General features: G+C 66.3%; 43 protein-coding genes (1 of these 43 running past the window's edge). 9 read left to right on the forward strand and 34 right to left on the reverse strand.

Going from position 1 to position 57,671, the window contains the following annotated elements:
• Nucleotides 1–253 precede the first annotated feature (253 nt).
• The 17 genes from C4B30_RS19055 to tssJ form a co-directional block, all read right to left on the reverse strand.
• Nucleotides 254–4,933 (reverse strand): RHS repeat-associated core domain-containing protein, encoded by a 4,680-nt coding sequence (locus tag C4B30_RS19055; RefSeq protein ID WP_230469033.1) that lies wholly within the window; start codon nt 4,931–4,933, stop codon nt 254–256.
• Nucleotides 4,934–4,954: 21 nt separating this feature from the next.
• Entirely contained in the window at nt 4,955–6,220 is a 1,266-nt protein-coding gene (locus C4B30_RS19060) for a hypothetical protein (protein ID WP_027780693.1), read from the reverse strand.
• Nucleotides 6,221–6,235: 15 nt separating this feature from the next.
• Nucleotides 6,236–8,440: a type VI secretion system Vgr family protein gene (tssI, locus tag C4B30_RS19065; RefSeq protein WP_027780692.1), complete on the reverse strand. Its 2,205-nt coding sequence runs from the start codon at nt 8,438–8,440 to the stop codon at nt 6,236–6,238.
• The gene (tssH, locus tag C4B30_RS19070) at nt 8,437–11,103 is read right to left on the reverse strand and encodes a type VI secretion system ATPase TssH (protein WP_027780691.1); all 2,667 of its coding nucleotides are present in this window, start codon (nt 11,101–11,103) and stop codon (nt 8,437–8,439) included. The genes tssI and tssH overlap by 4 nt, the downstream gene beginning before the upstream one ends.
• Nucleotides 11,104–11,115: 12 nt before the next feature.
• A complete protein-coding gene (tssG, locus tag C4B30_RS19075) occupies nt 11,116–12,222 on the reverse strand; it encodes a type VI secretion system baseplate subunit TssG (protein ID WP_034185380.1) in 1,107 nt (368 codons plus the stop codon).
• Entirely contained in the window at nt 12,219–14,090 is a 1,872-nt protein-coding gene (gene tssF, locus C4B30_RS19080; protein WP_027783060.1) for a type VI secretion system baseplate subunit TssF, read from the reverse strand. Before tssF ends, tssG begins: the two co-directional genes overlap by 4 nt.
• A 4-nt stretch (nt 14,091–14,094) precedes the next feature.
• On the reverse strand, nt 14,095–14,643 hold the full coding sequence (tssE, locus tag C4B30_RS19085) for a type VI secretion system baseplate subunit TssE (protein WP_034185290.1): 549 nt from the start codon (nt 14,641–14,643) through the stop codon (nt 14,095–14,097).
• A 16-nt stretch (nt 14,644–14,659) separates the two neighbouring features.
• A complete protein-coding gene (locus tag C4B30_RS19090) occupies nt 14,660–15,151 on the reverse strand; it encodes an Hcp family type VI secretion system effector (RefSeq protein WP_027783058.1) in 492 nt (163 codons plus the stop codon).
• Nucleotides 15,152–15,198: 47 nt separating this feature from the next.
• Nucleotides 15,199–16,707: a type VI secretion system contractile sheath large subunit gene (gene tssC / locus C4B30_RS19095; RefSeq protein ID WP_027783057.1), complete on the reverse strand. Its 1,509-nt coding sequence runs from the start codon at nt 16,705–16,707 to the stop codon at nt 15,199–15,201.
• Nucleotides 16,700–17,254, reverse strand: coding sequence for a type VI secretion system contractile sheath small subunit (tssB, locus tag C4B30_RS19100; RefSeq protein WP_034185379.1), 555 nt, complete (start codon nt 17,252–17,254; stop codon nt 16,700–16,702). Before tssB ends, tssC begins: the two co-directional genes overlap by 8 nt.
• A gap of 82 nt (nt 17,255–17,336) precedes the next feature.
• Complete coding sequence (gene tssA, locus C4B30_RS19105) at nt 17,337–18,467, reverse strand: type VI secretion system protein TssA (protein WP_080681258.1); 1,131 nt, start codon at nt 18,465–18,467, stop codon at nt 17,337–17,339.
• Nucleotides 18,454–20,505, reverse strand: a complete 2,052-nt coding sequence (locus C4B30_RS19110) for a serine/threonine protein kinase (protein ID WP_027783055.1) — start codon at nt 20,503–20,505, stop codon at nt 18,454–18,456. The genes tssA and C4B30_RS19110 overlap by 14 nt, the downstream gene beginning before the upstream one ends.
• A 60-nt stretch (nt 20,506–20,565) precedes the next feature.
• A complete protein-coding gene (tagF, locus tag C4B30_RS19115) occupies nt 20,566–21,261 on the reverse strand; it encodes a type VI secretion system-associated protein TagF (protein ID WP_051421349.1) in 696 nt (231 codons plus the stop codon).
• Nucleotides 21,243–24,869 carry a type VI secretion system membrane subunit TssM gene (gene tssM / locus C4B30_RS19120; protein ID WP_027783053.1) on the reverse strand — a complete coding sequence of 1,209 codons (3,627 nt, stop codon included), beginning with the start codon at nt 24,867–24,869 and terminating at the stop codon, nt 21,243–21,245. Before tssM ends, tagF begins: the two co-directional genes overlap by 19 nt.
• A 1-nt stretch (nt 24,870) precedes the next feature.
• Nucleotides 24,871–26,196 (reverse strand): DotU family type VI secretion system protein, encoded by a 1,326-nt coding sequence (locus C4B30_RS19125; RefSeq protein ID WP_027783052.1) that lies wholly within the window; start codon nt 26,194–26,196, stop codon nt 24,871–24,873.
• 14 nt (nt 26,197–26,210) lie between these two features.
• On the reverse strand, nt 26,211–27,623 hold the full coding sequence (gene tssK / locus C4B30_RS19130; protein WP_027783051.1) for a type VI secretion system baseplate subunit TssK: 1,413 nt from the start codon (nt 27,621–27,623) through the stop codon (nt 26,211–26,213).
• Nucleotides 27,620–28,135 carry a type VI secretion system lipoprotein TssJ gene (gene tssJ, locus C4B30_RS19135; protein WP_027783050.1) on the reverse strand — a complete coding sequence of 172 codons (516 nt, stop codon included), beginning with the start codon at nt 28,133–28,135 and terminating at the stop codon, nt 27,620–27,622. The genes tssK and tssJ overlap by 4 nt, the downstream gene beginning before the upstream one ends.
• A gap of 628 nt (nt 28,136–28,763) precedes the next feature.
• Here tssJ and C4B30_RS19140 point away from each other — a divergent pair.
• Together C4B30_RS19140 and tagH are read left to right on the forward strand one after the other, a co-directional pair.
• The gene (locus tag C4B30_RS19140; protein ID WP_027783049.1) at nt 28,764–29,147 is read left to right on the forward strand and encodes a TssQ family T6SS-associated lipoprotein; all 384 of its coding nucleotides are present in this window, start codon (nt 28,764–28,766) and stop codon (nt 29,145–29,147) included.
• A 48-nt stretch (nt 29,148–29,195) separates the two neighbouring features.
• Nucleotides 29,196–30,650 (forward strand): type VI secretion system-associated FHA domain protein TagH, encoded by a 1,455-nt coding sequence (tagH, locus tag C4B30_RS19145; protein ID WP_105132803.1) that lies wholly within the window; start codon nt 29,196–29,198, stop codon nt 30,648–30,650.
• Nucleotides 30,651–30,694: 44 nt separating this feature from the next.
• On the opposite strand, the gene C4B30_RS19150 is transcribed toward tagH, so the two are convergent.
• A complete protein-coding gene (locus tag C4B30_RS19150) occupies nt 30,695–31,243 on the reverse strand; it encodes a DUF4430 domain-containing protein (RefSeq protein ID WP_155257323.1) in 549 nt (182 codons plus the stop codon).
• A 399-nt stretch (nt 31,244–31,642) separates the two neighbouring features.
• On the opposite strand from C4B30_RS19150, the gene C4B30_RS19155 reads away from it, so the two are divergent.
• Complete coding sequence (locus C4B30_RS19155; RefSeq protein ID WP_027783046.1) at nt 31,643–32,692, forward strand: hypothetical protein; 1,050 nt, start codon at nt 31,643–31,645, stop codon at nt 32,690–32,692.
• 83 nt (nt 32,693–32,775) lie between these two features.
• Here the strand turns inward: C4B30_RS19155 and C4B30_RS19160 are convergent, their stop codons facing one another.
• The 10 genes from C4B30_RS19160 to C4B30_RS19205 all read right to left on the reverse strand — a co-directional run bounded on the left by C4B30_RS19160 (nt 32,776) and on the right by C4B30_RS19205 (nt 43,940).
• Nucleotides 32,776–34,221, reverse strand: coding sequence for an NAD-dependent succinate-semialdehyde dehydrogenase (locus C4B30_RS19160; protein ID WP_027783045.1), 1,446 nt, complete (start codon nt 34,219–34,221; stop codon nt 32,776–32,778).
• A gap of 153 nt (nt 34,222–34,374) precedes the next feature.
• Nucleotides 34,375–35,685, reverse strand: coding sequence for a cytochrome c (locus tag C4B30_RS19165; protein WP_027783044.1), 1,311 nt, complete (start codon nt 35,683–35,685; stop codon nt 34,375–34,377).
• A gap of 14 nt (nt 35,686–35,699) precedes the next feature.
• On the reverse strand, nt 35,700–37,919 hold the full coding sequence (locus C4B30_RS19170; RefSeq protein ID WP_027783043.1) for a xanthine dehydrogenase family protein molybdopterin-binding subunit: 2,220 nt from the start codon (nt 37,917–37,919) through the stop codon (nt 35,700–35,702).
• A gap of 1 nt (nt 37,920) precedes the next feature.
• Complete coding sequence (locus tag C4B30_RS19175; protein ID WP_006479019.1) at nt 37,921–38,376, reverse strand: (2Fe-2S)-binding protein; 456 nt, start codon at nt 38,374–38,376, stop codon at nt 37,921–37,923.
• 148 nt (nt 38,377–38,524) lie between these two features.
• Nucleotides 38,525–38,824 carry a putative quinol monooxygenase gene (locus C4B30_RS19180; RefSeq protein WP_027783042.1) on the reverse strand — a complete coding sequence of 100 codons (300 nt, stop codon included), beginning with the start codon at nt 38,822–38,824 and terminating at the stop codon, nt 38,525–38,527.
• Nucleotides 38,825–38,918: 94 nt separating this feature from the next.
• On the reverse strand, nt 38,919–39,977 hold the full coding sequence (locus C4B30_RS19185) for an NADP-dependent oxidoreductase (RefSeq protein ID WP_105132804.1): 1,059 nt from the start codon (nt 39,975–39,977) through the stop codon (nt 38,919–38,921).
• Between the two features lie 234 nt (nt 39,978–40,211).
• Nucleotides 40,212–40,832: a TetR/AcrR family transcriptional regulator gene (locus tag C4B30_RS19190; protein WP_027783040.1), complete on the reverse strand. Its 621-nt coding sequence runs from the start codon at nt 40,830–40,832 to the stop codon at nt 40,212–40,214.
• A gap of 169 nt (nt 40,833–41,001) precedes the next feature.
• Complete coding sequence (locus C4B30_RS19195) at nt 41,002–42,021, reverse strand: DNA-binding protein (RefSeq protein ID WP_027783039.1); 1,020 nt, start codon at nt 42,019–42,021, stop codon at nt 41,002–41,004.
• 395 nt (nt 42,022–42,416) lie between these two features.
• A complete protein-coding gene (locus tag C4B30_RS19200; RefSeq protein WP_234015438.1) occupies nt 42,417–43,226 on the reverse strand; it encodes an alpha/beta fold hydrolase in 810 nt (269 codons plus the stop codon).
• A 117-nt stretch (nt 43,227–43,343) separates the two neighbouring features.
• Nucleotides 43,344–43,940 (reverse strand): hypothetical protein, encoded by a 597-nt coding sequence (locus tag C4B30_RS19205; protein WP_105132806.1) that lies wholly within the window; start codon nt 43,938–43,940, stop codon nt 43,344–43,346.
• Nucleotides 43,941–44,345: 405 nt separating this feature from the next.
• Here C4B30_RS19205 and C4B30_RS19210 point away from each other — a divergent pair, with 405 nt between their 5' ends.
• The 3 genes from C4B30_RS19210 to C4B30_RS19220 all read left to right on the forward strand — a co-directional run bounded on the left by C4B30_RS19210 (nt 44,346) and on the right by C4B30_RS19220 (nt 47,244).
• Nucleotides 44,346–45,020, forward strand: a complete 675-nt coding sequence (locus tag C4B30_RS19210) for a cation diffusion facilitator family transporter (protein ID WP_105132807.1) — start codon at nt 44,346–44,348, stop codon at nt 45,018–45,020.
• Nucleotides 45,021–45,493: 473 nt separating this feature from the next.
• A complete protein-coding gene (locus C4B30_RS19215; RefSeq protein WP_105132808.1) occupies nt 45,494–45,901 on the forward strand; it encodes a helix-turn-helix domain-containing protein in 408 nt (135 codons plus the stop codon).
• Nucleotides 45,902–45,903: 2 nt separating this feature from the next.
• Nucleotides 45,904–47,244: a type II toxin-antitoxin system HipA family toxin gene (locus tag C4B30_RS19220; RefSeq protein ID WP_105132809.1), complete on the forward strand. Its 1,341-nt coding sequence runs from the start codon at nt 45,904–45,906 to the stop codon at nt 47,242–47,244.
• Between the two features lie 158 nt (nt 47,245–47,402).
• Here C4B30_RS19220 and C4B30_RS19225 read toward each other — a convergent pair whose 3' ends face one another.
• A complete protein-coding gene (locus tag C4B30_RS19225; protein WP_027783033.1) occupies nt 47,403–48,530 on the reverse strand; it encodes a 4-hydroxyphenylpyruvate dioxygenase family protein in 1,128 nt (375 codons plus the stop codon).
• A 359-nt stretch (nt 48,531–48,889) separates the two neighbouring features.
• Here C4B30_RS19225 and shiA point away from each other — a divergent pair, with 359 nt between their 5' ends.
• The gene (gene shiA / locus C4B30_RS19235) at nt 48,890–50,197 is read left to right on the forward strand and encodes a shikimate transporter (protein WP_027783032.1); all 1,308 of its coding nucleotides are present in this window, start codon (nt 48,890–48,892) and stop codon (nt 50,195–50,197) included.
• Between the two features lie 33 nt (nt 50,198–50,230).
• Here shiA and C4B30_RS19240 read toward each other — a convergent pair whose 3' ends face one another.
• Complete coding sequence (locus tag C4B30_RS19240; RefSeq protein ID WP_234015439.1) at nt 50,231–50,971, reverse strand: HNH endonuclease; 741 nt, start codon at nt 50,969–50,971, stop codon at nt 50,231–50,233.
• 241 nt (nt 50,972–51,212) lie between these two features.
• Here C4B30_RS19240 and C4B30_RS19245 point away from each other — a divergent pair, with 241 nt between their 5' ends.
• Entirely contained in the window at nt 51,213–52,514 is a 1,302-nt protein-coding gene (locus C4B30_RS19245) for a UDP-N-acetylglucosamine 1-carboxyvinyltransferase (RefSeq protein ID WP_027783030.1), read from the forward strand.
• Nucleotides 52,515–52,586: 72 nt separating this feature from the next.
• Here the strand turns inward: C4B30_RS19245 and C4B30_RS19250 are convergent, their stop codons facing one another.
• Nucleotides 52,587–53,000, reverse strand: coding sequence for a PIN domain-containing protein (locus C4B30_RS19250; protein ID WP_105132810.1), 414 nt, complete (start codon nt 52,998–53,000; stop codon nt 52,587–52,589).
• Nucleotides 52,987–53,220 carry an AbrB/MazE/SpoVT family DNA-binding domain-containing protein gene (locus tag C4B30_RS19255; protein WP_105132869.1) on the reverse strand — a complete coding sequence of 78 codons (234 nt, stop codon included), beginning with the start codon at nt 53,218–53,220 and terminating at the stop codon, nt 52,987–52,989. The genes C4B30_RS19250 and C4B30_RS19255 overlap by 14 nt, the downstream gene beginning before the upstream one ends.
• Before the next feature lie 163 nt (nt 53,221–53,383).
• Between C4B30_RS19255 and C4B30_RS19260 the strand changes: the two genes are divergently transcribed.
• Entirely contained in the window at nt 53,384–54,154 is a 771-nt protein-coding gene (locus tag C4B30_RS19260) for an IclR family transcriptional regulator domain-containing protein (protein ID WP_027783027.1), read from the forward strand.
• A gap of 104 nt (nt 54,155–54,258) precedes the next feature.
• Here the strand turns inward: C4B30_RS19260 and C4B30_RS19265 are convergent, their stop codons facing one another.
• Both C4B30_RS19265 and C4B30_RS19270 read right to left on the reverse strand, forming a co-directional pair.
• Nucleotides 54,259–56,559, reverse strand: coding sequence for an ATP-dependent DNA helicase (locus C4B30_RS19265; protein WP_105132811.1), 2,301 nt, complete (start codon nt 56,557–56,559; stop codon nt 54,259–54,261).
• On the reverse strand, nt 56,556–57,671 hold the 3' portion of the coding sequence (locus tag C4B30_RS19270; protein ID WP_105132812.1) for a VRR-NUC domain-containing protein. It continues 579 nt past the right edge of the window; only the last 1,116 of its 1,695 coding nucleotides appear in the window; its start codon lies off the right edge, out of view — the gene reads right to left on this strand; the stop codon is at nt 56,556–56,558. Before C4B30_RS19270 ends, C4B30_RS19265 begins: the two co-directional genes overlap by 4 nt.

A 57,671-nucleotide genomic window follows, 5' to 3' on the forward strand; every position in this document is an offset into this window, starting at 1 on the left:
ACCAATCCGGCTGGCTGCATGGTCGGCTCCCGTGCTTGCTCAACGAGCCGTCCAGCATGCCAGCAGTCAAAAACACGACATCTGTAAATAGCCAGAACACGACATTAGGATATGGCTGCTACAACCAAATCCGGTGATAATTCACGTTATGTCAAATATATTTAAGTGAACCAACTGAATCCTGCCCTGTTCTTGGTTATCAACGTGTTTTCGATCCGGAGAGCCTGACTCCGGCGCCACGGCGTGCTGACAGTCAAGGGTGGCTACATTGTCCTTGCTCGCAACGCGTTATCGCATCCCATTGTTTTTTTGCTCGGGATCCCGCGTGGGTCGTGGATTTCTCTATTCGCGTCATTTCCTCTGCGAGATATTTAAAATGACTTCGGTTTATTGTTACATTTCTCCGGAATGTTTTGTTAATAACCATTGGAAATGTCAAGGAGGCAGCGTCGCCAATATGCGCCCCCCAAAACAACTCACTTCTGCAACGAACGGTGCAGATCGTCGCGGGTAAGGTATAATCTCCGCTGCTATTGCTGCGATAATCTCCTTCAATGTCGGTGAGTGTAACGTGCTGATTTTTGATGTTTAGTAAATTGGCAAAGAATGCGTCTTGCTCGGCGTGCCCTCTCGAGCCACTTTCATAGGTTCGAGGTTTTCCATTTCCTATTGTAATGGTGGCGCGTACGCGATTCAGGAAATCCCTCTCCAATCCTGTTGGATCGGTCCATCTAAAGGAATTTGGGGCGAATTGATATGGATTTAATCCTCCGACGATGCCGATAGGATCTTGGCTGATAAAAATCCCAATATCCGGATCATAGTACCTGTGTCGATTGTAGTGAAGTCCAGATTCTCGATCAAAAAATTGTCCTTGCAATCGAATTGATTGATCGATGTCATCCGCTTTGATTTCAAGGATTTTTCCAAGTGCTCCATAGCGAGCCTCCCAAACCAAGGTGCCGCGATGATCGTAAACTCTTACTGGAGCGCCGTTTGGATTGTTATCGAATAAATAAACTATACTTTTGCAAGGTGCTTGTGTTTCGAGTGTTTTTCCAGAGATATAGTTAACATCCGTGCTTGATGAACTGAGACCGCCTTGTTGCTGGCGACTACAGTACAAGGCGGCTAGGATCTGGAAGGTTTCGGGGTAGTAAATCCACTCATGTCCTTGGTAGATCTGCCGCTTAAAATTCGGACAATTATCTTGCGATTTCTCATCGATACTGGAAATTGAATCAGCGATCATCGTGGCTGCATCCCAGTAATAACGACACTCATAGGACGATGCGTTGACATTCTCTCCGATTGCTGTTGATTCATCTCGATCATTTTTTGCTTTCACGATCTTGCGTACGCGCCGCTGAAATGCATCGTATTCATATATTGTGTGATAGCCATCCATCGGTGACGACGTCGACCATAGCGAATCGACTTCTACTAGTTGCCCTGATGCATCCCAGTGCAATATCAGATTTTGGTTGACTCCCTGTTTTTGAATCAAATCTCCAGCGCGGTTGTATGTGTATAAAAATCCATCATATTCACCTTCTCGAGCCCAGATATAAGTTTTCGATTTTTGATCGAATGCGCCGGTTTTCGGCTCGTGGCGAACTCTCGTCTTCAAGAGATCGCCCGCTGGATCGTATAGAAAACGCCGTAGTTGACCTACCGGTTCGAGGTGCTCGGTTAGCCGACCCACCGGATCGTAATGATACAGATCGAGACCCAAACGAGAGTCGCGTTTCTCAAGTAATTCACCGTTGGCGTCATGTACGTATTCGTTAACGGACAATACGCCGGTACCGGAAATCAAGGTCTGTTTTGCCAGCAATCCTTCCGACGTGTAAGACAATTCCCGGCACAGTTCAGCCCCCAATTGTTCAGTGCGAATTCTCCCGAGCGTATCCCGTTCGAACATAATCGGTTCCGCGTCGTCGATTTGAATGGAACTGACTAGATCCAGCATGTCGTACTTGTAACGAACCGTATGCGTGACAATTCTACCGCCTGTATTTAGGCAGGTCCGCCGTTCGATACGATTTCCTGCTGAGTCATACTCACTGGCGATCGTGAAATCGCTACCCTGCTTTTCTTGAACTACGCGACCTGCGGCGTCATATTTCAGTTCGACTCGAGTATTAGAATTCTCTGCAACATTCAACCTGCCAATGCAGTCATACGAGAACGTCTCCGTACGGAATCCGCCGGGCTGCCGCGGATCGGCCAAACGTCTTTGCACTACACGGCCAAGCGCATCCGTTTCGTATTCGATTGTTTGCCCTATCGGGTCAACGCTCCGCAGCAACTCTCCCGTCGCCCTATATTTGTAGTGCCGCGATTGCCCCCAATAGTCGACTTCCTCGACGATCTGCCCCAAGGCGTCACGCTTCAACTGATACAATTCACCACGCTCATTAACGACACCAATCAGTTGATCCTCAGTATCGTACCTATATTCGACTACGCTACCGTCTGGTGCCAATCGTTTCGTGATTTGACCAAGAGATGAGCGCTCGAATTGCGTGATCAGACCGCTAGGATCGCGGTAACGCACTAGGTTACCATCAGCATCGTAACTGCAAGAAATTTCCCGATCTCCAGGTTCTATCGCCCTAGTCAGATCGCCGTTGCGATCGTATTCGTAACGACTCACTTGATTCAATGCGTTGATCGTATGAATGATGTGAGCACGCGCGTCATAGGTGTACCGGGCGCGGTGTCCAAGCGCATTGACAACCTCCGTAAGATTTCCGTCGCGGTCATAGGCAAAGCGCGTTACGGCGCCGCAAGGGCCGGTATGTGAGACCAGTTGTCCGAGGCTATCGTAGTCATACTGTGAGCGTGCTCGTGTTGGCGATATCTGTTCGATGAGATTGCCGCGGTCATCCCATGTAAATTGCCACTGTCTTGTTCCCGTATCTGTCACATGCAATGGCTTGTGGTTATCATTGTAATTCACGCGTATGCTGCTGTAGTCTGGTAATGTCTGGTCAAGTAGATTGCCATATAAGTCGTAAGTCCATATGGTGGTCTGTCCCGCAGGATCAGTTTCCGCATTAGCGCGTCCTTGCGTATCGCTGCGGTAACTCCATATACCACCGAGCGAATCGATGCGAGCTATCGGTATACCACGCTCGTTGGCTTGAAGCGTTGTTGTGTGTCCCAGAGAATTGGTAATCCTCGTCTCATGATGTTTGACATCGTAAACAAAGTGATAATCGAAGATTCTATTTTCTCCCCAGGCGTGATCGACTCGCCAAATTCCGTCGCTGTGTTGCAGGTGGCTGTAATAAAAAGATATCCCGCGGGCACTCGTGTGTCGAACCATCCGGTGGCTATCCGTATAAGCGAAAAGATGCGGTTGCCCCATCGCGTTGCGTGTGGCAAGCAGATTCCCATTCCGGTCATGCTCATATGTGACAAGCGGATGTGCATGGCCGTCAGCATCGATCAAAGTCAACGCAGTGAGTAACCTTGATTGCTCTTCCACCTGACTATTCGCGCATGCGTCGCACTCGATCCTGCGTCCGCTTGTCACTTCTCCTTTCCACTCGACTAGGCGCACAAGGTTGCCCTCAGATCCGCGCTCGAATTCCCAAGAATTACCATTGAGGTCCCTCACGCGTTTGACAGGCAACATCATCGATGTATTTCCTCTCAGCGTTTCTATTGCATGTTGCGAGTGTGTGGATAATACAAACTCGTGTTCAATTCCTGCACGCGTGCGTAAGACAAGGCATTCGCCTCGTCGGTATAAAAAATAGCCGTACTGCCAGTCATATATGTGCATCGGCGATCCGTCTGTATTGGGTATTGCGTCGAAAGCCGTTGAGTGATCGGGGAAGTGCGCGGAAATGCCAACTCCGTTCAGGTGGTGAATAAGTTCAAGTCGGATATCGGCGGGCGTCTGCCATCCCACTCCAATTGCTCCGCGGTGGATATTCCGACTTGCATAGTAGCGATCCCATACGAGGGGGAGTCGTCCTGCGATCGTAAAGTCCTGCTCCTGTACAATCACTTCTCCGGTAATCGAGTCGACGGGCTCTGCATCTAACACTTTGCATTTGAGAAACCCCGGCTTCAAATGCAGCTTGTCCGCCAACGCCTTTGCCCACTTCGATCCCCGAAACGCCTTGAACAACCCCTTCGCCGCCGCCGCCATGTTCATGATCGGCGGCCCGCCCACCAACACCGGCCGCCCTGCCGGAATTGGCAGCATCACCGAACTCGGCATCGACGGATAAGTCCGATCTGTATGCGCGCTATTGTGCGGAGGCGGCTCCATCCCAATCGACCAGCAACTCAACGCCTCCAACGCCATATACGACATCGGATCGTTATTGGCGAGCACCGTCTTGCTGCCCATGAACGACTCCCCGTCGTTCGACGGCTCGAAGTCCGCCGGCGGTGGAGCAAACGATTCGCCAAGCGGAAAATGCAACCCCGGAACGTGGTACGCATGCGTCCCGGCCGTGGCGCGCATCATCCCGTTCACGAAAATCGGCCTGCCGCTGCTGCCCCCTGATCCGACGTTCGAGCCAAGATCATTACTTATGCGATTCTTGATCTTGTTGGCCTCTTTCGCGAACTTCATCCCCTCCGCAACAGTGGGGTCATCCTTGAAATCAGGCAGCTTGCCGCCACCCATCAGTTCATTGACCTGCTGGTTTGCTTCGTCGGCCAGGTGTTCCAGCTTCTTCACATCCTCCGGATGATCTTCGATGTATTCGGTCACCTTCTCCTGCGCGACCATCATCGCAATGCAGCCGACCACGGCCTTCGCGGCTTGAACGTATTCACGCAGATCGAGCATGAACCCGACGTGAGGATGCGGCAGGAACACCGGTGGTGTACCGGGCGTGACCAGTACCGAGTGAACGTCGACGCCGACAACAGGATCGAGATGCTTGACGGCTGGTAGTGCCACGATTTCCGCCCTCGCTCGCGCTCAACGCCCACTACGCAATGCAGCGACCTTCTCGCTGAGCGCGTTACGCCGCCGGTCCTGCACACCCAATTGCGACACCATCCACTCGACAACCATCGGCAGATTACTGTTCGCCCGTATCGACTCGTCGATCATCAACCCTGCATCGAGCGCATTGAACCCCGCCTCCAGCGCATGCTCTCGCTCCCCTGCCCGTTCCCAGCACACGGCGCTCATGCGCCAGGCCTCGACTGTCATCAGCCCGTCCTTCGCAGCCGTGGTCGATGCCGCCGCACGCTCATAGCAATACGCCGAATGCGCATAATCCTTGTGCGTCAAATGCACGCTCGCCTCGCCGAACAACCCGTTCGCAACGAGCTTGTGCCCCGCCGGATGCCCCGCCTCGACCGCGCGCATACCGCTGCTGGCGGCGCTCCGGTAAGCCGCGATCGCCTTCTCCCGATCACGCCATTTCAGATACGCGGCCCCCGCGATCAGATGCACGACCACGCATTGATCGAACCACTGTTCGCGCTCCGCGACCTTCAGTGCCGCCGCGCGCAGTTCCTCCAGCCGAGCAGGATTGTTGCCTTCGATCATCTCGGTCAGCATCACGAAATGCCGTCGAAACTCCCCGCTCGGCCCGCGCTCGCCCGACTCCGCCAGCAATTCGCGCGGCACGCTCGCCATCGAATACTTGCCGTGCACGACGCGCACCGCAGCCCGATGCCGTTGCATCAGCGTTGCGAACGGCGCGATATCAGTACGCGGCACGACAAAGCGCACGCGCTCGGCGAGCTGCGGCGCGACCGCAATGATCGACAGCAAGCCATCCATCCACTGCACCCATGCCGCGTCATCCCGCACTTTTGCTGGTTCGAGCACGAACACCATCGCAGGGAAAACGTCCGGATGATGTTGCATCAGGCTGTCGGCAACCGCGAACAGATACAGCAAGGGATTCTTGCCATCGTCGTACGGCGCTTGCCAATCCGCCCGCACACCCTGCGCTTCGGACCCGTCACGCCGACTCTCGTAGAACGCAACAAGCTCGTCCGACAGCGCTTTCGCATAGCTCGATTCATTGACGAACGATGCCCGCATCGTCCGCACCGCACACGACGTCTCATCCTGCACCTGGAAATACAGCCGCACGAGCTCCGCATCCGTCTCGTCGGTCTGCCAGATCATCAATCGTGCGTCGCGTTCCTGCGCGAAACTCATCCAGTCCGTATGCGCATCCATGAACCTGCGCTCCACCGGATTGGTCGGCTGCCAGTTCTGCATTCGTGCGGACCTCCGTCACGGGTTCAGTTTCAGGACGGCGCCTTCGACCGTGTGCTCGGCGGTCGCCGACGACGTCACCGTCTTGCCGTTCACGCTGTGGGTGTTCGTGCCGGTCGATGCGACGTTGACGCCCTGGATCGTGATCGTGCCGTCGCTCTTCATCACGATGCTGGACATCCCGCAGACGAGAGAAAGCTGATCGCCGGCATTGACGAGCACCTGATGCTGTACGCTCGTCGTGTGGTTCGCGCCGACGTTGACGGTGTGTTCGCCGCCGACCGTGTGCGTATGCGCGTTCGCGATCGTCGACGTACGCGTGCCGATCTCTTCGGTATGCGCCGACGCAACCAGCGTCTTCATGTCTTGCGACGTCGTCTGATACATCTGTCCGACGTTCAGCGTCTTGCCTTCACCGATCGTTTCGGTCTTGGCTTTCGCAACCGTCTCGGTGTGTATTCCACCAATGGTCGCGTCGCGATTCGCGGCGACCGTCACGGTTTCGTTCTTCCCGACCGTTCGCGTTCGATTCCCTCCTACCCCATGCGTCTCATCCGCCCCAATCTGCGCGACCCGATTCTTCCCGATATTCACCGTCTCGTTCTGCCCCACACTCCGTTGCCGGTTGTTCTTCACCTGCATCGTTTCATCGTTCCCGACCGTATGCGTATGGTTGTTCCCGACAGAAAGCGAATGATCGGCCTCCGTCTCCGCATCGAAATTCCGTTCCGCATGCATCCACAGCTGTTCCGCGCCCTTCTTGTCTTCGAACCGGAACGCATTCGCATGCTCGGTCGTCCCACCCGGCGATGACCGCGACAGCAACCCGCTCTGCGTCGCGCTCCCCGGCAGCCCCCACGGCGGCATCTTCTCGCCGTTATAAACACGGCCCGTCACGATCGGCTCATCTGGATCTCCGTTCAGAAAATCGACCACGACCTCGTCGCCCACCCGCGGAATCTGCACGCCCCCGAACCCACCGCCGGCCCAAGGACTCGACACCCGCACCCAGCACGACGAATCCTGATTGCTCTGCCCGTACCTGTCCCAACGAAACTGCAGCTTCACGCGCCCGTACTGATCGGTCCAGATTTCCTCACCCGGCGGCCCGACGACGGTCGCCGTCTGCGGCCCGTTGGTCCGCGGCCGCGGCGTGTCGCGCGGCGACCGATACGGCAAACTCGACGGCTGCACGAGCATCATCGTCTGATGTACGACGGCCTCCGCGCCCTGATCGCTCGCATAAGCGTTCTCCTGAAACCGGTACTGACACCGCACGACCAGGTACTCGCGGTTCTGGTCGGCGCGCGGGCAATGCTCCAGCGTGAACAGATACCCGGGCGCCACGCCACGCACATCGGTATCGGCATTCGCCCGCTCATGTTCGGCCTGCTGTTCCTCGAGCCTCACGCGGCTGTAATGCGCACCCGGCGCATCGTCGCGATAGCCGCCCGGCCATTCGAACGACGCGAAGCTATCGTGATCGTGACCGCGCGGATCGACCTTCTGCGACGAAAGATCGGCACGCGGCTTCGTATAGTCGTAGTCGGTGGTCTGATGCTTGCCGACGCTCACCTCCTGCGCGGGCAGCCAGCCGTCGATATGTTCCTCGTCGGCGATCGCGGTGCGGTCGCGCGGGATATACGGAATCGTCTCGTAGCCGGGCAGCGCGACATGCGACGACATCGCATCGCACAGCACGAGCGTGTGATTGTCTGTCGCGTGCCGAAAATAAAAATAGATCCCCTCGAATTCCATCAGCCGCGATACGAACGCGGCATCGGTTTCGTTGTACTGCACGCAGTACTGACGCGGCACATACGATTCGGTTAACTTGTTCTCGATCGGAAATCCATACGTCGACAGCACTTCCTGCACGATCTCCGGCACGGTCTTGTTCTGGAAGATCCGGCAGTCGGAGCGGCGCGTTGCGAGCCACAGCCATGGGCGTACGATCAACTCATAGCCGTAATGCCGCTCGGCGCGCCGGCCGGCGAGCGACGCGCGCGCGACGATGCCGTTCAGGTAGCGCGTCGACAGGTCCTGCTGTTCGATCCGGACCGTCACGGGTTTGCCGAGCATGTTCTTCAACGACAGGCTATGGCTGTCGGCCAGCGCCTCGATCCGGAATTCGAACAGCCGGCCGAGTTCCTCGCTGCCGTCGAGCGTATGGAATTTCAGATCGTCGCCGTGCGGGCTGTCGAGTGTGAAGACGCGATTCACGCCGTGGCCTCCTCGTCGAACCGGTAAGCGAATTCGCCATCGGTCGCGCTCACCTCGATCGATGCCAGCGTGCGTCCTTCGAGCGTGGCCTCGAGGATCGCGCGGCTGATGCGCGGCATCACGGTATGCGTGAGGATCGCATCGACCATGCGGCCGCCGGATTCGATCGTCCGGCAGCGCTCGACGATCAACGCGGTTGCCGCATCGGTGCAGCGCAACCGGATCCCGTGATGCGCGTCGATCCGCTTCTCGATCCGCCGCAGTTGCAGCGCGACGATCCGCGCGAGCGTCGCGTCGGTGAGCGGGTAATACGGCACGATGGTCAGCCGGCCGAGCAGCGCGGCCGGAAACACGTCGAGCAGCGGCGGGCGCAACGCATCGGCGAGCGTCTGCACGCCCGGCAGATGCTCGGGATCGCGGCAAAGCTGCATCACGCGATCCGCGCCGACGTTCGACGTCAGCAGGATCACGGTATGCCGGAAATCGATGTCGCGCCCCTCGCCGTCCTCCATCCAGCCCTTGTCGAACACCTGGAAGAAAATCTCGTGCACGTCCCGATGTGCCTTCTCGATCTCGTCGAGCAGCACGACGCTGTACGGCCGGCGGCGCACGGCTTCGGTCAGCACACCGCCCTGCCCGTAGCCGACATAGCCGGGCGGCGCACCTTTCAGCGTCGACACGGTATGCGCTTCCTGGAACTCGCTCATGTTGATCGTGATCGCGTTGTGCTCGCCGCCGTAGAGCGTGTCGGCGAGCGCGAGCGCGGTCTCGGTCTTGCCGACGCCGGACGGCCCGCACAGCAGGAACACGCCGTGCGGCTTGGTCGGATCGTCGAGCTTCGCGCGGGCGGTCTGGATCCGCTCGGCGATCAGTTCGACCGCATGCCGCTGGCCGATGACGCGTTCGCCGAGCGTATCGGCGAGCTTCAGCACGGCCTGGGTTTCGTCGCGCACCATCCGGCCGAGCGGAATGCCGGTCCAGTCGGCGACGACGGCCGCCACCGCGTGCGTATCGACGGCGGGCAACACCAGCGGCGCATCGCCCTGCAGGTCGGCCAGCGCCTGTTGCGCGGCAGCGAGACTGGCCTGCGCGGCGGCGCGCGCGTCCGCATCGAGCTCATGCGACGGATCGTCGTCGAGCAATGAAGCGCGCGCGCCGACGATCACCGTCAACGCGTCGCGTTCGGTTTGCCAGCGCGCATCGAGCCGGTCGAGTTCAGTCTGCGCGGTCGCAATGTCGGTATCGATCGCGCCGCGCCGGTCGGCATCGCCGGTGCCCAGCGCACACTCGCGTCCGATTCGCTCCTGTTCGACGCGCAGGCTGTCGATGCGGCGGCGCGCGTCCTCGATCGGCGCGGGCACCGCGTGCTGGCTGACGGCGACGCGCGCGCAGGCCGTATCGAGCAGGCTGATCGCCTTGTCCGGCAACTGGCGTGCCGGGATGTACCGGTGCGACAGCGTGACGGCGGCCTGCAGCGCGTCGTCGAGCACGAGCACGCGGTGATGAGCCTCGAGCTTCGCGGCGAGGCCGCGCAGCATGGTCAGCGCGGCGGCTTCTTCCGGCTCGTGCACGTGGACGAGCTGAAAGCGCCGCGTCAGCGCCGGATCCTTCTCGATGTACTGCTTGTACTCGGACCACGTGGTCGCGCCGATCGTGCGCAGCAGGCCGCGCGCGAGCGCGGGCTTCAGCAGGTTCGCGGCGTCGCCGGTGCCGGCCGCCCCGCCGGCGCCGACCAGCGTATGCACTTCGTCGATGAACAGGATCGCCGGCCGCTCGGACGACATCGCTTCGTCGATCACGCCGCGCAGCCGGCTCTCGAACTCGCCTTTCACGCTCGCACCGGCCTGCAGCAGCCCGATGTCGAGCAGGTACAGCGCGACGTCGCGCAGCGAAGGCGGCACGTCGCCGGCGGCGATCCGCAGCGCGAAGCCTTCCGCGACGGCGGTCTTGCCGACGCCGGCCTCGCCGACCAGCAGCGGATTGTTCTGCCTGCGCCGCAGCAGGATGTCGACGATCTGGCGGATCTCGGCGTCGCGCCCGACGACGGGGTCGATCTCGCCGGCCCGCGCGCGGGCGGTCAAGTCGACGGCGAACCGCGCGAGCGCCGAACCGTCGGCGGCGGGCGTACCTCGCACGGCTGCGTCGCCGCCGGTGCCTGCCTGCGAACCCTGTGCCGCCGATTGCGTCTCGGGCGAGCCGTCGACGATCGATTCGAGTTCGTCGGCGAGCACGTCGGGCACGATGCGCTCGAATTCGCGCGTGATCGCCAACAGCACGTTGCGCAACTGCGGCGTCTTCAGGATCGCGAGCAGCAGCACGGCGCCGCGAATGCGTGTCGCGTCGTATTTCAGCGTCGCATAGACCCATGCGCGTTCGACCGCGTCGTCGATGTGCACGGACAGGTCGGACACCGATCCGGCGCCGCGCGGCAGCCGGTCGAGTGCCGCGACGAGCCCGCGCTCGATGGCCGCCGCATCGATGTCGAAGCGGCGCAGCACGCGCTGCAGGTCGCCGTCGGGCCGCTGCAGGATCTGCTTGAACCAGTGCGCGAGCTCGACGTACGGATTGCCGCGCAGCCGGCAGAATCCGGTCGCCTGCTCGAGCGTCTCGTAGAGGAACGGATTCAGTTTTCCGAACAGGTTGACGCGGCCGATATCGGACATGACGACTCCCGTTTAGGCGGTTTCGCGATGAAGGGGCGTGCCGCCGCGCCGCACGTCGTAGCGGACGACGAGGTCGCGCGCGGGCCCCGGTTCGAGCCGCTGCCCGAGCCAGGCGGTGCGGCCGATGCCCTGCGGCGCACCGAGCGCGATCGCCGGCACCGCATCGGCCGCCAGTTCCAGCTGCACGTCCCAGTCGAATTCGATGCCGACGTACTCGCGCACCCACTGCGCGAGCTGGCGCGCGTGCGGTCCGCCCGGCAGGAAGCGGCGGTACGCGTCGAGCGACAGCGGGCCGAGCACGATCCGGAAGCGCGACTGCGCGTCGCGCACCGCCACGCCGAGCGCGATGGCGCCGACGCGCAAGGTCGGCCGCGTCGCGCGGATCGTGCAGCGCTGCGAGCGCTCGATCGCGACCCATTGCGGCACGTGCTCGACGATGCGCGCATCGACGCCGAAATACCGGCGCACAATCTGCACGAGTCCTTCCGGGTTGCGCGTGTGCCGCACGAGATGGCCCGCGTGGCAATAAAGCGCATGCGGCGCGAGCGTGTCGGCGGGCGTGCGTTCCGCATCGGCCTGCGCGGCCGGCCTGTCGCCATGCGCCGCCCGCCCGACCAGGCTCGCGACATAGCCGTCGAACCGTGCGCGCTCGGGGCGATCGAGGCTCACCGTCGGCTGCGCGTCGGCCCATGCGCGGTAGAACAGCAGGATCAGCCGGTGATGGAACAGGTCGGCGAACGCGGCGAACGTCGGGTCGCCGTGCTGGGCAGCGCGCTCGTGCGCGTATTCGGTCAGGTGCGTCGGCAGCGGCCCGTTCGGGCCGAACAGCCCGAAACCGTGGATCGCGATGCGCGGCCGCGCGGCGCCGTCGTCGTCATGGATGCCGGCCAGCATCGACGCCGCGAATGCGAGCGACGGCTGCTGCCCGAGCCGCACGGGCTCGTCGCGCGGTCGCGTGCCATGGCCGAGCGGCGCGCGGCCGGGCGACAGCGCATCGAGCCAGCGCAGCGCCTGGAACAGGTCGTAGCCGTGCGGCGCGGCACGCAACCGCGCCCACCACGCGTCGTGGCGCGCGGTTTCGGCGGCGGGCCGAGTGCCGGGTGACGTGTCGCGTTTCATATCGCGGGCCGCCTGCCGATGCGCGCCGGCCAGCGCGCGAGCGTGCCGCGCTGCGCGCTGGTCAGCACGCATTCGGCGAATGCGTTGATCGACACGTGACGCGCGAAGAACTGTTCGAGCACCGCGCCGAGCAGGAACGGGCTGTCGCCGGAGAACGCGTGATCGTCGACGGTCACGTCGACCTGCACGCCACGCCCGAACATCAGTGGCCCGAGCGCCGGCAGGCGGCGGAACACGGGCGAGAACGCGACGCGCTGCAGGCCGTCGATCTGCCGGCGCATCGCCGCGTCGGCCGGGTCGGCATGCAGGCCGAGCAGTTCGCGCAGCGCATGCGCGCCCTCGTCGTCGTCGAGATCGGTCAGCGTGTGCCGCGCGAGCCCGAGGTGGCGGATCAGCCGCCACGCGGTTTGCGCGTCGGCGATCGGCGGGCGCGGCCGCGATGGGCCGCGGATCGCGACGATGCGCTCGACCGGAGCCGATACGCGCAGCGTGAACGTATTCGCGTCGCCGGGCGGCTGCAGCAGCACGAGGTCGCGATTCGTGCACAGCGTATCGGCGGACAGGTAGCGCATCGTCTCGTCGTACGGCGCGCACTGGCTGTCGACGAGCGACACGTAGGTCTCGCTGCCGACGTAGCCGGTGCGCGTGCCGTTCGCGCGCGCCTGCGCGGACACCAGCCGCGGCTCGCGCCGCACCGTGTAGTACGCGCCGTAGTTGCCGTCGTCGCCGGCGAACGATGCGTGAAACGGCCGGAATTCGCGCGACTGGCCGTCGTCGCGCTGCTCGCTCGCGAGCCGCTGCACCGCATAGACCTCGAAGTCGAGCGGCCGGCTGCGGTCGACGACGACATGATGCTCGCGTGCACCCGGCTGCAGCGGAATGCGGTCGGCGCGGCGCGCGAACAGGTTCACGGCCGGCGTGCAGTTCAGCGCGAGGTGGCGCGCGTCGACGGCCGCTTCGAGTGCCGCATCGTGGCGGTCGAACAGCACGGTCAGCTCGCACTCGTCGCCGGTCGAGCGTGCCAGCGCCGCGCGCAGCCCGCCGATGCTGAAGAACAGGAAGCGCGCCGGAAACGCGAAATACTCGCGCAGCAGCCGATAGCCGTGGAAGCTGCGGCCGTCGTCGGGCAGGATCGCCTGGGCCGGATCGAAACCCTCGTGGACGATCGCGTCGGCGTCGAGCGTGTGCAGCCAGCGCGGCGGCTGCCCCGGGTCGTGACACACGACGCCGAGCGTATGCGCGGCGAGCAGTTCGAGCAGATGCAGCGCGTCGCGTTCGGGGCCGGCGAGATGGAACGTCAGCCGGTCGAGCGGCAATTGCGAGAGTTTGGCGCCGCCGCGCGCCTTCAGCCGGATGCGCAGCGCGCCGCGCACGTCCTGCCGCGCCGCGACGGCGCCGCGCGGCAGCCACGACGGTGCGCCGGTAACGGCCGCATCGGTCAGTTCGAGCGGCCACAGCGTCAGGTCGTGCGCGGTACGGAACTCGCACGCGGTCTGCTCGGATGCGGCCGGCCGTGCGCGCAACGCGGTGCCGGCCGGCAGCCGCCAGCCTTGCGCCACGCTGCCTTCGTTCATCATCGGCGCGAACCGCACGATCGCCATCGACGGCAGCGGCGCGACATAGCCGGGATAGACGGCATCGAGCAGCGCCTGCGTGAAGCGCGGAAATTCGGCGTCCATCTTCAGCTGCACGCGCGCGGTGAGGAAGCTGAAGCCCTCGAGCAACCGTTCGACGTACGGGTCGGGCGGCCCCGATTCGTTGAGCCGCAGCCGCGCGGCGACCTTCGGGAACTGCTGCGCGAATTCGCCGCCGAGTTCGCGCAGGTACGCGAGTTCGCGGTTGTAGTAGTCGAGCAGGCGCGTATCCATCGCGTCAGGCCCCCGTCACGGCTTGAAGCGACATCGCGCCCGTCTCGAGATCGAGGTCGGAGCGCAGCACGAATTCGAGCGGATGCGGGATCGACCACAGCGTGCCGCGGATCTCGAACAGCAGCACGTTGTGGCGCCGTTCGCCGGCCCGGCCGCCGGGCGCGTCGATCACGCTGCGCACTTCGACGCTGGCGGGCACGATGCGCGGCTCGAAGCGGACGATCGCATCGCGGATCGACGCCTCGACCGACATCCGCTCGACGCCCGACATCGGCTTGCCGACCAGCGGCCGCATGCCGTAGTTGAGCACCGACGCCTGCGCGTGCGCGAACGCCGACCAGTCGACGAAGCCGTCCTCGGCGTTGCGCGTGTTGAGCAGCCACGCGAGATCGCGCAGCACGGCCGCGCGCAGGCGGTCGGTGCCGATCCACTGCGCGCCGTGCGCTTCCGTCGCGCGCTGCGGCGCGTCGTCGGTGAGCCGGTCGAGCAGCGCGGGCTGCAGCCGGTCGCGCAGGTTGCCCTCCCGGCCGTCGCGGGTTTGCGGGTCGTCCATGGTCGTCTCCGCGCCGTCACATCTCGCTGTTTTCCTTGATGTTCCAGCCGACCGTCACCTCGGCGCCCTTGCCGCCGTTGTCGTTCTGCTGCCAGTACTGCTTCTTCACCTTCGCGGCCTGAAAGCCGTAATGCATCATCAGCCGGTCGGCCGCGTCGCCCGGATCGACGCCCGCGACCTGCGCGGCCGTGACGAGCACTTCCTGCAGCGTCACGCGCATGAACTCGACCTGCGTGCCGCCCGTCTTGCACGCCGAGATCTCGACCGACGACAGGTGCTTGCCGTTCGCGCAGTTCTTGATGATCGCGGGCGCGCCCTTGTCCATGTACGCGGCGACGACGAGGTCGTTGAAGCTCGCCTTGCCCGCGTTGCCGCCGCTGCCGCTCGCCATCGCGCCCGGCTGGCTTGCGCCCCACGTGAACGACTGGATATCGGTCCAGCCCTTGTGCTGCGCGTCGGCCGATTCGCCGGTCACGCCGTCCACCTTCATAAACATTGCCACGCCCATTGCCGTCTCCGTTTCGGTGCGATGTCAGGTTGAATGCCGGTTGCCGCTCACTCGTTCGCCGCCTTCGCGGTCGGCAGCCGCGAGATGAGCCGCAGCGACACGGTGAGCCCTTCGAGCTGGTAGTGCGGTCTCAGGAAGAATTTCGACGTGTAGTAGCCGGGGTTGTCCTCCACCTCCTCGACGACCACCTGCGCGGCCGCGAGCGGCTTGCGCGCCTTGGTTTCCTGCGACGAGTTCACGGGGTCGCCGTCGACGTAGTTCATGATCCAGTCGTTCAGCCAGCGCTCCATGTCGTCGCGTTCGCGGAACGAGCCGATCTTGTCGCGCACGATGCACTTCAGGTAGTGCGCGAAGCGGCAGCATGCGAACAGGTACGGCAGGCGGCCGGACAACCGCGCGTTCGCGGTCGCGTCGGGGTCGTGATACTCGGCCGGCTGGTACAGCGACTGCGCGCCGATGAATGCCGCGAAATCCGAGTTCTTCCGGTGCACGAACGGCATGAAGCCGTTCTTCGCGAGCTCGGCCTCGCGGCGGTCGCTGATCGCGATCTCGGTCGGGCATTTCTGGTCGACGCCGCCGTCGTCGGTCGGGAACGTGTGGCTCGGCAGCCCTTCGACCGCCCCGCCCGATTCGACGCCGCGGATCGACGAACACCAGCCGTACTGCTTGAACGAACGGTTGATGTTCGCGGCCATCGCATAGGCCGAATTCGCCCACGTATAGCGGTCGTGGTTCGCGGCGTCGGTGTCTTCCTCGAAGTCGAATTCGTCGACCGGGTTGGTGCGCGCGCCGTACGGCAGCCGGGCCAGAAAGCGCGGCATCGCGAGGCCGACGTAGCGCGAATCCTCCGACTGCCGCAGGCTGCGCCACGCCGCGTATTCGGTGTTCTGGAAGATCTTCGTCAGGTCGCGCGGGTTCGACAGCTCCTGCCACGAATCCATCTGCATCAGCTCCGGCGACGCGCCGGCGATGAACGGCGCGTGCGCGGCCGCCGCGATCTTCGACAGTTCGCCGAGCATCTCGACGTCGGGCGGGCTGTGGTTGAAGTGAAAATCGCCGACGAGGCAGCCGAACGGCTCGCCGCCGAACTGCCCGTATTCCTCCTCGTAGATCTTGCGGAACAGCGGACTCTGGTCCCACGCGACGCCCTTGTAGCGCTTCAGCATCCGCGCGACCTCGTTGCGCGACGCCGGCAGCGCCTTGATCTTCAGCAACTCGTCGGTCTCGGTGTGCGTGACCAGGTAATGCAGGCCGCGCCACGCGCCTTCGAGCGTCTGGAATTCGTCGTGATGCAGGATCTGGTTGATCTGTTCGGACAACTTCCGGTCGATCTCCGCGATGATCTGCTTGACGCTGCCATACGCGTCGGTCGTCATCCCGACCGTATGCTCGAGCGCCTGCTGCGCGAGTGTGCGCACTGCCCGCTCGACCGACTCGCGCGCCTCGGCGGTCTTCGGCTTGAATTCCTTCTGCAGCAGCGCGGCGAACGCGTCGTGCGCGATCTCGGGCTGCGCGGCGGCGCGCGCATCGGCGCGGGATTGGGCGGGGTCATTCATCGCGGGCCTCCGGTTGGGTCACGTTGCCGCCCTGTGCGGGCTCGCGCGGTTCGCGCACGAGCGTCTTCAGCAGGTCGGGATCGTTGATCGCGCGCTCGATCAGCTGTTCGGCGCCGTGTTTGCCGTCCATGTACGACAGCAGGTTCGACAGCTCGGTGCGCGCCTCCAGCAGCCGACGCAGCGCGTCGACATTGCGCGCGATCGCGGCCGGCGAGAAATCGTCGATCTGCTCGAACGTCATGTCGACGTTGAGCATCCCTTCGCCGGTCAGCGTATTCGGCACCTGGAACGCGACGCGCGGCGCGACCGACTTCATCCGCTCGTCGAAGTTGTCGACGTCGATCTCGAGAAACTTGCGCTCGGGCAGGTCCGGCAGCGGCTCGGCCCGCTTGCCCGCCAGGTCCGAGATCACGCCCATCACGAACGGCAACTGCACCTTGCGCTCGGCGCCGTAGGTCTCGACGTCGTACTCGATCTGCACGCGCGGCGCCCGATTGCGCGCGATGAACTTCTGTCCGCTGCCAGCCGCCTTGGTTCTGTCCGTCATCGTCCACTCCTTCACATCGATCAGATTGCGCTGTACGTCGTCGCCGCCCGCGTGGCGGCCCCTTTCGTTCGCTTCGTTCGCTTCATTCGCTCCGCTCGCCGCTCAACAGGTCCAGCTTCGGCAGGCTCTCCGGAGCGAGATCTCGGATGATTTCGTAGAAGTCGAGCGCGAGCAGCCGCTGCGCGCGCCGCAGCAGCAGCGGCGCCGGATGGCTCGGCTCGTGCAGCTCGAAATAGCGGCACATCTTGTCGAGGCCGATTCGCACGTCGTCGCGGCTCGTGACCTCGGCGTCGCGCCATGCATGGACGTTCGGCATGGCCGCCGGCGCGGCGGGTGCGGCGCCGGCCTGCGACGCGTCGCCGGACGACGCCTGTTGCGCGGGCACCGTGCCGCCCGGTGCGCCCGGTTGCGGCTCGGGCAGCGGCACGTCGCGCACGATCCGCTGCAACGCCTTCTCCGCATCGCCGGCATCGGGCGCCCATTCGCGGCCGAGCCGGTCCGTCACGCACGCACGGATCGCGTCCAGCGCGTGCAACGCGGCGCGCGCTGCGTCGAGCGGCGTCGTGCCGTCGTCTCGCATGGCCGACAGCGCGGCGATCAGGCTTTCGCGGCTGCCCGTCACGGGGTCGCCGGTTTCGCCGCGGCCATCGAGCAGCCGTTCGGCATCGCGCACGCTCGGGCCACCGTCGAACAGCGGCTGGCGCCGCGCCGCGCGTGCGCAGTCGTGCGCGCCGGCCACGTCGGCGAGCGCGTTCATCCGCGGCGTGGGGTCCGGTTCGCCGTCCGCGTCGAGCCGCGGATGCAGGTCGTCCCACCGGCGATCGAGCAAGTTCGCGACGACCACGAGCGCGTCCGCATAGCCGGGAACGCCGTGCTGCTCGGTCCAGCTGCGCGCGAGCGTCGCGACGACGCGCAAGTCCTTCGTGCGCGTGGACAGCGCCAGCGCGAGCCGCTCGACCGCGCGCCAGTCGGGCGCCTCGGCCGGGATCACGGTGTCGCCGTACTGCTGCTCGGCGCGCGGCGTCGCGCGCTCCTGCAACTGCAGGAACTCGGCGTCGTATTCGAGGTTCGGGCCGCACGGCGCATCGGGCGCGAGATCCGCGAGCAGCAGGCCGATCAAGTCGGCACGCGGCGTCGCCGCCGGCACGCCGGGCGGCGACGCGGAAAGCGCGGCGGCGGCCAGCGCCGCCTGGCTGACGTCATTCGAATGCATAGTCGATATTGATCGGTTTGCTGCCGAAGTCGACCGCCAGGGTGCGACGCAACGGCGGCAGCGAGCCGTTGCGGATCTCGATCTGATAGACGCCCGGCGTCAACGACACCGAGCGCAGCGGCGGGCTCGCGCCGCGCCGCGCGCCGTTCACGTAGACGTCGCCCCATGGCCGCACGTTGAAACGCACCTGGACGGTTTCCTGCGTTTTTGGAGGACGTTGCTCGGCAGCCGGCACGTTGACGGCGGCGACGGCGGTCTCGGCCTCCGTCGGCGGCTTCGGTGCAGGGGCCGGCGTCATCGGTGGCGCGGCAGCGTCCGACGGCGGCACGTTGACGACGCGTTCCGACGCGTCGAGGCTGCCGGCGGGCGCGATGGTGGCGCTGGAACCGGCTTGCGACGGGGCCGGGTTCGTGACGGCGGTCGCGACCTGCGGTGCGGCGGCGGCCTCGACGGCAGGCGCGCTGGCCGGCGCGGCGGCCACGGGCGGCGGCGGAACCTGCGCCGACGATCCGGCCGGCAGGCTCGACGGCGGCACGACGGTCGGCGTCGGTCCGTGCTGGGCCAGCATGGCGTCCGGCGTGCTGGCGGGTGATGACGTGCCGGCCTGTGGCTGGCTCGCGGCGGGCGCGGCGTCGTCGGCGACGCGAGCGGGACGCGACAGATAGGTCGCGGCGAGGCCGACGGCGATCAGTGCGACGAGCGCGGCACCGGCGTAGACGGGGATGCGGCGGTTACGTGATGCGGCGGGTGCCGGGCCGCGTTGGGGGCCGGTCGGCGCGGATGCCCCGCCTGACGACGATGCCGATGCCGATGTCGATGCGGACGATGCGCCGGCCTCCGGCTTGCTGTCGGTCGCCTGCGGCGACGCAGCCGGCGAATCCGACGGTGTAGACACCTCGCCGGCACGCGCGGGCGGCGGCGGCCGCACGTCATGCGCCGTGTGACCCGAAGCCGTCGCGCCCGCGCCGATCGCCGCCGCAGCAGCCGACGCGGTACCGGACGCAGCAGAAGCCGCGCCCTTCTCTTCCCCGCCCCTGTCCGCATCGACGGCCGGCGGCACGACCGCCGCGCCATACCCTGCGCCCGCCCGGTCGAAGTCCCGCAACCCGAGCTCCGCCGCGAACGCCGCGACCGACTCCGGCCGATCCGGAATCCGCAACTGCAGCGCATGATCGACCGCCGCGAGGAATGCCGGGCTGTACACCTCGCCGGCCGGCAATTCGCGCGATACGAGCGGCCGGTACGTGTCCTTGATGCTGCGCACAACGGCCGCGGGCGGCAATTCCCCGGTGATCATCGCGTGCATCACCGCACCGAGCGCATAGAGATCCGTCCATGGCCCCTGGCTGAACGCGGGATCGTCGGTGTACTGCTCGATCGGCGCGTAGCCGGGCTTGATCATCATCGCGCCGTCGTCGACGAGATCGCCGATCCGTTTGCGCGCCGCGCCGAAATCGAGCAGGATCGCGCTGCCGTTCGGGCGGATCAGCACGTTGTCGAGCGCGACGTCGCGATGGAAGCATTGCGCGCGATGCAGCGTGTCGAGCGCGCCCAGCAGCGCGGCGACGATGTTGCGCAACTGCGTCTCGCTGATCCGCATGCCGCCGTCGAGCAGTTGCTTGAGCGTGCGCCCTTCGTAGAACGGCATCACCATGTACGCGGTGCCGTGGCTTTCCCAGAAATGCAGGACCTTGACGAGCCCCGGATGATCGAATTGCGCGAGCAGGCGCGCCTCGTTGAGGAACGCGCCGCGTCCCGCGTCGAACGCCTGCGCGAACCGCTCGGACCGCAGCGACACGGTGTAGTCGCCGCCGCGCGTCGCGAGCATCGACGGCATGTACTCCTTGATCGCGACCGCGCGCCGCAACGTGCGGTCGAACGCGCGATAGACGATCCCGAAACCGCCGATTCCCAGCACCTCGTCGAGCTGCAGTTCGCCCAGGCGATGGCCGAGCGGCAGCGGCCGCACCGCGAATTCGGATGCGTCGCCGCGGGTCGCCGTGTCGTACTCGTTGTCTCTCGATCCAGGGTCCTTCATGTCCACCTCTCGAAACCGCATCCCGTCTGTCCGCCGCGCCCGCCGACCGTCAGCCGGTGGCTAGCCGCCGCCGAACAGCGTCAGGAACAGCGCGTTGTCGGGCGTGCCCGTATGGGCATGCGTGCGCAGCGGCGATCCGTCGGCGCGGTTGGTCCACCAGAAGCTGGTGCCGCCGTGTGGATCGAAATAACCGGACAGCCCCGGCCACGCGGCGAGCGCCGGCCGTTCCGGCAACGTCGCAGGCGCCGCATCGATGATTTCCGCGCGCCTGCCGCTGCCGGGCGCGAGCCGCACGCGTTCGAGCGTCCGCTCGAGATCGCCCGGCGCGCGCGCGTGGCGGATCGCGTCGAGCAGCGCATGGCCGACCTGCCAGTAGAACGCATCGGCGGCGTCCGGCAGCCCGTTCCAGTAATCGGCCGCGCGCATCGGCAGCGTGACGATCACCGGGTAGTAGCGTCCCACGCGGTCGCAGCTCGGCGCGAGGCAGCCCGGCTGCACGCACGACGCGCCGGCGCCCGCCGGGATCAGGAAATTCCAGACCGGCGCGACCGTGTAGTAGCGCTCGATCTCGTCCGCGCCGCGCTGGCGCATCGCGGCCATCCCTTGCTGGAGCCAGCGTTCCCACCAGAGCGCGAGCGCATGCGGCAGCCGGCTGTTCACGAAGTCGCCGGCGCCGGGAATTTTCCCGTACCAGGCCGGCGCGTCGCCGTCGGCGCGCGCGAGCGGCGATGTCGGGCTCATGGCTTCGGAGGGCATGTAAAGGACTCCATCTGGGGCAGCCGGAACGGGTTGCGGACACTGCCCGCATTCACCTGCAGCACGATCGGTTTGCCGTCGACCGTGAAGCGCGCAATCATCTGGTCGGAGCCGCGTCCGGCCGACACGGCCGCGCGGTCGAACAGCCGGTGCAGCGCCCACGGCCCGTCGGTCGAGAAACCGTCGGTCGCGCCGGCCTGCGCCGACACCTGCAGCCGCACCTGATTGCTGCCGCGCGGGCCCGGCCAGTCCACCGCGCTCTGCACGAGCGGGCCATGCGCGTAGCGGACGATCTGCCCGTCGACGTCCAGCACCATCTCGGTGATAGACGGGTCCATTTCGAGCGGCTGGATCTGCACCTTCAGCTGCGCGGTGCGCGCCCCGCCGCTGAAATAGGCGTCGCGGATCACCGCGGCCTTCTCGAACGACGCGAGCATCGCGGCCGCCGACGGATCGGCGTCCGCATTGCGATTCGCGAAACGCCACGGGTGCGACGTCGTATCGACGATCGACTGCAGGTTCTTCTGGAAGAAATCGTCCATCAGCCCGCCCGGCGCGAACATCTGCGCGAAGTCCGCCGGCGCGACGTCGCGCGACGAGCCGCGCGCGAACGGATAGCGGCCCGCGATCGCCTGCCGGCAGAAGTCGCCGACGTTCGCGCCGGCCCGCAGCGCGACGCTGCGCTGCTCGACGGTCGCGACGCTGCCGTTCGCGACGTTCGACAGGTCGTCGAGCACTTCGCGGAACGGCGTGGGCAGGCGGCCGGCCTGCGCGCGCAGCCGCGCGGGCGCGTCGGACGGCGGCGGCTGCGCGCCGCTGCGCAGTGCGTCGTCGGTGGCCGTCAGGTAGGTATACAGCGCGTCGATCGACTTCAGCACCGCGTCGAACGCCTGGGCCTGGTCGCCGCTGCCCGGCGCGAACGCGCGCAACCCGGCAAAGTGGCTGTCGACCACCTGCTCGGGGCTCGCTGGCGCCGCCGCGGACGGGTTCGCTTCGCTGGCCTGGCCCGCGAAGATCTGCGACAGCGAACTGCGCGCCTCGTCGACCTTGTCCTGCGCACGCGATGCGAGATTGCGCGCCCCGCCGGGCGCATCGCCGAGCGCCGTGTCGCGCGCGAGCGCGACCATCAGCCGGGTGAGCGGCGAATCGGCCGACGACAGCGCGCGCGCGACCTGGATGCTCTGCGCGAGCGTCGCCGTGCGCTGCAGCTTGATGTCCGCGAGATAGTCGTCCCAGATCTTCAGGTAGTCGTTCAGGTAGAGCTGGCGGATGTCGCGCGCCCACGCGGCCGCGTCGTTCGGCCCGGGGATCTCGGACAGCCCGAGATTCAGCACCCACACTTCCTCGCGCCCGTACGCCTCGACCTCGCCGCCCAGGTGCGGCGCGAACACGTTGCGATAGCCGTTGCGCGTATAGAGGCCCGGCACGCCTTCCGCCAGCGGCTTGCCGCTCTGGCGGCGGAACACCAGCGACGCATCGGGGCCGACCGCACGCGCGACGCTGAAGTCGAACGCCGACGTCGCCGGCCGCAGTGTGCGCGTGAGCTGCCGGTACAGCCGCTGCGAGAACGGCACCTGCCGCAGCCGGTCGCGCACGTCGGCCACGAGCCGCTCGTTCATCGGATACGGCGACACCGCGACGCGGTTGCCGAACAGCGCGGCGAGATGCGCGCGCAACGCGGATCGTTCGGCCGGCGAGAAATCGGGCGGCAGCGAGCGTTCCATTTCCAGATCGACGACGGCCTGCACGAACGCCGGATCGTAGTGCGCGCTGTCGTACAGCATCAGGTACGCCTTCAGCGCCGCATACGCGTATTCGGTTTCGTCGGGCCGCGCGTCGCGCAGGGCGGCCTCCATCCGGCTCGCGGCGATCGGCAGCAGCACGTCGTCGAGCGCGCGCCGGTACACGGCGTCGACGGCCTCGTCGATCTTCTCGCCCTGGAACAGCCCCCACCGATACGCGAGCGGCGGATGCGACAGGTCGACGCCGCCCGCATTCGCGAGGCTGCCGAGCGCGTCGAGCACGGGCAGCAGCCGGGCGATGTCGGACGCGCCGGAGAACTTCGCGCCAGCGATCTGCGCATCGACGGCCGGCACGCGCGCGGCGATCTGGTCGAGATACGCGCGGTTGTTCGAATAACTGCGCAGCCACGCGACCAGCACGGCCACGCACACCAGCGCGAGCAGCACGTAGCCGGCGATCTGCAGTACGCGCCGCTTCTGATGCCAGCGCAGGTCGCTGCCGGCGAGCGCCGATTCGCGGAAGATGTGCTCCTGCAGCAGCGCCTTCAGGAAGAAGCTGCGCCCGGTCGAGCCGACCTGCGCGACCGGCGGCACGCCCTCGATCTTCAGGAAGCGCTTGATGCCGCTCATTACGCGATCGAACGCGGTGCCTTCCTGCGTGCCGCTCGTCAGGTAGATGCCGCGCAGCATCGGCATCGGCTCGAAGCTCGATACGGAAAACACTTCGGCGACGAACTGGCCGAGCATGTCCTGCAGGTCGGCGATCTGTTGCGGCAGCAGGTACGTCATCTCGCGCTGGCGCGCGTCGGTCTGCGCGGCGAGCAGTTCGGGCAGCCCGTCGTTCAGCCGCTGATGCAGCAGCCGGTATTCGCGGTCGAATGCCGCGCGCAGGTCGAATCCCGGCGCCTCGCTCTGCGCGAGCGGGAACGTGAAGCCCCACACCTGCGCGCATTCGGCGCGGCCGTAGGCGCCGAAATACTCGGCGAAGCCCGCGAGCAGATCGGCTTTCGTCACGAGCAGATACACGGGAAAACGGATGCCGAGCTGCGCGCGCAGTTCGAGCAGCCGCTTGCGCAGCACCATCGCGTGCTGCGTGCGTTCGGCTTCCGACGCGCCGAGCAGGTCGGCGACGCTGATCGTCAGCATCGCGCCGTTCAGCGGCTGGCGTGTGCGGTATTTCTTCAGCAGGTCGACGAAGCCCTTCCACTCGGCCTCGTCGAGCGCACGGTTGCCCTCGTGGGTCGTATAGCGGCCGGCCGTGTCGATCAGCACCGCGTCGTTCGTGAACCACCAGTCGCAATGGCGCGTGCCGCCCACGCCGCGAATCGCCGCGCGGCCGAACTGCTCGGCGAGCGGAAAGCTGAGCCCGGAATTCACGAGCGCGGTCGTCTTGCCCGACCCCGGCGCACCGATGAACACGTACCACGGCAACTGATACAGATACTGGCGCGACATCCGGTCGAACCAGCGCGGCAGGCCCTTGCGCACGGTGTCGGCCTGCCCGAAGCGAACTTTCTTCAGCAACGTCGCGGCTTCGTCGAAGCGGCTGCGCAACTCGTCGAGCTGCGCCTTCGCCGGATCGCCCGCGGTGGCCGGCCCCGGCGCGGCTTCGCGAAGCTGGTTCAGCAGTTGTGCGTTGAGGCGGCTGGCGCGCCAGCTTCGCCACGCGACCCGCGCGCCCCACGCGACGAACAGCACCGCGATCGTCAGCCCGCGCGCCCAGCCGCTTTCGAGCGGCCGGACCTCGGCGAACGCGAACAGCGGGCCCGCGAGCCACACGAAGCACGCGAGCACGACGAGACCGGCGAAGGTCCAGATCTCCCGAGACGGCAACGGCCGGACGAAACGCGCGACAGCCTGGTTCATGTCAGTTGGCCCCTTGCGTCGCGCCGACGGCGGCGCTGCCGGGCGCCGGCAGCAGCGTGATCTCGACGCGCCGGTTCAGCGCGCGGTTCGCGGGCGAATCGTTCGGCGCGACCGGATCGAGCGTGCCGCGCCCTTCCGCCGCGAGCCGCTCCGGATGGTCGAGCCGCGCGGCGATCATGCTGCGCACGGATTCCGCGCGTTCGCGCGACAAATCCCAGTTCGACGCGAAGCGCGCCGTATGCACCGGCGTGTCGTCGGTATAGCCGGTCACGCGCACGTTGCCCGGCACCTTGTTCAGCGCATCGGCGACCCGCGCGAGCACCGGCGCGTAGCGGTCGATCACCGACGTCGAGCCGGACTTGAACAGCCCGTCGCCGCGCAGCACGATCACGCTGCGATCGGCGGCGTCGCGCACCGACACGAGGCCGGCCGCGATTTCGGGTGCCAGGAACTTCGCGATGCGCGGCGCGGGCGCCGGGCGCGGCGGCGCCTGCGCGGGCTGCAGCTTCGGCACGTGCAGCGCGTCGATCGACGCGAACAGTCGATCCGAATGCCCGGCGAGCGCGATGCGCAGCCCGACGAACACGCCGAAGCCGATCAGCAGCGCGAGCGCGACGCACACCCACAGCGGCACGACGAAGCGGCGCGCGACGTCGCGCGTGACGACGTCGCGCCAGTGCGGCGACAGCGCGGGTTCGAATTCGCCGCGCACCGAGCGGATCGTCTGTGCGAGCTGCCGGCGCAACGCATCGAGCTGCGCGTGGCCGTTGTCGAGCACGCGATAGCGGCCCTCGAAGCCCAGCGCGAGACAGAAATACAGCAGCTCGAGCAGGTCGAGATGCTGGCGCGGCTGCTGCGACAGGCGTTCGAGCAGGTGGAAGAACTTCTCGCCGCCCCACGTCTCGTTGTGGAACGACACGAGCAGGCTGTGCGACGACCACACGCTGCCGCCCCACGGCGTCAGCGCGGCCGCCTCGTCGAGCGCCGTGCACAGGCAGTAGCGCGCACCGATGATCGCTTCGGACGGCACGCCGGCCTCCTGCGCGCGCGCCTCGAACTGCCGGATCTCGACGACGAGATGCTCGCGCAGCCATGCCGGATTCGGATGATGGACGGTCGAGCGGATCTGCGGCACCAGATTGAGCAGCGGGTTTGCGGCCGCGACGAGCGGGTTCGTGCCGCTCGCGGCCCAGCGGCCCGGCTGCGGCTGCATGGCCGTCGGCCCGGCCATCCCGGGCGCGCCGGATGCGGCCGGATGCATGCCGCCCGGATTCGGCGGCACGAATCCGCCGGCGCCGGCGGAGATCGAATCGGAGGAAGAATTCATCGCGATGCCCGCCCTCACCCGCGTATCGCCCAGAACTCCATCGAGAGCCCCGGGAATTCGCCTGCGAAATGAAATGCGAGACCGCCGGAGCGCGCCAGCTGCTTCCACAGGTCGCTACCCTTGTCGATCTCGAAGTACGTATGACCCGCGTGATACGGGATCTGCCGCGGTGCGACCGGCAACTGGCGCATCGTGATGCCCGGCAGCTGCAACTGCACGAGATCGCGGATCCGCTCGACCGGCCCGAGCTTCGCCTGAGCGGGAAAGCGGGTGCGCAGGCTGTCGGCCGGCACGTCCGCGCGCACCGCGAGCACGAAGCCGGCCGTGTCGCGCAGTGCTGGATCGGCGAGCGTCGCGACGCGGATGCCGTTGCCCGCATCGCGCAACTCGATCTGGATCGCATTCTGTTCGAGCACGGTCGACAACGACCGCCGCAGTTCCGTCATCAGTTCCGCGAAGCTCGTGCGCAGGTCGTCGTGGACGTAAACCGCCAGCGACTGCGGACGCCGGCCGGCCGCCGTGAACGTGCTCAGGTCGCACGCGAGCTTCAGCCAGTCGCAGAACAGTGTTTCCGGGTGCGTCGAAACATGCTGCTGCGTATGCCAGGTCAGCGCGAGATAGCGATTCACCAGCTGCAGCAGCAGGAAATCCGCGACTTCCGACACGCCGCCGCGCCCCGGCTCCGACAGCCGTTCCGCGAGCGCCTCGCTGCGCTGCGTGAGCAACCCGTGCAGCTCGCGCGCATAGGCCAGCAACACGGCATCGCGCTGCGCGACGAGCCGCGGCGGAATGTAGCCGTCGTCGACGAGCAGCCGCGCGTCGGTGCGCCGCTCGACGATCCGCGCGACGCCGAGCGCGTGCCAGTCGCCGGTCAGCTCGGCTTCGAGCATCAGCCGCACGTTCAGGCGCCCCGTCTGCAGCAGCGCGGGGCCGAGCGCGACCGCGTTCGCGTCGGCCACTTCGTATTCGCGCACGACGTAGCGCGCGACGTCCGCGTTGCCGTTTCCGGCATTTCCGACGATTGTGCCGTTCGCGGCGCCGGCGCCTGCGCCGAACGACACCTCCTCGCCGCCACCGCGCCACAGCGGCAGCGCGAGCACGACGAGCTGATCCTTCGCGTCGGCCGGCAGGTCGAGCGGTGCGGGGAGATCGTCGGGATGCGACAGGTCGAACGGCGTGCCGTCGCGCATCACGCCCGACGCGGTGCGCAGCGCGACCTTGCCGAACGCCAGTTGCTCGCGATCGATTTCCAGCGTGTCGAAGCCCCAGTAGAAGCCTTGCAGCGGCAGGCAGCGCAGCGCGACGTAGCGCTCCCAGTGCCGTTCGAGCTGCTGGAAATGCTGCGGCCGCAGAAACATGCCTTCGGTCCATACCACGCGCTGGCGCAGTGCCGCGACCGGCGTCGCGGACATCGTCGGTTCGGTCATGAGCGCCCCCGCGCGTCGTTCAGTGCGATGCCGCCGTTCCTGACCGAGATCGACAGCTTCAACTCGCCCGGAGACGTCTGCCAGAACTTGTAGAGATTGAGCTGCTTCGCGCGCGGCAGCGGCACCGTCAGCCGCCAGCGGTTCTTTTCGAGCACGCGGTATTCGGCGATCACGCCGATCGCGCCGGCCTCGACATTGCCGCGATAGTGCAGCGTGCGCGAGTCGCCCGGCCGCAGGATCACGCGGTCGGTGCCGAGCAGGTCGGCGCCGAGCACGTTCTCGGGCTTGTCCTGCAGCGAGAAGAAATCCGCGCTGTCGAACGCCGACGCGGCACGGAGCTGGAATACCTTCAGCACGATCGGCGATGGCTTGCGATTCATGTCAGGGTTGACGTCGGGCGCGACGTCCACCGTGATTGCATACGGCACCGCGGCGGCGTGCTCCGTCGCACCGCACCCCGGAAACAGCAGCACGCATCCCCATACGATGAAACTGCTCGACCGCCATTGCATATTCCACCCTCGCGACCCAATAGCCATTCGCCGGTTTTCGAGAACTGAACCGGATGATCGGATTAAAAAGGGACAATTAATCGACCGTAATTTCGTAACTTGCTTGTCCTTACATTAAAATTCGTGCGGCAAATTATTCTCGCAAAAAGCCGGGTCGGATCACCCAGGGTTTATGAAGGTTGATTTGGCGAAATGACAGGTAATTGAATTGGGATTGATCACTAAACTGAAAAAATTAACCCGACCGGTTCGCCATGGCGGCCCGGTTCTATTGCGTGGATACCTGTCGGATAGGCTCGGGGCACAAGCCGACCGCCCGCCGGGCAAGGAATGCTCGGCGACGCTGATGATGTGCCAGGCTATTCGCGCAGCCCGAACGGATGGCCCGTTTTTTCATGCATTGACGCGCGCTGGCCAAACAACAGACGAATCCGAAAAACACAGCGAACTATAGGTTCGTTTTTTTGGATTCACAAGGGCTGAAGTTCGTAGTGGATTTAGCATTCAAGTGAAATCGAATCGACCAATTGAAACAAAACGTAACAGCAACATCGACCCCGATGATTGGCACTAGAATCCAACAGCGCGTGTGTGCCCCTTCCAATTACGCAAATTATTTATTTCAATAATGAAAGGCCGTTCGTCGATCGTTCTTTTCCTCGGCGCGTTGTTGCTGGGGGCCGGGTGCAGCACGTCCCCGACTCAGTCGGCCGCGCGCGCGACGGTCGACAGCGCGCGCGCCGCATACGACACCGGCGACTACGGGCGCACGATCGCGCTCCTGAGCCGCGCGAAGGAGATCGACGGCGCCGACACCGACACGCAGGTCACTGCGCACAAGCTCCTCGCGTTCAGCTATTGCGTGACCAACCGCGTCGCGCCGTGCCGCGCCGAGTTCTCGAAGATTCTCGACCTCAACCCGCGCTTCGACTTGTCCCCCGCCGAGAAGGGGCATCCGATCTGGGGGCCTGCGTTCGAATTCGCGCGCCGCAGACATGCGTCGTCATCCTGAACGAACCGGTTTCCACGCGAGCGCTACATCCACCGAGCGACGTATGACATGCAACTGATCGTGATCGAACATGCCGGCGAGCCGGTCGAAAACGACTCTTACGACGCCGTCGTGTTTCATCCGCCCGGCGGCACCATCGGCCGGGCCAGCGACAACCATCTGGTGCTGCGCGACGACACGCGGCAGATTTCGCGGCTGCAGGCGCTGCTGCAAGTCGGCGACGACGCGTGCCTGCTGAAGAACCTGAGCAGCGTCTCGACGATCGAGGTGAACCGCGAGGCGGTCGGCTATGCGCAGGAGCGGCAGCTCAATACCGGCGACATCATCCGCATCGGGCCGTACGTGCTGCGGGCGGAACGCGACGATGGCGGCGACGCCTCGGTCATCGACATGGCGCCGGATACCGACGTGCACGTCGACAGGCGCCGCGCGCCGGAGGCTGCCGCACCGTTGCAACCAGCACCCTCGCCCCCGCCTTTGCGCGACGACGCGAAAGGCGCCGGCAATCGGCTATGGGGGCTGCTCCAGGATCGCCTCGCTCCGCGCGGCAAGCCGTCGGACGCCGGCACCCGGCCGGGCGGCCCGGCACGCGCGGCCCCGGCGCAGCCGACGAACCGCACCGTGCAGGCCGAACCACCCGTGCCGTCGCAACGCGACCTGAATCAGTTGTCGACCGATCCGCTCGACCTGTTCGCGCAGTCGTCGGGCGATCTCGGCGCATTGGGCGCGGCGCCGTCGGTCGATCGCGGCAATGCGGATCGCGACGTGCCGTCTTCGACGCAGGCCGACCACGCGCCCGAATGGACCCAGCACGTACGCGTGCAGCCGGCGGCCGCGCGCGCCGAAGCGCGGCCGGCCGACGAACCGGCGCAGCATGCCGCGCACGCGCCGGTGCCGCCGACGCCCGATGAACTGCTGAACGCGTTCTTCGAAGGCGCGGGGCTCGATACGGCCGCCGAATCGCATCAGTGGTCGGCCGAACAGCTGTACATCGCGGGCCAGTTGCTTGCGCTGTTCGCGAACGGCACGGTCGAGCTGCTGTCGTCGCGCAGCATCCTGAAGCGCGAGGTGAAGGCGCACATGACGATGCTGCTCGATCGCGAGAACAACCCGCTGAAGCTGCTGCCGGACGGCGGCGCCGTGCTGCGGCAGATGTTCGGCCTGCCGCTGCCGGGCTTCATGTCGCCGCAAAGCGCGGTCAGCGATGCGTTCCAGGATCTGCACGCGCACCAGATCGGCATGGTCGCCGGGATGCGTGCCGCGTTGATGGACCTGCTGACGCGTTTTTCGCCGCAACGGCTGCGCGAGCGCGACGATGCGATGCGCTGGTACGAGAAGCGCGTGCCCGCGCTGTACAAGGCGAGGATGTGGGATCGCTACGCGGCGACCCATCGCGATACGATGTTCGCGATCGAAGACGATTTCGCGTCGGTGTTCGGCAAGGCGTTCCTGGCGGCTTACGATGCGGAAGTCGAGAGTTATCGGGGGAGCGGCCGGCATTGAAGGGGCGGATGCCGGCCGCATCGCATGGGTCTGCGCGACGGACGTCAGACCAGCGGCGGATGAACGGCCTGTTTCAATCCGCTTGAGTAGTGCTTGTAGTCCCAGGCTACGCTATCGCCGGGTTGCAGTGTGTAGACCGCGCATGAGACGTCGGGCATCTGGCCGTTGACGAAATACACCCACCAGTATCCGTTGCCGCCCTGGTTCGCCTCTACTCCACCCAAGGCCGTCACGAACAGGCTCGCGCCTGAACCCTGCGATTGCGGGCTTAGAGCGGGCGATACGCCGTCGGCCGTAAGAAGATCGAATACGGTTGTAACGCCGGGGGCAATCGCGATGCCGTCGTTCGCTTGCCACGGCGGATTGTGAAACTCCGAACCCCAATCGACAAATTGATTAGCTACCGAGTTGGTCATGACGAGATCTCCGTATTGGTGGTCAATGTGCGAAACGCGCCCCTCTTTTGTGTTGTTTGTTGAAACTGCCAGGTTCTGACCTGGGTGTCGGAAAGTCATGTCGATCGCGTGCCGATCGCCCCCTTCAAACGGATCGAAAAATCGCAGGCGCAGCCAACCACGGGCCGACTGTTTCAATCAGGCGGCGCCTCGCGACGATTGTTGCAAGTTATGTTGGCGTGATCCCCGTTTCGGAGAGGCGGTGCGGCAACGCAGCGATAGTCATTTTTTTATTGCAGGCGCCTTTGCCTTCCGTGAAATCCCGATATTCGTATTGATCAGAGCATAGGCGATGGACCTGCGGCCTGCAATATCGCTCGCGTCGCAGGTCGCACTCCAAACGATGCGCGACTAAACGCACAGCGCGCCTCCGTCCCCCGGGCCGCTCACAACAGCTCGCCCCGAGCGTCCCTTCCTCCTGTGTTCTTCATCCCATGACGTCGGGCAGCGCTTTCGGCCCATCGGCCGTGCCTGCTTGTCGTTGACGCATGCCCGCTCGTGGGCCCTCTCCCTTTCACGAATCACTGGAGCCCGTTCATGGATATCGATTGTCACCGTATCGGCGGCACCCTGGGGATCGCCGCATGTTCGTTTGCCGCCGCACTTTCTTTCGCCGCGCAGGCGCAGGGGGCGACCGCCTGCTATGCCGTCGCCATGCGCGGAGGGCCGCTCTACGTAACGGCGGATGTGTTGCGCGAAGCCGCGCTCAACGTCGCGAACGCGCGAGTCACCACTGCCGGCAATCCGCCGTTGAGGACGGAAGCGCCCCCGCCCGACCCGAAACGTTGCGACGGGGCGAACGATCACCTTCCTGCGGCGGGTCCCGAGCGCGACAACTACTTCGGCAATGTCGTGAGCCCGTTGAAATTCCTGCGTCTCGCGGCCTATCAATGCGCGGGAGCGGGAGGCCGCAGTCAGTTCTTCTCGATGAACCAGGCCATTTACTATCGCCAGTGTGGAGGCGGGCAATACTCGAACTACATTCACTTCTGGGGACGAGCGAACGGGAACTCGAGCACGTGTTTCGCCAGCGACTACCCGACGATGTTTGCCAAGGCCACCGAAAAGAGGAAGCCGGCGGACCTGCTCAAGGCGATGAAGATGGTTTACTCGGGCGGCCTGAGCGGAACCGCCGCGAACGATCAGGCGCTCGGCAACGCGATGGCGGCGATCCTGATCGCCGAAAGCAATCGCGACTATCTCGTCAATCTCGAGAACTACATGCTGATGGACCTGGCCGACGTGAAGCAGGCCACGCCGGAGCAAATCATCGGGGGCCACTGCGTGCCGAATGCCTCGTCCTGCCAGAACCACAGCGAGTCGCAGAACGGCAAGCACCCGCTCGCGTGGGGCGGCGCGCAGGAAACCATGATGGTGAACGGCTGGGGCCAGAGGGCAGGCGCCAATAGCCCCTTCGGCATGACATTCGAAGGCAATCTGTCGGGCGAGTGGGCAGTCGCGAAAGAAAAGGTCAAAAGCGCGAAGGGCGACCAATGCGGCACGGTGCCGCCAGCCTACGGAAATCTGACTCCCGCCCAGCAGAGCGCAGTGCGAGGCGTCTTCGAGGGCATTCTGCCGACCCGCTGAAGTTCGCCGTCGGTCGACGCGCCAAAAAAAACGCCGCCGCCCCCATACGCGGAAGCGGCGGCCTCACTACGCTCGACCTGTCGTCAAACCGCCATCACCGTTACCGACTTCGTGACGAGGTACGGCTCCAGCGCTTCCGGCCCGCCTTCCGACCCGTAGCCCGAATCCTTCACGCCGCCGAACGGCATTTCCGGCCACGGCGTCGCCGGCTGGTTGATCCACAGCATCCCGACTTCGAGGCGCTGCGTGAGCAGGTGTACGTTCGCGAACGAGCGCGTGAACGCATAGCCGGCCAGACCGAACGGCAGACGGTTCGCTTCGGCGATCGCATCCTCGAGCTTGTCGAAGCCGCGAATCGCCGCGACCGGGCCGAACGGCTCGTTGTTGAACACGTCCGCTTCGAGCGGCACGTTCGCGATCACGGTCGGTGCGAAGAAGTTGCCTTCGGCGCCGATCCGCTCGCCGCCGGTCTCGATGCTCGCGCCGACCTTGCGCGCGTTGTCGACCACCGACGCCATCGCGGTCAGACGCCGCGGGTTCGCGAGCGCGCCGAGCGTGGTGCCTTCGTCGAGGCCGTTGCCGATCTTCAGCCCTTCGGCATGCTTGACCAGCGCACGCGTGAATTCGTCGCGGATGCTGTTGTGCACGAGGAAGCGCGTCGGCGAAATGCAGACCTGCCCCGCGTTGCGGAACTTCGCACCGCCGGCGGCCTTCACCGCGAGCGCGACGTCGGCATCCTCGGCGACGATCACCGGCGCGTGGCCGCCCAGTTCCATCGTCGCGCGCTTCATGTGCTGGCCCGCGAGCGCGGCCAGCTGCTTGCCGACCGGCGTCGAACCCGTGAACGTGACCTTGCGGATCACCGGGTGCGGGATCAGGTACGACGAGATTTCAGCCGGATCGCCGTACACGAGGCCGATCACGCCGGCCGGCACGCCTGCATCGACGAACGCGCGCAGCAGCGCGGCCGGCGATGCAGGGGTTTCTTCCGGCGCCTTCACGAGGAACGAGCAGCCGGTCGCGAGCGCCGCGCTCAGCTTGCGCACGACCTGGTTGACCGGGAAATTCCACGGCGTGAACGCCGCGACCGGGCCGACCGGCTCCTTCACGACCGTCTGCTGCGCACCGAGGTTGCGCGGCGGCACGATCCGGCCGTACACGCGGCGGCCTTCGTCCGCGAACCATTCGATGATGTCGGCCGCCGACAGCACTTCGACGCGCGCTTCGGTGAGCGGCTTGCCCTGCTCCTGCGTCATCAACTGCGCGATCGTGTCCGCGCGTTCGCGCACCAGCGCGGCCGCCTTGCGCATCGTCGCCGCGCGCTCGTGCGCGGGCACCTTGCGCCATGCCTCGAAGCCGCGCTGCGCGGCGGCGAGCGCACGGTCGAGATCGGCGATGCCCGCGTGGGCCACCTTGCCGATCGGCTTGCCGGTCGCCGGGTTCACGACGTCGATCGTCTTGCCGCTCGCGGCGTCGACCCACTCGCCGTCGATCAGCAGTTGCGTATCCGTATAAGTCACGTTAGCCATCCAGACACCCCTACATTGCGTCGATAAAACGCGCGCTGCCGCGAGCGGCCGCGCGCCGGTTGACAGAAAGAGCAACGCCGCCGGGGCTGACAACCGCCCGGCGGCGCAGACGGCAGGCACGTCGGCCTGCCGTCGTTCCGCATGGGACCGCGCTCAGTGCGCGGCCGCCGTCGCCTTGCGGAGTTTCGCGACGTCCGCCGCCTGCACGGCCGGCGCGCCGTTGTTCCAGCCGGCGCGCATGAACGTCAGCACGTCGGCGATCTGCCGGTCGTTCAACTGGTTCGAGAATGCCGGCATCGGATAGGCGGACGGCACGCCGCCGATCACGAGCGTGTCGCTGCCGTTCAGCGTCACGTTGATCAGCGACGAGGCATCGGCCTCGAGCACGTTCGGATTGCCGGCGAGCGGCGCGAGCAGCGGCGCATAGCCGCGCCCGTCCACACCGTGGCAATGCAGGCAGTAAGCGTTATACACCTTCGCGCCCGGATCGGTTGCCGGTCGGCCCAGCGCGGCCTGCGTCGCCTTCGGATCGTAGCGGTACGGCGGCGCGCCCGTGCCGCCTGCCGCCGGCAGCGATTTCAGGTAGCGCGAGATCGCGGCCAGATCGTCGTCGGTCAGTTCCTGCGTGCTGTGGTTGATCACGCTCACCATCGAGCCAAACGCGGTCGCGTGCTGATTCGCGCCGGTCTTCAGGAACTGCGCGACGTCGGCCTCGTTCCAGCGGCCGAGCCCGGTGTTGTGCTCGCCGGTCAGGTTCGACGCGAACCAGTTGTCGATCGATGCGCCCGACAGGAACGCCGCGCCGCTTTCGTCGAGCGCCTTCTCCTGGAAGCCGACGCCGCGCGGCGTGTGGCACGACCCGCAGTGTCCGAGCCCCTGCACGAGATACGCGCCGCGGTTCCACGTCGCATCCTTCGCCGGCTTGTCCGCGTAGGGCGTCGTGTCGAGGAACACCATGTTCCACAACGCGAGCGGCCAGCGCATGTTGAGCGGCCACGGGATGTCGGACTGACGGTTCGCCTGCTTCACCGGTTCGACGCCGTGCATGAAGTACGCATACAGCGCCTTCACGTCGTCGTCCTTCAGCTTCGCGTACGACGGATACGGCATCGCCGGATACAGGTTGTGGCCGTCCTTCGCGACGCCCTTGCGCAACGCGCCGGCGAACTCGGCTTCGGTATAGCCGCCGATGCCCGTGTCCGGATCGGGCGTGATGTTAGTCGTGTAGATCGCGCCCATCGGCGTGACCATCTTCAGGCCGCCCGCGAACGGCGTGCCGCGTGGCGCGGTGTGGCACGCGACGCAGTCGCCGGCTTTCGCGAGATACGCACCGCGCGCGACGAGCGCGCTGTCGGCGGGCGCCGTCTGCGCGGCATGCGCGCCCGTGCCGACCACCAGGGCGGACAGCGCGAGCAACGATGCGCGGAGCGCATTCAGGTTCAGGTTCGGGGTGAGAAGTCGCATGGTCGTTCCCTCCCTCAGGCCGTTTTCAGCTGGTTGCCGACCGGCAGCTTGCGCAGCCGCGTGCCGGTGGCCGCGAAGATCGCGTTCGACAGCGCCGCCGCGGTCGCGGCGGTGCCGGGCTCGCCGATCCCGCCCGGCGCCTCCCCGCTCTTCACCAGATGGACTTCGATCGGGGGCACCTCGTTGATTCGCATCATTCGGTAGTCGGTAAAGTTGGTCTGCACGACGCGGCCGTCCTCGATCGTGATCTCGCCGTACAGCGCGCCCGTGATCCCGAAGATGATGCCGCCCTGCACCTGCGCCTCGATCGTGTTCGGATTCACATACATGCCGCAGTCGACCGCGCACACGACGCGCTTGACCTGCACCTCGCCGCCGTCCACCGCGACGTCGATGACGATCGAGAAGAAGCTGCCGAACGCATGCATGACCGACACGCCGCGCCCCTGCCCCTTCGGCAGCGACGCGCCCCAGCCGGCCGCCTTCGTCGCGACGTCGAGCACGTTGCGTGCGCGCGGCGTCTTGTCGAGCAGTGCGCGGCGGTACTGCACCGGGTCGGTCTTGGTCTGAGCGGCCAGTTCGTCGATGAAGCTCTCGACGACGAACGTGCTGCGCGTGGGCCCGACGCCGCGCCAGAACGCGGTCGGCACGTGGCGCGGCTCCTGGCGCACGTAGTCGACGAGCTGGTTCGGCAGGTCGTACGGCAGTTCGGCCGCGACCTCGACCGCATCGGGATCGACGCCGTCCTTGACCGCGGGCGGCGCGAAGCGCGCGAGAATCGACGAGCCGACGATCCGGTGCTGCCACGCGACCGGCTTGCCGTTCGCATCGAGGCCGGCCGAGATCGCGTCGTAGTAGCACGGGCGGTACATGTCGTGCTGGACGTCTTCCTCGCGCGTCCAGATCACCTTCACCGGTGCATCGACCTGTTTGGCGACTTTCACGGCCTGGCCGACCATGTCGGTTTCGAGCCGCCGGCCGAACCCGCCGCCGAGCAGGTGGTTGTGCACGACGATCTTGTCCGGCGACAGCCCGGTCAGTTGCTGCGCCGTGTCGCGTACGCGGGTCGGCACCTGCGTGCCGACCCAGATCTCGCAGCCGTCGCCGCGCACGTGCACCGTGCAGTTCACGGGCTCCATCGTTGCGTGGGCGAGCAACGGCTGTTCGTAGACGGCGTCGACGCGCGTCTTCGCGTTCGCGAACGCCTTGCCGACGTCGCCTTCCTTGCGCGCGACCGCACCCTTGCCGTTCGCCGCCGCGTGCGCGAGATCCGCGAAAAGATCCTTCGTCGACACCTTTGCGTCCGCGCCTTCGTTCCACTTCACGACGAGCGCCGATGCGCCGCGCTTCGCGGCCCACGTGTGATCGCCGACCACCGCGACCGCGTTGTCGACGCGCACGACCTGGCGCACGCCGGGGATCTTCCTCGCGGCCGTGTCGTCGACGCTCGCGACCGTGCCGCCGAACACCGGGCTGTTCACGATCACCGCATACAGCATGCCGGGCACGCGCACGTCGAGCCCGAACTGCGCGGTGCCGTCGACCTTCTCCGGCGAATCGAGGCGCTTCGCGGGCGTGCCGATCAGCTTGAAATCCGCCGGCTTCTTCAGCACGACGTCCTTCGGCACCGGCAGCTTCGCCGCGGCGTCGGCCAACTGGCCGTACGATGCGCGCCGGCCGCTCGGCGGATGCTGCACTTCGCCGTTCGCCGCGCGGCAACTGGCCGGATCGACGTTCCATTGCTTCGCGGCCGCCGCGACCAGCAGCGTGCGCGCCGTGGCGCCCGCGCGGCGCAGCGGTTCCCACGCGTAGCGCACCGACGTCGAGCCGCCGGTGAGCTGGCCGCCGAGCAGTGGATCGAGGAACAGTTTCTCGTTCGGCGGCGCATGGTCGAGCGTCACGCTCGACAGCGGCACTTCGAGTTCTTCCGCGATCAGCATCGGCAGCGCCGTGTAGACGCCCTGACCCATCTCGACCTTCGGCATCACGAGCGTGATCTTGCCGGCGCGGTCGATCTGCACGAAGGCGTTCGGTGCGAACACGCCGGGCGCAGCGGGTTCGGCTGCGTCGCCGCCGATCACCGAGCGGCGTGCGTCGTCGCCCGCCGCCGGCAGGCTGAAGCCGAGCAGCAAGCCGCCGCCGGCCGCTGCGCCGAGCGACATCCCAAGTTTAAGGAACGACCGGCGCGACACGCCCGTGCCGGCCCGACCTGCTTCGATCAGTCCTCGCGACATGTCAGGCCTCCTTCGCGGCTTGTTTGACGGCCGCGCGAATCCGGTGGTACGTACCGCAGCGGCAGATGTTGCCGGCCATGGCCGCGTCGATGTCGGCATCGCTCGGGTTCGGGTTCGATGCGATCAGCGCGGTGGCGGCCATCACCTGCCCCGACTGGCAGTAGCCGCACTGGACGACGTCGAGCTCGCGCCAGGCCTGCTGGACCTTGTGGCCGGCCGGCGTCGCGCCGACGGCTTCGATCGTCGTGATCTTGCGGCCCGCGACGGCCGCGACCGGCAGCACGCACGAACGCGCGGCAACGCCGTCGAGATGCACGGTGCACGCGCCGCATTGCGCGATCCCGCAGCCGAACTTGGTGCCGGTGAGGCCGACGACGTCGCGCAGCACCCAGAGCAAGGGCATGTCGTCGGGGGCGTCGACCGAGCGGGTTTCGCCGTTGATGTTGAGGGTGATCATTCAGCCTCCGGGGCCGTTGTATTGGGGAAGCGGCGCGAACGGGGCACGCTGCGCCGTGTGGTCGTCGTCGCCGTTGCGTCGTGCGCAACGGGTGCCGCGCGGCCCGGGTGCGGACGAGCCGCGGCGGTGGTGTTGCATGCTTGCGTCGTTACTCGGCCACGTCGATGCCGGACAGCACCTTGATGACCGACGGTGCGGTGAACCAGTCGGCCGACTTCCTGCGGAATTCGCCGAAATGCGGACTCGCGAGGTGTGCGTCGAACGCCGCCTGGTCGTCGTAGATTTCATACAGATGCAGGTTCGGCGAACCGTCCTGCTCGCGGAACAGGTCATAGCGCCGGTTGCCCGGTTCGGTGCGCGTCTTGGCGACCAGGCTGCGCAGTTCGGCCTCGGCGGCCTGCGCGTGTTCGGGTTTCGGGAACAGCGAAGCAATCACGTGAAGCGCCATTTTTTCCACTCCTTTGAAAACGGAAACGAGCATGCCACAAGCCGGCGTCTCGCGACGCCAGCGTGCAGTGGTCGTATGTCGTCGAGCGGAGGGATCAGGCCAATTCGTCCGGGCCGAGCCGCACGACGACCTTGCCGAAATTCTTGCCGGCGAGCAAGCCGATCAGCGCTTGCGGCGCGTCGGCGAGATCGGGAACGACGTCCTCGAGCGTCTTCACCTTGCCTTGCGCGACCCACTCGCTCATGTCCTTCAGGAACGGCGCATAGCCGGTCGCATAGTGATCGAGGATGATGAAACCCTGCACGCGGATGCGCTTGCGCAGGATCGCGCCCATCAGCGCCGGCACGCGGTCACGGCCGGTCGACACAGCCTTGTCGTCGTATGCCGCATCGTTGTAGTGCGCAATGATTCCGCAGACGGGCACGCGCGCATGGTCGTTCAGCAGCGGCCACACCGCGTCGAACACGGCGCCGCCGACGTTCTCGAAATAAACGTCGATGCCGTTCGGGCACGCGTCCTTCAGCTTGGCGGCAAACGCCGGATCGCGATGGTCGACGCACGCGTCGAAGCCGAGCGTGCCGGTCACGTACGCGCACTTGTCGGCGCCGCCCGCGACACCGACCACGCGGCAACCCTTCAGCTTCGCGATCTGGCCGACCACCGCGCCGACCGCGCCGCTCGCCGCGGCGACGACCACGGTTTCGCCGGCCTTCGGTTCGCCGATTTGCAGCAGCCCCGTGTACGCGGTGAAGCCCGGCATGCCGAGCACGCCGAGCGCGTACGACGGGTGCGCGAAGTCGCGGCCGAGCGGGATCAGGTCGCGCCCGTCGGACAGCGCATAGTCCTGCCAGCCGGCTCCGGCCACGACGAGATCGCCTTCGCGAAACGCCGGCAGGTTCGACGCCACCACGCGACTGACCGTGCCGCCGACCATCGGCTGCCCCAGTTCGGCCGGCGGCGCATAGGACGGCGCATCGCTCATCCGGCCGCGCATGTACGGGTCGAGCGATAGCCAGACGGTGCGCAGCAGCACCTGGCCTGCGCCAGGCACCGGCACGTCACCGGTTTCGGCGCGGAAGTTGTCCGGCGTCGGTGCGCCGACCGGGCGCGAATTCAGGACGATCTGGCGGTTTGCAGTCTTGCTTTGCGGCATGTGAGCCTCCGTCAACAGGAATGAACGTGCTGCGTGGGCACGCTCGGATCAGGGATGGACCAGCGGGAAGTGCGCGCCCGCGGCGCCATCGGCGATCGAGCCGGTGCGGTCGCAGGCAGGCGGGTGGAGCGATGGGGACAGCGTAACGCGGCGTGAGGCATTCGTCATGAACGATTGAGTAGACCAGTCGTCTAGAATCAGGGCAAAAACAAGGCGCGCCGATGCGCGCCCGGATTACGACTGCGCTCCGTCGTGCGCGGCCGGCGGCAGGTTCAGCATGCGCCGCGTTTCGACCATCGCCCTTTCGAGCGGTTTGCGGTTGCGGTGAATCTTTTCCAGCAGCGTCGCGCCCAGCCACAGCTCGTACAGGATCGCGGCCGTGTACGACGGATCGTCGACGCCGCTCAGCGAACCGTCGGCGAGGCCGGCCTCGATGCCGCCCGCGAGCCGCTCGATGATCTGGCTGGTGCCGCGCCGCAGTACCGTGCGCATCGCTTCCGACAGATCCGACACTTCCGCGCCGAGCTTCACCGCGAGGCACTTGCCTTCCGGATCGTCCGCGCATTGCGTGTGCAGCCAGTTGCCCCAGTACGTCATCAGCCGCTCGGCGCCGGTGCCGGCCTGCTGCTCGAGCAGATTGTCGAGATGCGCGAGATAGCCTTCGAAATACGATTCGAGCAGCGCTTCGCCGAATGCCTCTTTCGAGCCGAAGTAATGGTAGAACGAGCCCTTCGGGATGCCCGCCGCGGCGAGAATCTCGTTCAGACCGACCGCCGAAAACCCCTTGTGGAGCATGATCGGCTTCGCGATATTCAGGATGTGCTGGCGGACTTCGGCGCCTGACGATGCATTCATGATGGCGTATGGTAGCAACGATTAGACCGGTCGTCTAGTAACGTCGAGCCGGCATGTTGAGCGGCACTTTACCCGATCCCCGTCGCAGGCCCAATGTCTGGCTGGCGCGCTTCTCGTCTGTCTGAGTCGTATGCGCGTGTTGCGTCATGGCGGCGACTCGGTTGCGCTGTCAGCGCGGCGCCTCGCCGGCGCGCTTTCTCGTGCGCGCCCGTCGCTCGCTACGTTCGGCGGCCGGCGCGATCTTGACGCCGCGCAACGGCGGCCGGCGCACCAGCGCCGCCATCTCGCGCCTCAATGCATCGAGTTCGTTGCCGCGCGCTGCCTCCGCCGCCAGTGCGCCGTCGAGCTGCCCCTGAAGCACGCCGCAGCGATGCAGCGCGTCGCCAAGTTGAGCCTGTAGTGCGGCTGTGTCTTTCCGCTGCTGCGCATCGCGTTGTTCCGCGCGCGATGTCGCCGCGTCGAGTTCCTTTTGCAATCGCGCGGCGGCGAGCCGCTCGCGATCGATTTCCTGAAGCGCCCGCTTCTCCGATGCGCGCAGCCGCTCCTCGGCGCGGCCGGCGTCGTCGCGCAACCGGTCGAGTTGGGCGGTGAAATCCGCACGCGCCTCGGCGAGTGCACGATCGCCCTCCGCGTTGTCGGCCTTCAGGCGTTCGATATCCGCTTGCAGCGCTTGCCGCGATGCATCGTCCGCCGCCCTCGCCTGCTCCAGTTCCTGAATGCGGACCTGCGCAGCCAGCAGCGCGGCCGTGCGTTGCTCCAGCGCGGTTTCGGTTCGGGCCAGTTCGGCCTGCAACGTCGCGACTTCCGTTTGCGCCGCGGCCCGCTGGGCTTCGACTTCCGTGCGCAACGCGTCGAGCGCCGCTGCCGCGTCGGTGCTCGACCGGTTCCACAGCGCCGCGACGAGTTCGCCCGCCGCTGCCTGCAGATCGGCCGGCAGGTCCGGATGCTCGATGCGCACACGGCTTTTTTCCCGCAGCTCGGCCCAGAACTCGCCGAGAACGGCCGTCGGCGTACTCATGCTGCCCTTGCGAACGAGCTGGTACAGGCGGTTCGCCGTCGGCGTGATGCCGAAACGGAAGAACAGCAGCGCGCAGGCTTCGCGGTACAGCTCGCGCGTTTTGGGGAAGTCGGCCTTGAGGCGCTCGATTTCGGCGGTCAGGCGGGGTTCGGCGGCAGCGAGGTCGGACATGGTCGATTGTTGTCTGGAATTTCGTAAATAATATAACGTAAACCGTTAAATATCCAATCATCGGCCGGCGACGATTTGACATTATTTCTATAATGTCGAGAATTGGCTGGCGGAAGACGTGCACGCCCGGCCCCGCTGATTACGGCGTGGCGCGGTGCGGCGTCGAAATGCTGGAATCCCCTACCGGGTCATGGCCCACTGAGTCGCCGAGTGAGCCGCCTGCAGGCGGCCGGCATCCAACCGAATTCGCAGCCGGCCGGCACGGGTAAATCACGGGATCGGGACAGCCGCCCTTTGCACGGCAGCAGCCGGACAAATACGATCGCGCCACGCGCCACACGCGCGGCAACGAAACACGAGCGTGCGTGCGACGGCGGCACGAAGCGCGCCGGCTTTCAGCGGCCGGGCGCCGCTTCCCTGAAGAAGTCGATCAACTGTCGCGTCAGGAAGGCCGGATTCTCGTCCGGCAGCCAATGCCCGGTGTTCGGCGCAACGGCTCCGCGCACGTCCAGCGCCAGTTCCCTAGCCATGTCGATCTCTTTGGTGCCATTGCTCTTGTCGCCGGCGAGCGCCAGCACCGGCATCGGGAGCTTGTGCTTCATGAACGCCTTGAACTGCGTCTCGTCCTGCGCAAACGCGCGATAGAGTTCGAAGCCGGCGCGCAGCGCGCCGGGGGCTGCATAAGCGGCGGCGTAGACGCCGATATCGTCGTCCGACAGCGGGACGTGGGTTCTCTTCTTGTAGAAATCGAGAATGTACGCGCGCTCCTTGCCCGCAATCAGCATTTCCGCGATATCGCGCTGCTGATGCAATCCGAAGTGCCAGAGCTGCGGATCGGCACGGGCCTTCGCTTCGTCCCAGACGCGCGTGCCCGGCACCGGAACGTCGAGCATCGCAAGCTTCACGATCTCGGCGGGCCATTGCGCGGCGTACGCGTAGGCCACCATCACGCCGATGTCGCGGCCGACGAGGTGAATGCGCGTCGCGCCCAACTGGCGGACGAGTGCCCGGATGTCGCCTGCCATCGAGGCTTTGTCGTAGCCGCCGAGCGGCTTGTCGGATTCGCCCGCGCCGCGGTAATCGACCGCGACGACGCGATACCCCTCTTCCGCCAGCACCGGCATCACGTGACGCCACGTGTACCAGGTTTGCGGCCAGCCATGCAGCAGGAGCACCATCTCGCCTTCGTCCGGGCCGCCGGTCACGTAATGGAGGCGCACGTCGTCGACCTGCGCGTAGTGCCGGCTGAATCGTCGATCGAAACCGGGCGGCAGGCCGGCCGCCGGCATCCCTGACATCGATTGTTCATTCTGCATGGGTCGTCATCCGTTACTTTGTCGGTCGCTCAACCTGTCGACCTGCTTCACGCCCCGGAGCAGCCATGGCCGAAGTTGCCTCGTGAGGAACGGCATGATGATCCAGGTCAGCGACGAAGTCAGGAGTGCGGAGCTGAGCGCGAGTTGGACAGGACGCTCCAGGGCGGGAAGGAGCGCATTCAGAAGGTAGGTGATCGACAGCAGGACCGGATAAACGGCCAGCCACGTCACGAGAAACGTCTTCCACTTCGGTGTGGCGGGCTTGCCGGCGATCGCGAACCACGCATCCATGCCGATCGCGGCGTCGCGATGTTCGTCCGATATCTGGTCGCCCTTCGCAACCAGCTTTCGGCGTTCCCCGGAGGCCTCCCACGCATGCAGATGCTCCGGCGAGTCGAAACGATAAATCAGGTAGTTGATGCCGCTTGAATCGCTCAGGCGGACGTTGCCGAGGTGCCCCGGGTAACGCCGCGCTGTCGCGTCGATCTCGCGCGCCCATCGATCGAATTGCCGCTCCCGCCCCGGATGAACGACGCGGCTGACGACGATCGTGCTTGATTCGCGCATCGTGTCGGGCGGGGAAAGGCGTTGGCTGTCGTGCATCTGGTTGCTGGAGCGAGTGGGCAGTCCATTTCGGTGCTCGGCGGTGCCCGATGGCGTGCGAGAACCCGCCCCATACGCCGTTTGGGCGAACATGCCGGGCCGTCGCGCAAGCAAATCACGGTCCTGCCGCAAGCGGGCAGTGTCGCTTGTCGCGCTTCGACGCTCGCTCGAACGGCCTGCGCCGATGGCGCGGCAGCATCAAGCGATGCCGTCGAATTCGCTACCAAATGAACGCGCGCTGTAATTTTTTCAGCAGGATAGAAAGCGTGGAGCGCGACGGGGTTATCGGGAAGTGGATTGCCGTGCGCCAAATCCTCGCCCAGCGCCTTCGTTGCGTCTGTCATTCGCGTGCCACCGTAGGCCGGTAACGTTCGAACCCGCCCCGATTCCGACAAGCGATCCGCCATGCAGCGCCCGTCGCGCGCCACGCCCCACTCGCCCCACGTTTACGCAGCCACGTCCCGCGCCCTCGCCGTCAGCCTCGCGGTCAATCTGCTGCTGCTCGCCGTCGAGACGGCGGCGGCATGGTCCGCGCATTCGTCCGGGCTGCTCGCGGACGTCGCGCACGCCGCGATCGATCTCGCGGCCGATGCACTGATCCTCGTCGCCTGCCGGTTCGACGCGCGCCTGCCGCCGGAGCGACGCCCGACCTACGAGCCGCTCGCACTCGCGGGCCTCGGCGCGTTACTGGCCGCGACCGGCGCGCAGATGATCTGGCATGCGCTGACCCGGTTCGATACGCCCCCCGTCGTGCAGCCGGGCCCGACCGCGCTCGTGCTGGTTGCCGTCACGCTCGCCGGCAAGGCCGTGCTGTCGTACTGGATGCTGCGCAAGGCGCGCGAGACCGGCTCCGCGCTGCTCGAGGCGAGCGGCTGGCACGTGCGCACCGATGCGCTGTCGTCGTTGCTCGCGGCGCTCGCGATGAGCGCGGCGCTACTCGGCCTCGGCCATCTCGACGATCTGGCCGCGCTCGCGATCGGCGCGCTCGTGATCCGCACGGGCGCGGGGTTCATCCGGCGCGGCTGTGCGCAGTGGCCGGCATTGGCCGATTGGGCGAATCGCTCGACGCGCGGGTCGTGAACGCGGATAGTCGCGCCGCGCGTTGGTGCTTCGATACGCGTGATCGACTGCACGGGATGAAGAAGAGGCTCGCCCCCGCGAGCCTCCTTTGCGTGATGTCGCCATCGGCATGGAGTTCTTGGCGTACCGATGCTACCGCCCACCCGGGCGGCACGACACTCCCGGGCAAAATCCGCACGAGCGCCGCCGAACAACAGCCGCGGCATACAGCATGGGACGGTTTCGCCCAATGGAGTATCGGGACGTCTTGCACGGCATCCCGCGACGCACACGTATGCTCCGCCGGCGGCGTGACGGGGCGATGCGCGGGTGTCGTGCGCGACGACCACAGGCGAATTGACCGATTAGGCTGCGTGTAACAGGCTATTGCTTGTTTTTTGTTAATACAGTCTGCAGTTTGTATTTTGACGATACATGCCATAGACTGTATTTTCCGATTACAAACGATCGCCTGTCATCTCGCGGAGCGCCCGATGGCCTTTCCTGTCCAGACCTTGACCCAGTTGCGCCCGATCCTCGTCGGCTTCCGCAAATCCGCGGGGCTCACGCAGGCACAACTGGCCGCCCGCCTCGGCATCACCCAGCAATCTTATGCTCAGCTCGAAGCCAACCCGTCCGCGGTCAGCATCGAACGGCTTTTCAAGGTGATGAACGCGCTCGGCGTTCGCATGATGCTCAGCCTCGACGAGCGGGATGCACCGGCGGAAGCGGCCGATTCGGCTTCCGCTGCCGAACCGGTGGCGCGCCGCCAGCCGGGCGCGAGCAAGCGCGGCACCCCGGCCGCGACAACCCCGACCGGGGCCGCCGTCGGAACTGCGCGGATGCGCCCGACAGCGACGACTCGGGCCACGCCACGCGTCTCGGAGCGGGAGGACTGGTGACGATGGTCGCACGCGCCCGCAGCAACCGGCTCGACCTGTGGATGAACGGCATTCCTGTCGGCTACTGGGAAATCCGGCGCGGGGTCGAGCGTCTCGTCTACCTGCCGGACTGGCTTGACGATCCCCAGGGCCGGCCACTGTCATTGTCGCTGCCCTTCACGCCCGGCAACCAGCCGCACCAGGGCGCGATCGTGGCCGACTACTTCGACAATCTGCTGCCGGACAGCGAGCCGATCCGCCGCCGCATCGCGCAGCGTTACCGGCTCCGATCGACAGCGCCGTTCGAATTGCTCGCGTCGATCGGCCGCGATTGCGTCGGCGCGATCCAAATGCTGCCGCCCGACGAGATACCGGTCAATCTCGAGGGAATCGAAGGCGCGCCGCTCGACGACGCAGCCGTTGCCGATGTGCTGCGCCACGCGACCGCGACGCCGCTGCCCGGCCGCGGGGAACCGGACGGCGACCTGCGCCTGTCGATTGCCGGCGCGCAGGAAAAGACCGCGCTGCTGCGTCAGCGCAACCGCTGGCTGCGGCCGTCGGGCAGCACGCCGACGACCCACATCTTCAAGCTGCCGCTCGGGCGCGTCGGCAACATGCAGGCCGACATGCGCACGTCCGTCGAAAACGAATGGTTGTGCTCGAAGATCGTCGCCGCGTACGGCTTGCCGGTCGCACCGTGCGATATCGGCCGGTTCGACGATCAGAAGGCGCTGATCGTCGAGCGCTTCGACCGGCGCCCGTCGCGCGACGGCTCGTGGATCGTGCGGCTGCCGCAGGAGGACATGTGTCAGGCGACCGGCACGCCGTCGGGGGCGAAATACGAAACGGACGGCGGCCCCGGCATCGAGACGATCATGGGCATCCTCGCGAATTCGGCCGACGCTTCCCGTGACCGGATGAATTTCTTTGTCGCACAACTCGTGTTCTGGGTGTTGGCGGCGATCGACGGCCACGCGAAGAATTTCAGCATCGCGCACCTGCCCGGTAATGCGTATCGCAGCACGCCGCTGTACGACGTGCTGTCCGCGCATCCGATCATCGGTACGCGCCGCAATCAAATCCCGCCGAGCCGCGCGCGCCTGGCGATGGCCGTCTGCGGGAAGAACCGGCACTACGTGATCGGGGAAATCCAGCCGCGCCACTGGATCGCACAGGGCCGGCGCGTGGGCCTGAGCGAAGACGACGTGCGGGCCGCGATGACGGCCGTCGCAGCACGAACGGAGCCCGCGATTGCCGAAGCCGCCGCGCAGATCCCGGCGGATTTTCCGGCGGACGTGGCAGACGCGATATTCGCGGGCATGCGTCGGCAAAGCCGCAAACTCGCGGCGGGCGATCCGGCGTGACAAACCGACCGGCCGCGACGGGCTGTCGGTCTTCGCCGCAATACTTCGACCCTCGGTCGACCGGCGGTCCTGACGGGACCGAAGCAGTTACGCCGCCGCAGATACGGACTTCGAACGCCCCGCGCCGAACCGCGTGCCGACCGCCGCCGCCGGATCGTTCAGCCGGCGTCGCGCGCGCGGGCGAGGGCCGCGAGGTTGCCCTCGCCGAACCCGTGGTGCCCCTTGCGCTGCACGATCTCGAAAAAGATCTCGCCGGGGCGACGTTTGACGAAGGTCTGAAAGAACAGTCTCGGCACACCGTCGCTGCCGATCTCGCCGTCGACCAGCACCGCGCGGCGGCGCAGCGCGTCGAGATCGACACCATGCGCGGGCAGCCGCGCGTCGACGTCGTCGTAATAGCGTGCGGGCGGCTCGATGAATTCGACGCCGTTCGCACGCAGCGCATCGACGCACGACAGGATGTCGTCGGTGGCCAGCGCGACGTGCTGCACGCCCTCGCCCGGATGGTCGGGCAGGTACGCATGCATCAGCTCGGTGCGCCGCGTGCCTTCCTCGTAGACCGGAATCCGCACCGCGCCGCACGGCGACACCATCACGCGCGACTCCTCCGACACATGCCAGTGCGCGTCGATCTGATGGATCTCGCGAAAATGCAGCAGGTCGTGGTAGAAATCCAGCCACTCCCGCATGCGGCCCGCGCCGACGGTTTGCGTGAAGTGGTCGACCTGCTGCAGGCCGACGCCCGCGCAGTCGAGATCGGTATGTGCGGTCGCGATGTCGATCGGCCGGAAATCGATGTCGAAGATCGAGATGTCGCCGACGCCGCCGCGCTGGCCGTCCCGCCCGCGCCAGCGGTCGACGAAATACAGGTGCGAATCGCCGATGCCCTGGATCGCCGGGATTTTCAGCTCGCCGACGCCGACTTTTTCGCCTTCGAAGGCCCACGCCCCGAGCTGGATCGCGCGCTCGAACGCGCGCCGGGCGTTCGCCACCCGCAACCCGATCGCGCAGACGCCCATCCCGTATTCCTCCGCATAGCGCGCGGCGAACGAATCGGGCTCGGCGTTGATCAGGAAATGCATCTGCCCCTGCCGGTACAGCGTGACGTTCTTGCTGACGTGCCGCGCGATCGCCTTGAACCCGAACTGCTCGAAGCGCTGCGCGAGCGCTTCCGGCACGGGCGCCGCGAATTCGACGAATTCGAGGCCGGCCATCCCGAGCGGATTGGCGGCCGGATCGGCGACGGGCGGCGTATCGCTGGACAAGGGGTGGGAATTGCCGGGCATTCCAGTCTCCGGGGGCATGCGGTCGATGGGGCGATTGCGCCTGTCGCGTGCGGCATGCGCGGCCGATGCGGCGGCCTCGCCTCCGCCCCGAACGGGCGCGTTGTCGATGCTGCAGATTTTAACCAGATCGTTCACGGCGGCACACCCCGGCCGAACGGGATATCGCCGCGCCGCCTAGTGCAAACCCGAAAAGCGTTCGGTAATCGCACGGAATTGAACGATAATCGCGCACATTATCCGATTGGCCAATTGCCGCCGTGCGGCCCGCGCCCTATTCTCCGTTCACCCATCGACTTCAATGCAGCATCGGACGCGGCGCCGCCACGATTCCACGATGCGCCGTGCCAGGAGACATCGCCATGACCCCCACCTTCGACACCCTCGACGCTGCCGCCAGCGCCCGAGCACGCAGCCAGGCCCGCAAGGCCGCGGTCGGCAGCTTCGTCGGCGCCGTCGTCGACTGGTACGACTTCCTGCTGTACGGGATCGTCGCCGCGCTGGTGTTCAATTCCGAGTTTTTCCCGAAAGTCAGCCCGACGATGGGCACGCTGGCGGCGTTCGCCACCTTTGGCGTCGGCTTCCTGTTCCGGCCGCTGGGCGGCATCGTGTTCGGCCACTACGGCGACCGGCTCGGCCGCAAGCGGATGCTCGTGCTGACCGTGATGCTGATGGGGCTGTCGACGGTCGCGATCGGCCTGTTGCCGGCATTCTCGACGATCGGCTGGTGGGCGCCCGTGCTGCTGGTGCTGATGCGCGCGATCCAGGGTTTCGCGGTCGGCGGCGAATGGGGCGGCGCGGCGCTGATGGCCGTCGAGAGCGCGCCGAAACAGAAGAAAGCGTTCTACAGCAGCGGCGTGCAAGTCGGCTACGGCGTCGGACTCGTGCTGGCCACCGGCATCGTATCGATCCTGAGCCATACGCTCGGCGAGGCCGCGTTCAAGTCGTGGGGCTGGCGCCTGCCGTTCGTGTTCAGCATCGTGCTGGTGCTGATCGGGCTGTGGGTGCGCAAGAACATGGACGAATCGCAGGAGTTCGTCGAGAAGGTCGAGCACGGCAACCGCAAGCTGCGCCTGCCGGTGCTGGAAGCGCTGACGCGCCACCCGAAGGCATTCCTGCTGATCGTCGCGCTGCGGCTCGCCGAACTGTTCACGATGTATATCGTCACCGCGTTCGCGCTCAGCTATTCGACGACGAACCTCGGCATGTCGCGCGACCTGTTCCTGAACATCGGCCTGCTGGTGGGGGCGGTGAGCTGCGTGACGATCCCGTGCTTCGCGTGGCTGGCCGACCGCTACGGCCTGCGCCGCATCTACCTGATCGGCGCGCTGATCGGCCTCGCGTCCGCGGTGCCGTTCTTCGTCGCGCTGGAAGCACGATCGATCGCGTGGATCGTGATCTTCTCGATCCTGCTGGCGAACGCCGCGCACGACATGGTCGTGAGCGTCCAGCAGCCGCTGTTCACCGAGTTGTTCGGCGCCGAATACCGCTACAGCGGCGCGGGCGTCGGCTACCAGTTCGCGAGCGTCGTCGGCGGCGGGTTCACGCCGTTCATCGCGGTCGGCCTCGTCAGCGTGGCAGGCGGTTCGTGGCACCTCGTCGCCGGCTATCTGGCGGTCGGCTGCCTGATCTCGCTGGTGGTCGCCGCGCGGATGCGAGCGGCGCGGTGACGCAGTGAGCGCGTGGCCGACGAGCGTCGCCGATTACGCGCGAACGAGGCGCGGCAAGCGCGCGTAGAGGCGTTCGACGAGTTGTCGGGCGCTCTCGCCGTAATGCAGCTCGCGGTGGCAGTTCGGGCAAACGGCCACCGTATTCGATACGAGATCGGGGCCCCGCTCCGCCAACTTGCGGACGTGGTGGACTTCCAAGTACGGCAGCCCGTCGGCCCCCTTGAACGGGGCGGGTTCGCTACAACATTCGCAAGTCCCGTTTGCTTGTGTCAGCACCCAAGCCTTGACCGACGGATCACGACGAATTTGGGTCACGGTCGCACTGGTGGCAGCAGGATTCGCGTTGCCCGGTGGTGGCGCAATCTGCGTCTTTTTCAACGCGTCGCGCACGTCGAGTTCGAATTTGACGGTCGGAGCAGCCGACCGCTGCTCCAGTTCGTTAATGAACTGCTCGATCAGCACGCCGTTCGCGCCGACGTTCTTTGCCGGCTTGAGTCCGGAAAGCCATTGGCGGCCCATCAGCGCCAGCACATAGGAAATGTTCTGCATCCGGTACTCGAACGCTTTCGCCGTGCGATTGAACTCTCCGGCCAGCCTGTCGTACACCGCTTTCTTGACGTATGGCTGCCCCGTGCGCTCGTTTTCGAGCATTTTGAGATATTCATCGACGGAAGAACGGAGTTCATCATGCGTCCACGGCCGCCCGTCAGCGTTCGCAGAAACGTCTTCATTTAAAGGAGATTGGGGAGATGGTGTTGACATGAACGGCCGCATTCGGGAATCCGATCTCGATTTTACGAGATAAGGAACCATTCCGATCCAGTTGGCCGCGGCAGGTCGTTTTCATTTTTGCGGGACGATTTCTCGGTTGGCATGCCGGTACCGCTCACGCCCAACGTCAAACACCGTCAATCTCGCGCGCCGATTCCCCTTTTCTCCCTCCGAACATTCCACGCCGCGTGCCGACCAATGGCATCATATGGGCCTACGTCAGTCACCGATACGCCCCCATATCATGTCGAATCTCATCGTCCACGGCGGCACTCCGCTGCGCGGGGACATCAAGCCGTCCGCGAACAAGAACGCCGTCCTGCCGATTCTGTGCGCCACCCTATTGACCGATCAGCCGCTGCGCCTCGTCGGCGTGCCGGACATCACCGACGTGCGCAAGATCCTCGACATCTTCCGCACGCTCGGCAGCGACGTGTCGGTCGATTTCACGACGGGTCTGCTCGAGCTGCACCATCGCGACACGAAGTTCGATCCGGCCGTCCATCGGCTGCCCGAGGCGATGCGTTCGTCGATCATGCTGATTCCGCCGCTGCTCGCGCGCTTCGGCGTCGCGCGCCTCGAGAACGACGTGAAAGGCTGCACGCTCGGCGTGCGCGAAATCGATCCGCACGTCGAGGTGTTCGAACGTTTCGGCGCGCACATCGAACGCACGCCCGATTCGCTGATCGTCCGTACCGACGGGCCGCTGACGGCCAACGATCACTGGCTCGACTACGCGTCGGTCACGACCACCGAGAACTTCGCGCTGTGCGCGACGACCGCGAACGGCACATCGACGCTGATGAATGCGGCCTCCGAGCCGCACGTGCAGGAGTTCTGCCAGTTCCTCGCGATGATCGGCGTCGCGATCGAGGGCATCGGCACGTCGCGGCTTTGCGTGACGGGCGGCCGCAAGCTCGGCGGCGGCGAGTTCCGCTTCGCCGAGGATTTCCATGAAATCGCGACGTTCCTTGCGCTCGGCGCGATCACGGGCGGCGACATCACGGTGCGCAATTCGTCGCCCGAGCATTTCCCGCTGATCGACCGCACGTTCGCGAAATTCGGCGTCACCGTCACGCACCGCGACGGCTGGTCGCGCGCGGAACGCGACGGCCCGCTGCGCGTGCGCCGGCCGTTCACGCAGAACATCCTGACCAAGGTCGAGGCCGCGCCATGGCCGTACCTGCCGGTCGACCTGCTGCCGATCTTCATCGCGCTCGGCGTGCGCGCGGAAGGCAGCGCGATGTTCTGGAACAAGGTCTACGACGGCGCGCTCGGCTGGTCCGGCGAACTGTCGAAGTTCGGCGCGCACGTGCTGTTGTCCGACCCGCACCGGTTGATCACGTTCGGCGGACTGCAGCTGACGCCGGCGCGCGTCGAGAGCCCGTACATCATTCGCGTCGCGATCGCGCTGCTGATGGTGGCCGCGAGCATCGAAGGCCGCTCGGAAATCATGAACGCGCTGCCGATCCGCCGCGCGCATCCGCATTTCGTCGAGAACCTGCGTTCGGTCGGCGCGAACGTCGAGTGGACGAGCAGCGAGTAAGGTCATGACGGATGCGGCGCGCGTAACGGTCGCGTCGCATCCGGTTCCTCCGCTTTTCCGGTTCGCCCGTCCTCAAGCAAACGGGTTGCGCAATACCGGACCGCCGTCCACTTGCAAGCCGTCGCGCATGTCTTCTGTGTACAGATATTCGCACCCCTCGATCGACGCAGTTGCCACGATGCATGCGTCGTCGAAGGACAGGCGATACCGCTCCGCCAGCCGCCGCGCGAGGTCGTGCGCATCGACGGTGAGCGGCACGACATGGCACAAACTCCTGATCGGCTCCAGAAACTTCCCTACCTCGCGCCACGGCATCCTCAATTTGCGGTTGCAGATACTGGCGACCTCATTCAACACCTGGACGCTGATGGTTGGCCGCCGAAGAAACAGCGCCTCCGCACGATTTGCCTTGGTTTCGTCCTCGGACAGCAGATAGAGCACGACATTGCTGTCGACGAACGATTTCTCCGTCTCAATCCTGCTCATTCGCATCGTCCCGGCTGAACTTGAAATCCGCGGGCAACTTGCCCCTGAAACGCCGCAGCCGCTCCAGAAGCTCGTCGGGCCTCGGCTTGCGGCTTACCGCGAAAACGCGGGGACTGACGACCACGATCTCTATATCGTCGCCTTCGCGAAGTTCCAGTGCGTCGACCACACTGGCCGGAAGACGAACTGCGAGGCTATTGCCCCATTTTGCGACCTGCATATGCGTCTCCATAGATATACGCCACAGACTGTATATCTTCGGCGCGAATCCGCAATTCGACTGAATGGACAATGGCCTTCAGCCGCGTCCCGTTACCTCATGACTCGCGCGATAATCGCTCACTCCCGCGCGAACACCGCGCATCCACCGCCCACCTGTGACGATGAAAAAGCCCGATCTCGACCGACGCGACTGGATTGCCGGCCTCGAAAAAGGCCTGATGATTCTGGAGGCATTCGATAGCCAGCACGCGCGCATGACGCCCACGCAGGCCGCCGCGCGCACCGGCCTCACGCGCACGGCCGCGCGGCGCTACCTGCTGACGCTCGAGTCGCTCGGCTACGTGTACACCGACGGCAAGCTGTACGGCCTCACGCCGCGCGTGCTGCGCGTCGGGTGGTCGTACTTCGATTCGGCGCGGCTGCCGCGCACGGTCCAGCCTTATCTGCAGCAACTGAGCGCGTCGCTGAACGAATCGGCGTACGTCAGCGTGCTCGACGGCTGGGAGCTCGTGTTCATCGCGCGCAACGGCGTGTCGCGCGTGATGACGACGGGCTTCGTGCTCGGCGCGCGCGTGCCGGCGCCGCTGACGTCGCCCGGTGTCGTGCTGCTCGCCCATCATCCCGATCGCGAAGCCGTGCGTGCGTGGCTCGACGAGACCGAACTGCCGCCGTTCACGCCGAACACGATCACCAACAAGGCGCGGCTGCTCGAACAGGTCGACCAGGCGCGCGACGCCGGCTTCGCGGCGATCGAGCAGCAGTTGCAGGTCGGCGTGCGCGGGATCGCGGTGCCGCTGAAGAACCGTCACGGCGAAGTCGTCGCCGCGCTAAGCACGAACATGCCGATCGGCGCGGAGACGACCGACGCGGCCGTGCGGCGCGTGCTGCCGCATCTGCAGGAAGCGGCGCTCGCGATGCTCAACGTGCTGTAGCGCACGCTGCTCGCCGATCGGCCCGACGCGACGCCTGCGACCCCGCTACTGGACGAATAACGCCCTGCGCCGCAACCGGCAGTCCGTCGGCCGGTTTTTGCCCTTCACCCGATCCGCCACCACCGCGGCAGCAGATTGCGCACTTCGCGCCGCCGATAGCGGTCGTCGATCAGATGCACGACGCCCTCGTCGTGCTCGGTCCGGATTACGCGCCCGGCCGCCTGCACGACCTTCTGCAGCCCCGGGTACAGGTACATGTAGTCGTAACCGTTGCCGAAGCGCGCGTCCATCGCGCGTCGCATCTGCTCGTTGATGTCGTTGACCTGCGGCAGTCCGAGCGTCGCGATGAACGCGCCGATCAACCGCTCGCCGACCAGGTCGACGCCTTCCGAGAACGCCCCGCCCAGCACCGCGAAGCCCACGCCGCGCCCGCCCGCGTCGAAGCGCGCGAGAAACGCGTCGCGCTCGCTTTCGGCCATGCCGGGCGCCTGCGCCCACACGGGGACGTCCGGATGGCGGGTCTGCATCAGCGCGACCACGCGCCCGAGGTAGTCGAAGCTGCTCAGGAAGCCGAGATAGTTGCCGGGCCGCGCCGCGTATTGCGCGGCGATCAGGTCGGCGATCGGTTCGAGCGACCGGTCGCGGTCGCGCCAGCGTGTCGACACGTGACTCGCCACGCGCACCGTCAGTTGCTCGGCGCGGAACGGCCCGTCGACGTCGAGCCAGCCCGTATCGCCGGGCAGCCCCAGCGTGTCGCGATAGAAATGGAACGGGCTCAGCGTGCCCGAGAACAGCACGGTCGCGCGCGCGGCGTCGTAACGCGGCGCCAGGAAACCGGCCGGGATCACGTTGCGCACGCACAGCGTCGACTGGACGCGGCGCCGGCGGCCGGCCGTCGCGACGCCGTCGAGCGCGGGCTGCCGCGGCATGGGCTCGCCATGCAGCGTCGCGTCGAAGATCGATGCACTATCGAACGCTTCGGCCAGCACGCCGAACTGGATCGCCTCGAAGTGAAAGCGCAGCAGTGCGTCGCCGTTCGCGCGCGGCGCGTCGGTCAGGTGTTCGCCGATCGCAGCGACGAGGTTTTGCACGGCCGACACGATCGGGCCCGGCACGTCGGGATAGGCCACATAGCGCTCGGCCTGCGCACGGTTGAGCGTGCCCCATGCGCGCGCGAGCCGGTCGAATGCCTTGCGCAGCGCCGCGGGCGCGGCTTCGCGCGCGGCTGCGAACGCGAACGGATCGAGCGACGCGCTGTACATCTTGCGGGCGCGGTCGAGCAGGTTGTGCGCTTCGTCGACGAGCACGCCGACGCGCCACTGGTTCTGCTGCGCGAGCGTGTGCAGCATCGCGCTGCCGTCGTAGTAGTAGTTGTAGTCGCCGATCACCATGTCCGACCAGCGCGCGAGCTCCTGCGCGAGGTAGTACGGACAGACGTCGTGCGCGAGCGCGGCGGTGCGCACGGTATCGCGATCGAGCAGCCCGGCCTCGATCGCCGCATCGCGCGCGGCCGGCAACCGGTCGTAGAAGCCTTTCGCGAGTGGGCACGATTCGCCGTGACACGCGTTGTCCGGATGCTCGCACGCCTTGTCGCGCGCGACGAGTTCCAGCACGCGCAGCGGCAGCGCGGGCGTGCCGGCGCCGAGCGTCGTCGCCGCTTCGAGCGCGAGCGCGCGGCCGGGCGTTTTCGCGGTCAGGAAAAACACGTGGTCGAGCTCGCCCTCGCCGCATGCCTTCAGCAGCGGGAACACGGTGCCGACCGTCTTGCCGATGCCGGTCGGCGCCTGCGCCATCAGGCAGCGTTCGTCGCGCGCCGCGCGATAGACGGCCACCGCCAGCTCGCGCTGGCCGCTGCGGAACTGCCCGTGCGGAAACGCGAGCGCGCGCAGCGCCGCGTCGCGCGCGGCGCGATGGGCCGTCTCGCGTTCGGCCCACCCGACGAAGCACGCGCACTGCTCGACGAAGAACGTCGCGAGCGTGGCGGCATCCAGCGTTTCCGTCAGCATGGTCTCGCGCTCGGACACGATGTCGAAATACACGAGCGCGACGTCGATTTCCTCGAGATCGCGCGCGTCGCACATCAGGTGTGCATAGATCTTCGCCTGCGCCCAGTGCAGCGCGCGGTGGTTGGCCGGCATCGCGTCGAGGCTGCCGCGATAGGTCTTGATTTCCTCGAGCCGGTTCGCCACGGGATCGTAGCCGTCCGCGCGGCCGCGCACGGTGAGCGTGCCCCACGTGCCCGTCAGCGCGATCTCGGTTTCGTAGCGCGCGCCGCGCTTCGACGTGACCGCGCCGTGGCCGGCGATGCCTTCGAGCGCGGTCGGCGCGGGCGTGAAGCGCAGGTCGAGATCGCCGCGCCGCGCGGTGAACTCGCACATGGCCCGCACCGCGACGACGTAGCTCATGCGGACAACCCCGCCGCTTCGGCGTGCGCGACGCCCTCGCCGGCCCACTCCACGTCGACGACGCGCACCGGCATGCGGTGCGCGAGGCAGTAGGCGAGCCAGCGCGTCTGGTTGTCCTGCAGCCGATCGCCGGGGCCCTTCACCTCGATCAGCTCGTAGCGGCGTTCGTCGGGCCAGAAGCGGACGAGATCGGGCAGGCCGGACCGGTTGCTGCGGATATCCGCGAGCAGACGCGTGAACCACAGCCGCAGGTGCTCGGGCGGCAGGCAGGCGAGCGCTTCGTCGAGCAGCGCGTCGGTCAGCACGCCCCAGAACACGAACGGCGATTGCAGCCCGGCCTTCGTCGCGAAATGCCGGCGGATCGTGTCGCGGTACGCGCCCGAATCGAGCTGCGCGAAGCATGCGTCGAAGGCCGCCGCGCGGCGCAGGGCGAAATCGGGTGCGTGCAGGTCGGCCGGGCCGCGCTGGAACGGATGAAAGAACGCACCGGGCACCGCCGCGAACACGGGCTCCCAGCACAGCAGCCCGAACAGCGAATTGATCAGCGTGTTTTCGACGTAGTGGACCGGCGAAGCCGGCTGCGCGAGATGGTCGCGCACCGCGAATTCGACGCTGACGGACACGTCGGGACGCGCAAGCACGAGCGTCTCGCGCGGTACGTGCGCGGCGGCGGCCGCGCGTTCGACCCGCTGGCCGGCGCGGCGCTGCAGGCGCGGCAGCATGCGCTCGACGCGCTGACGCTCCTCGTCGCTCTCGAAGCCGTCGCGTGCGTCGAGCGCCAGCGCGAGCGCGTCGTCGTCGCGTCCGCAGCGTTCGAGCACGCGGATGCGCCGGTGGCGGCTGCCGGGCCATGCACTGCGCGTGTACGCGTCGAGGGCGGTGCTCCAGTCGGCACGGCGCTCGCACGCCTGGCCGAGCGCGAACAGCAGCTTCGCGCGGCGCGTCGCGAGCCACGGCTGCGCACAGCCGACTGCGTCCAGCGCACGGATCAGGTCGTCGAACGGCAGATCGTCGGGCCATGCCTCGAGCGCGTCGCGGCACATCTGCAGCGCGAGATACGCGTCGACGTCGCCCCGCTGCTGGAATGCGCGCGACGACGGCGCGATCGGCAC

Source organism: Burkholderia sp. BE12 (genome assembly GCF_002959955.1).
Classification (GTDB): domain Bacteria; phylum Pseudomonadota; class Gammaproteobacteria; order Burkholderiales; family Burkholderiaceae; genus Burkholderia.

Excerpts from the sequence above, each read along its gene's own strand:
- tssE (WP_034185290.1), bottom strand. The coding sequence starts at position 14,643 with ATGGACGACCCGCAAACCCGCGACGGCCGGGAGGGCAACCTGCGCGAC.
- C4B30_RS19165 (WP_027783044.1), bottom strand. The coding sequence starts at position 35,685 with ATGCGACTTCTCACCCCGAACCTGAACCTGAATGCGCTCCGCGCATCG.
- C4B30_RS19175 (WP_006479019.1), bottom strand. The coding sequence starts at position 38,376 with ATGATCACCCTCAACATCAACGGCGAAACCCGCTCGGTCGACGCCCCC.
- C4B30_RS19205 (WP_105132806.1), bottom strand. The coding sequence starts at position 43,940 with ATGCACGACAGCCAACGCCTTTCCCCGCCCGACACGATGCGCGAATCA.
- tssF (WP_027783060.1), bottom strand. The coding sequence starts at position 14,090 with ATGGATACGCGCCTGCTCGACTACTACAACCGCGAACTCGCGTACCTG.
- tssG (WP_034185380.1), bottom strand. The coding sequence starts at position 12,222 with ATGAAACGCGACACGTCACCCGGCACTCGGCCCGCCGCCGAAACCGCG.
- shiA (WP_027783032.1), top strand. The coding sequence starts at position 48,890 with ATGACCCCCACCTTCGACACCCTCGACGCTGCCGCCAGCGCCCGAGCA.
- C4B30_RS19255 (WP_105132869.1), bottom strand. The coding sequence starts at position 53,220 with ATGCAGGTCGCAAAATGGGGCAATAGCCTCGCAGTTCGTCTTCCGGCC.
- C4B30_RS19245 (WP_027783030.1), top strand. The coding sequence starts at position 51,213 with ATGTCGAATCTCATCGTCCACGGCGGCACTCCGCTGCGCGGGGACATC.
- C4B30_RS19190 (WP_027783040.1), bottom strand. The coding sequence starts at position 40,832 with ATGAATGCATCGTCAGGCGCCGAAGTCCGCCAGCACATCCTGAATATC.
- tssM (WP_027783053.1), bottom strand. The coding sequence starts at position 24,869 with ATGAACCAGGCTGTCGCGCGTTTCGTCCGGCCGTTGCCGTCTCGGGAG.
- C4B30_RS19220 (WP_105132809.1), top strand. The coding sequence starts at position 45,904 with ATGGTCGCACGCGCCCGCAGCAACCGGCTCGACCTGTGGATGAACGGC.
- C4B30_RS19110 (WP_027783055.1), bottom strand. The coding sequence starts at position 20,505 with ATGAAGGACCCTGGATCGAGAGACAACGAGTACGACACGGCGACCCGC.
- tssB (WP_034185379.1), bottom strand. The coding sequence starts at position 17,254 with ATGACGGACAGAACCAAGGCGGCTGGCAGCGGACAGAAGTTCATCGCG.
- C4B30_RS19180 (WP_027783042.1), bottom strand. The coding sequence starts at position 38,824 with ATGGCGCTTCACGTGATTGCTTCGCTGTTCCCGAAACCCGAACACGCG.
- C4B30_RS19265 (WP_105132811.1), bottom strand. The coding sequence starts at position 56,559 with ATGAGCTACGTCGTCGCGGTGCGGGCCATGTGCGAGTTCACCGCGCGG.
- tagF (WP_051421349.1), bottom strand. The coding sequence starts at position 21,261 with ATGCCCTCCGAAGCCATGAGCCCGACATCGCCGCTCGCGCGCGCCGAC.
- C4B30_RS19185 (WP_105132804.1), bottom strand. The coding sequence starts at position 39,977 with ATGCCGCAAAGCAAGACTGCAAACCGCCAGATCGTCCTGAATTCGCGC.
- tssA (WP_080681258.1), bottom strand. The coding sequence starts at position 18,467 with ATGCATTCGAATGACGTCAGCCAGGCGGCGCTGGCCGCCGCCGCGCTT.
- C4B30_RS19195 (WP_027783039.1), bottom strand. The coding sequence starts at position 42,021 with ATGTCCGACCTCGCTGCCGCCGAACCCCGCCTGACCGCCGAAATCGAG.
- C4B30_RS19215 (WP_105132808.1), top strand. The coding sequence starts at position 45,494 with ATGGCCTTTCCTGTCCAGACCTTGACCCAGTTGCGCCCGATCCTCGTC.
- C4B30_RS19140 (WP_027783049.1), top strand. The coding sequence starts at position 28,764 with ATGAAAGGCCGTTCGTCGATCGTTCTTTTCCTCGGCGCGTTGTTGCTG.
- tagH (WP_105132803.1), top strand. The coding sequence starts at position 29,196 with ATGCAACTGATCGTGATCGAACATGCCGGCGAGCCGGTCGAAAACGAC.
- tssC (WP_027783057.1), bottom strand. The coding sequence starts at position 16,707 with ATGAATGACCCCGCCCAATCCCGCGCCGATGCGCGCGCCGCCGCGCAG.
- C4B30_RS19210 (WP_105132807.1), top strand. The coding sequence starts at position 44,346 with ATGCAGCGCCCGTCGCGCGCCACGCCCCACTCGCCCCACGTTTACGCA.
- C4B30_RS19260 (WP_027783027.1), top strand. The coding sequence starts at position 53,384 with ATGAAAAAGCCCGATCTCGACCGACGCGACTGGATTGCCGGCCTCGAA.
- C4B30_RS19225 (WP_027783033.1), bottom strand. The coding sequence starts at position 48,530 with ATGCCCGGCAATTCCCACCCCTTGTCCAGCGATACGCCGCCCGTCGCC.
- tssH (WP_027780691.1), bottom strand. The coding sequence starts at position 11,103 with ATGTCCGATATCGGCCGCGTCAACCTGTTCGGAAAACTGAATCCGTTC.
- C4B30_RS19170 (WP_027783043.1), bottom strand. The coding sequence starts at position 37,919 with ATGTCGCGAGGACTGATCGAAGCAGGTCGGGCCGGCACGGGCGTGTCG.
- C4B30_RS19060 (WP_027780693.1), bottom strand. The coding sequence starts at position 6,220 with ATGCAGAACTGGCAGCCGACCAATCCGGTGGAGCGCAGGTTCATGGAT.
- C4B30_RS19155 (WP_027783046.1), top strand. The coding sequence starts at position 31,643 with ATGGATATCGATTGTCACCGTATCGGCGGCACCCTGGGGATCGCCGCA.
- tssJ (WP_027783050.1), bottom strand. The coding sequence starts at position 28,135 with ATGCAATGGCGGTCGAGCAGTTTCATCGTATGGGGATGCGTGCTGCTG.
- C4B30_RS19250 (WP_105132810.1), bottom strand. The coding sequence starts at position 53,000 with ATGAGCAGGATTGAGACGGAGAAATCGTTCGTCGACAGCAATGTCGTG.
- C4B30_RS19125 (WP_027783052.1), bottom strand. The coding sequence starts at position 26,196 with ATGAATTCTTCCTCCGATTCGATCTCCGCCGGCGCCGGCGGATTCGTG.
- C4B30_RS19090 (WP_027783058.1), bottom strand. The coding sequence starts at position 15,151 with ATGGGCGTGGCAATGTTTATGAAGGTGGACGGCGTGACCGGCGAATCG.
- C4B30_RS19160 (WP_027783045.1), bottom strand. The coding sequence starts at position 34,221 with ATGGCTAACGTGACTTATACGGATACGCAACTGCTGATCGACGGCGAG.
- C4B30_RS19240 (WP_234015439.1), bottom strand. The coding sequence starts at position 50,971 with ATGCGGCCGTTCATGTCAACACCATCTCCCCAATCTCCTTTAAATGAA.
- tssK (WP_027783051.1), bottom strand. The coding sequence starts at position 27,623 with ATGACCGAACCGACGATGTCCGCGACGCCGGTCGCGGCACTGCGCCAG.